This window comes from Mesorhizobium sp. M1050, from assembly GCF_040318715.1.
Taxonomy (GTDB): Bacteria; Pseudomonadota; Alphaproteobacteria; order Rhizobiales; family Rhizobiaceae; genus Mesorhizobium.
Window position 1 is genome coordinate 1 of the sequence record NZ_JAMYMV010000053.1, and the last position, 45,178, is coordinate 45,178.

The following is a 45,178-nucleotide window of genomic DNA, read 5'->3' on the forward strand; positions in this document are numbered from 1 at the left end:
CCTTGCCGTCGATCTCCTCGCACAGCCGAGAGACCTGGCTCTTGGAGATGCCGCTCATGCCCATCGCCTTGACCAGGTCGTCGACCGAGCGTGTCGAGATGCCCTGGATATAGGCTTCCTGGATCACCGCGGTCAGCGCCTTCTCGGCCATGCGTCTCGGTTCGAGGAAGCCCGGGAAGTAGGAGCCCTTCCTCAGCTTCGGGATGCGCAGCTCGACCGTGCCGGCGCGAGTCTCCCAGTCCCGGTCGCGGTAGCCGTTGCGCTGGGCCGTCCGAAGTGGGCTTTTCTCGCCATAGGCAGCACCCGTCGCGGCGCCCACCTCCATCTCCATCAGACGCTCGGCGGCAAAGCCGATCATCTCACGCAACAGATCGGCGTCGGGTGTCTTCTCCACGAGCGCGCGCAGGTTCATCATGTCGTCGGTCATCGGTAGTCCTTCCGGTCAAAGGTTGGTGTCGCAACCAGACCCTACCGGAAAGCGCCGATGACCACCGCAAAGCCGCTCGCTCCCTACAGCGCCATCAAGGGCGCGCTCGCGAGCAGCTTTTGCTACCGCTGAGCTACACCACTTACGGCGACACGAGCCAAGCGCGGTCATTCAACAACTTATCAACCACCCAGAATGCCGCGTGGCGTGGCATTCGACGTCTAGAACAAAGAACCTATGTAGTCAGACGGCGAAAGCAGCGATCTTGACGGTGAAGTTCTCCTTGTCCAGCAAGCCCACAAGACTCTGGAACCTCCGATTGGTGTTTTCCTGAGATATCGGCCAGATCACGGCGAAACCGACAGCCAGTGATTTGGGCACGGATTTCTGCAGCGTCATGAGGGATCGCAAAGGCCTTTCGCGCGTAACGTTCGTGCTGGTGGCAAGCACGGCGCGGTACCTATGTGAGCCCGCGTTTCAAAATCAGCAGGAACTTCTCTTACCGGATAACGTTTTCATTTCGGAAACCAGGAGATCACTGCCATGGATTGGGACCGCGTCGAAGGAAATTGGAAGCAGGTTAAGGGCAAGGTCAAGGAACAGTGGGGCAAACTTACGGACGACGACCTAGACCGCATCGGCGGTAAACGCGACCAACTTGAAGGCATCATTCAGGAGCGCTACGGCCTGGAGAAGGATCAGGTTCGCCGGGACATTGACGAGTGGTATGGCAGGCAAGACTGGTAGACGGTTGCCGCGACGCTCGAACGGCGTAACAGATTCGTGGTATCCCTTGCTGGCCTCAAGCTCATGCTGCGGACAGCTGATAAGCACCTATCGGCCGTCACTGGCGAGGCTTCGAGCGGCGGGATTGCCCTTTCCATCGTGCGTTGCCGGAATCCGATCAGGAGGTGCCGTTCACGGCGGAATTTGGCGAGCGCATCGTGCGCAGAAACTTCCCTGCCCGGCTTCAACCCGCTCCAGCTCGGCGGTGCTTCTTCAGCCTGGTAATCGCCGCCTTGTCGACAGTAATCAGGCCTCCGCAATCAATTCGCACCGTCAATTTATCGGCTTCGCGATCGACGCGAGTAACATCCCCAACGAGAACGACCTTATCTCCTGCTCGGGTTTTAGGTGGCGGATCGATCGCATAGGGATGGTTATATGATGGGATGCTTACTCTAGCGCGCCCGCTGGGGAGAACCGTGATCACCGTACTGGTCAGCGCCACTTCGTCACCGATCTCAAATTCCCGAGGCATGCTATGGTGCAACATGGGTTTCCTGCGGTGCTTTTTCTTAATAATGCTGGCAAACTGACTTGGTTGCGCGAAATCGTAGCGAATGGCGAATGCCGAACTCATTTCTCTCGGAGGGCCCCGCCAGCGTGAAATTTCCTTCCATCGAAACCACGCAGGATAGCGATCGGCTCGGGCCATCTGCTGACCTGCTCCCACCTGGCGATGCTCGGCGCCTCCGTATCGGCACCTCCCACACCACGAAATTTGGTGGGCTAGCCAGATCGGAAGCTAACAGACGATCACGAACGGTGCTGCGGCGCTCACGTCGCGCCAGCCTGGCACTCCTCCTTGCTTTGCTCGCACCTGCGCACTCAGCAGACATGAACCGCCGCCATCGCGCAGCCGGTAGTGTCTCAGTTTGAAATTCGCCGACCTCTGCGGCGCTGCTTAGAAAGGGCCTTCAATAGGTCCGCTTCATCTGTGATCCCGTTCTGGAAAGCGTTGACGACTTCCTCGGCGAGTGCTTCCATCTGCGCCACGTCTTTCTTGGCGAGGAAGCGCTCCTTGGATATTTGGTCGAACACTCGCTTTAGCAGGGCCAGATCAGCGGCGTCGAATGCTCCGCCATAGCGTCGCAGTGGCATTTGCCGTCCTTCAAACTTGGCTTGATTGCCTGACTGTCTCACAAACGATGAATGACCGCTACCAGCCGTACACGGGAATGGCGCGGCTTTCCCATTATCCAACTTGGAGGGGCGCAATGCTGGAGGTGGAAGGCTGGAAAATCGCTTGGGGCGTGGTTTTCGAATTTGTTTCATATATGGACACTAGCCTTCGGCCTTATGATCCGAAATCTACCGGGCATCGAAGAAATTTCACTGCTCGCTGAAAATTTTCCTATGCGCCCTCTTGAAGCCACAACGCCCTGTTATAAATAGCTAATTGCCGGTCGCCAGATGGGGCCGGTAGAGCCTAGGAGGCTTCAAGGCGATCCTAGGCCTTGTTGCAAACCATGTTGCTCAAAGGAGGATATGGCTATGAGGACAAACCTTGATTTTGCCCCCCTGTTCCGGTCCAGCATCGGCTTCGACCGCGTCTTCGACATGCTGGAAAATGCGAGCCGCGTCACTGCGACAGACAATTGGCCGCCCTACGACATCGCCAAGACAGGTGAGGACGACTATCGCATCACCATGGCGGTCGCCGGCTTCTCGCAGGATCAACTGACAATCACTCATCAGCCTAACCTGTTGGTTGTGAGTGGGTCGCAACCTGGCGAGGACAATGGCCAGTACCTCTATCGCGGCATTGCCGGGCCCGCTTTCGAGCGTCGGTTCGAACTGGCCGACCATGTGAAGGTCGTCGGCGCCAGCCTGGACAATGGGTTGCTGAACATCGATCTCAAGCGCGAGCTTCCCGAAGAGATGAAACCGCGCCGGATCGCCATCGCCGGCAGCACGGCAAAGGCAGCGCCGCGACAGATCGAAGCCGAAAAGAACGCGGCCTGAAGTCATCGTGAATCAGAAGCGTCAGGCACCGGCAATCGTCCGGTGCCGCGCGGTTGAACGTGGAGGTGAACGAAGATGAATATGCGTGACCTTATCCCGTGGGGCCGTAACAACAACCAGGCCCCGAGCATCTATAGCGGTGGCGATCCCTTTCTTTCGCTTCACCGCGAGGTGAACAGGCTCTTCGATGACGTGTTGAGGAGCTTCGAGACGCGCTTGCCTACTGCGGGGCAGCTTTCGCCTTTCGATGGCGGCTGGCCGAAGGTGGAGATCTCGGAGTCGGATAATGAGCTTCGCGTCACCGCCGAGGTTCCCGGCATGGAAGAGAAGGACATTGAAGTCCTGCTCGATGAGGACATGCTGACCCTGCGTGGCGAGAAGCGGTCGGAGACCGAGGAGAAAGGCTATTCCGAGCGATTCTACGGCCACTTCGAGCGGCGCATCCCCCTCGGCTATGAAGTCGAGGACGACAAGGTCAAGGCGTCCTTTGCCAATGGCGTCCTGACCCTGACGCTGCCGAAGAACCCGAATGCGCAGTCGAAGGTGAAGCGTATCCCCATCACCCACTGACGCACCGAGCAGGCCGGAGGCGGTACCTAACTGCCTCCGGCGCATCCTTCGCTCCACGGGAGGGACGAATGATGCCGAAGCAAGCAAGTGAAGTCACACCAGTCGTAGAAAGTCTCGGCCCGGCAAACGACAACTGCGGGCGAGCGCTGTCATTCGGCAGATCCGAGTTCCCGCCTGATGCGGTCGCGCGGATCTACAAGCCTTGCCGGTCGGTCATGAGCTCGGGCCGTGCGCGACCGAAAGGATGGCGGCTGGTGTTCGAGCGGCGTATCGCACCCGTCATCGAGCCCCTGATGGGTTACACCGGAAGCTGTGACACCCTGACCCAAGTGGAGCTCGATTTTTCGACGGCTCAGGCGGCCATCGACTATGCCGAACGTCAGGGCCTCGCGTACAGGGTTCAAGGAAGCGCGGCGGCCGAAAAATCCATTGTCGAACCTTCCGATGCTGAGAAGCGGCTGCAGCCCGGCGCGCATCTTGTCTGGAACCGCCTCCAGTTGGCGGTTTCGCAGGCGTCGCATTATCGGCCCGCATTGACGGACCCGGAGCCACTTTTTGCCTCGCCGATAGAAGTCGTCGTCGACCCCCTTTTGACCGTCGAAGAGAAACGCGCCGTCCTGCGCAACTGGGCGTGGAATGAGTATCTGGTCGATCTCGCAACATCCGAGGGAATGCCGGAAAACGCACGTCCGACCCGGCTCGACGAAGTGGAACAGGCGCTGCTCGCATTGGAACCACGGGACGGCAGCGAACCTGACCGTTTCGATCTCGGAACAAAAGCAGAAGGCAATGTGAGGTGACGCTATGGATCCGATCATCGTGTTCGATTGTGAAAATGCCGTTCCCAACCGTTTTGCGCTGGCCGTCGCCGGAGCGGGCCGTGCGCTCAGCCGGGGCGCCGAGCCTTGCCCGACAAAGCGACGATGCCAGTGGAACCGCCATGCGCGAGATCGCCGGCAACCGCTTCCGGCCCGACGAGGTCGAGCCTTTCCTTCTGGCCGGCTCGGTTCCGCGTGATTGGGCCCGGCAGGTGAAGAAAGCTTCGCGGTGACCACGGACAGTCCTCGGCCGCCGCGCCCGTTCTCAACCAGAGGACGGTTCACTGACCATGTCACGAAAGGAGGATGAACAATGCAGAAATGGCTGAAATCTGAAAATCGTCCGGTGATCGACATCGTCAATTTGGTCGCCGGTATCGCGCTAGCAATGTCGCCCTGGTATCTCGGGTTTGCGGCTGAAGCCTATGCGGCCTGGAACGCCTGGATCGCCGGTGCGGTGATCGCCCTGATCGCCGTGGGTGCGCTGGTTGCGTTCCACGAATACGAGGAATGGGCAAACATCGTGGTTGGGCTGTGCACATTGGTCTCGCCTTGGGTCCTCGGTTTTTCGGCCGTGGCAGCGGCCATGTGGGCGCATGTGATCGTAGGCGTCATAGCGGCGGTCCTGGCAGCGGGAAGCCTCTGGTCCTTCGGCAACCGTCCGCTTTCGAAGGCCTGACCAACGCCCTCCTTATCCCGCGTCCGGCTGCCGTGCGCAGGAACAAAAGCAGATCAAAATGCGTTTCGTCATTCTGACGTGAGGAGAGCGCCATGCAACCTTCGGACCGCGCCAAAAGCGAAAGCATCAATAAGGCCCCTGATGAATGGACTAGCGGTGACGACCCGATGACGCCGGCCCAAGCTTCCTACCTGAAGACACTTTGTGAGCAGGCGGGCGGCGAACAAAGTTTTGCCGAGGACCTCAGTAAGGCTGAGGCTTCCAAGCGCATCGATGCTCTGAGGACCAAATTAAGGCTTTAGAGCTTTTTGGCGGAATCCGGTGACATGCATAGATACTCCCGACCGGGCCATGAGCAGCGGGCGTCGATCGGGTCGTGCAGCGATGAACCGAGGTGACTTGCCGAAGGAACAGCGGTCCCGCGTGCGTCAGCGCGGATCGAAAATCACGTCTGCGAGTGCGACGCGGCGTGAAGCGTGCGCTTGGCCAGACCGAAACAGCCATCGCCTTGGTTTTGCTTGGAACACCAAGAGCACGGCGACGGCATTTGCACGCGGCAACGGGAACCGGCCTAGACGCTCCACGTTTCGATTAATCGAAGTTCCCCGGTAGGAATTCTGCAATGGCGGAGAATTTATCTCGCGACGATGAACAGCGCGGCACCAGAAAAGTCCTCAAGTGGGGTGTCGTGATCGCCACCGTGCTTTTTATTGTGCTGCTGGCGATATTCGTCCTCGGCCCGCGTGTGTAGGCCTTCGAGCGGGTCTGCGAGCATGTCGGTTGCGGCAAGCGCGCGCCTTTTGGCTTCCCTCCCTTGGCCAAGGCAACCCTGCCCCACCGAAAACGATCGCCAGCTTGGAAGTAGCAGCGCTGGAGGAGAGCCGCGCGCCGGCGGCGTTCGAGGCTGATCGCCACCCGTCGTGGTCTTGGGTGTGGGATCCTTGTCGGTCTCTATCTTGAGGGCTCTGCGTTACACCGGCTTCGGCCAGTTCTTTACCACAGGCGACGGCTGCTGGGACATGCCGAACTTTCTCGAGCCCGCTGGAGAGGCCGCGACCACTGCGGAAGGCGTGCTCGTACTCTCCGCCACGCCGGAACTGGGCAGGGTGCCTGGTTCCAGCAATTCGCCGAGCGCTATGCGGCACGTTTTGGACCGATTGGAAATTACGCCGTGTATTCCTACAACTCAGCCCGCGTCCTGATCGCGGCCATCAAGGCTGCCGCCGATGAAGCCAAGCGGTATTCCAGCCGGCGAGACGTCACGGCGGCAATGCGCAAACTCCGCTTCAAAGGCATCGCCCATGGGCGCTCCGGTCGAATGGGACGAGAAGGGCGCAATTTGGCCGCCGTATGGAGAGCGGCTACTTTCGACAGGTGGCCGAGATTCCGCGGACCCCCGGCGGATCGGTCATTGCGTTCCCCTTCCTGCCTCTGGCTCATCATCTTTTCCGATGCTTCCCTCGGATCGTTGCACAGCAGCGCCACTACGATCCGGCCCGCTCGGGAACAGCACCTTCAACTTGTGCTCCGCGCCTGCCCAGCTGTGCGAATGATATTGCCACAGGCACCAATTGCTCACCGCAAAGGCGAGAATGCCGGCAACCACGGCGAGAGCGAGCGTCGACCCGATGACTGCCTTGATCATGACGCCGGCAAAGACGCCGGCGATTGCACCATTGACGACATTCACCATGCCCGCCGTGCTGGCGAAGGCCTGCCAGGGTCTGGGCCTGAGGCCGACATCGGCCAACAAGGCCAGATGATCGTCGTGGGTGGAGTGAACCAGATATCGCGCCATCGAGGGAGTGATCTCCGTGTAGTAGTGCCGGATGCGTGCCATGCCACGCGCATGGACCATATCTTCGATGCCCACCTGCACGGCCCTGACGAAGGTCACCAGTCCGATGAAATAGAGGCAAGGCAGCATGATCAGGCTGAACAGGACGAAGGGCAGCCCCATCCTGGTCACCTGCGCCACGAAGGCGAGGGCGATCGTGGCGCTCGACACCGACGTCAAGAACAGATTGGCGCGCTGGTTGGCCTCCTGGATGGTGGCGGCCCTGGCGGTCTCCAGCACGAAATGTTCCGTCGTCATCATCTGCAGGAGCTGCTGCCGGCTCTCGCTTTCGTTTGCTTTGATTTCATTTGTATCCGGCATCGCGAACGGATCTATCGGCGGTCGCTGGATTGCCGGCGCGAGGCCGGCTCTCGGCTCGCGACGGTGGGTCTGGCGCCAGTATCAACCGGCGCGAACGAGCAGTCGTCGACCGAAGAACGAATGCCGTTCGGGTAAGGTTCCGGCCCGATCGCCGATCGCTGCTTTCACGCTCCATCTATATCCAGTGATCTGCAAGGAACCGTGCTCATTCGTCGGCACGGTTCTAATTGTGGACGCTCTCCTGATTTTTGCCGCGAAGGATATTGCGGTCGTCGGGATCGACCAGGTCAGATGTGTCGGTCCTGATATCCGATCCCTTGCGCAACGCTTCTCGTTCCGCGGCCGACCGCTTCAGGTCTGCCTTCGCATCAAAATCCTTGCCGGCATTCTTGGTGTTCTCCCGTTCTTCGATGATGCGGATTTGCTGCTCATGGGTTCGGCGTCCGGTCATCGCTTCCTCAAGGTGTTCGGACCCGGGCCTTTTCTCATGGTGGTAATGGTGGTGGTAATGGCAAGGCGGCTGGATCGTTCCGAACGGCGTCGAATAAGCGCTTTGTCGACTGCGGGTATCGGACTCCCCCGGACTGCCTCGCGAAAGCTGCATCGAAATGCCGTGTCGGTTCCGCGCTTTCGCGCGGCAGCTTTGCCGCCTCGATGGAACAACCCGGCCCGTCCGCCGTTCGGCCACTGGTCGCGAGATGTCCACGCCCGCGCGTTCGAACGGCTGGAAGCGAGGTGCCGTTCGCCGCAACGCCGGCCAAGCCAAGCACATCAACACCAGAGGAGGCTACGATGCCCAACACCGCCGAGATACTTGTCGACACGCTGATCGCATGGGATGTGCGCGTGATCTTCGGCCTGCCGGGAGATGGCATCAACGGGATCATGGAGGCGCTGCGCACCAGACAGGACAAGATCCGTTTTGTTCAGGTGCGGCACGAGGAATCGGCGGCGTTCATGGCGACGGCCTACGCAAAATGGACCGGCAAGCTCGGTGTCTGTCTCGCCACCTCCGGACCGGGCGGCACCCACCTGCTCACCGGCCTCTACGACGCAAAGCTCGATCAAGCGCCGGTTCTGGCCATAACCGGCATGCAGTTCCATGATCTGATCGAGACCTTCACACAGCAGGATGTCAATCTGACCCGTGTCTTCAACGACGTCACCGTCTTTAACGCCCACGTCGCCGACGCGGCGCATATGGAAAGCGTTGCCGGCCTGGCCTGCCGCTCCGCGCTTGCCGGACGCGGCGTTTCCCATCTGTCGATAGCAAGCGATGTCCAGGAGCAGACAGCGGCGAAGCGCTCAATGCGCAACCTGCCGAAGCACACGCCGGACCGGTGGTTCGAAGGAAGCAAACAACCAGACGAGGCCCAGCTCGATCTCGCGGCCGACATTCTCAACACCGCCTCGAAAGTGGCGATCCTCGCAGGACGCGGCGCGCTGCATGCCAAGGCGGAACTCGAGAGCACCGCCGATCTGCTCGCCGCACCCGTCGCCAAGGCCCTGCTCGGCAAAGCCGTGCTGCCGGATGATCATCCGAACGTCGTCGGCGGCATAGGCATGTTGGGTACCTTGGCCTCCCAGGAGATAATGGAGCAGTGCGAGGCGCTGCTGATCGTCGGCTCGACGTTTCCCTACATCGAATACTACCCCAAGCCCGGCAAGGCGCGCGGGATCCAGATCGACCGCAATGCGCAGCGCATAGGCCTGCGCCATCCAGTCGAGGCTGGCCTGGTCGGCGACGCCGCCGTCACGCTGCAATTGCTCAACAAGAGATTGAAGCAGAAAACAGACAGCTCATTTCTCGAACAGGCCCGGCAAAGCGTGCGGCGCTGGCGCGGTATGATGGCCGAGGCTGAAGGCAAGGACGACGTGCCGCTCAAGCCGCAACGCGTAGTGAAGGCATTCGGCGACCGCATGCCGGCCAACGCCATCCTCGCCACCGATTCCGGCCAGAATACCGAACTTGCCGCCCGCCATATCGACATCAAGGCGGGTCAGGACTTCGCCGTCTCCGGCTCGCTCGCATCGATGGCCTGCGGGTTGCCCTATGCGATTGCCGGTGGCATAGCCTTCCCGGGCCGGCCGGTCTTCGCAGTGGTTGGCGACGGCGGGCTCGCCATGCAGCTTGGCGAATTTTCGACGGCGGTGCGCTACAAGGTTCCGCTCAAGCTCCTCGTGATCAAGAACAACATGCTGAACCAGATTGCCTGGGAGCAGATGATGTTTCTCGGCAACCCGCAATTTGCCTGCGAACTCCAACCGATCGATTTCGCCCTGGCCGCCGAGGCGATGGGCGGCATCGGCTACAGCATCACCCGGCCCGAGGACATTGAAGGCGTTCTTGATGCCGCTTTCGCCACCGTGGGCCCCGTGATCATAGAGGCCGTCGTCGACGCCTACGAGCCTATGCTGCCGCCGCGCATGCCGGATCAATACCGCAAGAACATGCGCACCGCGCTGAAAGAAACGCCGGGTCGACAGGAGATAGAAAAGAACCTTGCCCAGGAGCCACTGAAGACGATGATGGGCTGACCCTGTCCCGCGCCGCCGTCACGTCTTGACGTAAGCGCCTGGCTGCCGGCCGCCCTTGGGAGCCTTGGCGTCCTTCGAGCGCTCGGCGACCGCCGGGCCGGCGCCGGACGTCTTTTCGGTTGCCGGGCTCGGGGTGGCTTGCTTTGGCGCACTTTTCCTTGGCGGGTCTTGCCCTTCCGACTGGCGCGTCTTGTCGTCCATCTCGCCCATCCGCCGCGTCAGCCCAATCCCACCGGGAGGCTTCCTGTTGCCGGCCGCAGCCTGGGAGAATTCATCCCCAGCATCAGTGCCGACTTTGGCGGGGTATTTGGTCGCACCGGTTTCGTAGCGGGTTTCGTCCTCGGTCATGACACATCTCCGATTGCATGACGGGTAAACATTTCTGCAGTGCGCGGGTTCCGTCGCATGCATACCGATTTTGACAGCGAAATATCCCAGATCGGCCGCGGCACATCGAAGATACATTTTACTGCCGGCTACTGCCACTTCCGGGCCTTTCGCGCGTTGAAGCATGTTCAATGGATGTCCCGCGTGACGGATCGCAATCAGATTTCATCGGTGCTGTTCCCCGACGGGTGCGGGCGATGAGCTTCGATGCGCTCTTCTCGACTTCGATCTGTTATGGCAGCGGCGCCCCCGAAGCCGGCTGGACGCTGGCGCTTCCCATCACGTTGCCGCTCGCGGCAGCCGCGTCGCTCTATGCTGCGGGCGCCATCCGGCTTTGGCGGCGGAGCGGACGCGGACGCCCCATGCGATCACGGCAGGCGTTGCTGTTTGCCGCCGGCTGGGCCGTGTTGGCGGTGGCGCTGGTAAGTCCGATCCATGCCCTGGGCGGGCGCGTCTTTGCCGCTCACATGATCGAGCACGAATTGCTGATGGCGGTTGCGGCGCCTCTGCTGGTCGCTTCCTGCCCGACCGTGCCGATGATGTGGGCGTTGCCGATGCGGGTGCGCCAGGGGCTCGGCGTGGCCGCGCGTGCAGGCATGCTTCGGGCGATCTGGGCATTCATCAGCCGTCCTGTCGTCGCCACCATCCTGCACGGAGCGGCGATATGGGCATGGCACGTGCCGGCATTGTTCGAGGCTGCCCTCCAGCAGGGCCCCTTGCACTATGCCCAGCACGCCAGCTTCCTCGGCACCGGGCTCCTGTTCTGGTGGGTGCTGCTGCCTCGGCCTGGCCACGAACAAGCCTGTGGCAGGGCCGTCATGCATCTTTTCTTCACCTCTGTGCACACCAGCCTGCTCGGGGTGTTGCTCGTGGTCTCGCCGAGGCTCTGGTATCCGGAAAATGCCATCGGCTCGAAGCTGTGGGACCTCAGCCCGCTCGAGGATCAGCAACTCGCTGGCCTGGTGATGTGGATTCCCGCCGGCCTGATCTATGGCGGAGCCGCGCTGCTCCTGGCCGCCCTATGGATCCGCGCAAGTGGGCGGCGACAGGCTTCGAACGGCCTACGCCTCATTTGAAACTCTGGAGCCGCGACGGCGTTTCGCTCGCGGCGGTTTCGCGCCGGCCCGGCCGGAAAAACGCAAAACCCCGTCCGGAAGCGCGGCCCCGGCATGTCCAACGGGATTTGGCCCCGCCTGTTCGAAATCGTCTCCGCGCCTTTCCCGGAGCTGTGCAATTCCCGGCGCTGTGAGCACTGCGCGCGATTTCATCAGGCGGACAAGTTCGGGCCGAAGGCCATCGCCTCTGGCGGCGGCCAATTCATGCAGAAAAGCAAAGGGATACATTCGACTGCCCTTTCGATGGCGACGCCGTCCCTCTTCGGCTCATTTCGTGTCATGACGTTCAACGCCGCGGCCAGAACCATGTTCCGGCGATTTTGCCCGGGAATCTAGGCCGCCGCGGCTATCCAATAGATTGGAACCTTCCGAGCCAGACAGAAGTTCTGCCTGCAAAGGAGGCGATCATGGCCACATCCACGGACCGAAAACCTGCGGCGAAGACAGTCCATGCCTGGACGGAAGCGGGGCTGGACAAGACGCCGGGGTTCGACCCAGCCGCCGCGCCGTCCAGGACCGACGCTGAGGCGGCGGATACACCCAATGACGCCGGGCAACCACCTCCCAAACGACAGTCGCGGTTCAAGAACCAAGCAAGCTTTGCCAATGCGATGCGGCCGATGGAGAACCGAGCCGACATACTGCCCGGCAACAACTGGCCCGTCTTGGTGATTGCCATAGCCGTGCTCGTGGCAGCTGCGGTCTTCATACTCGCCGCCATTCTTCGCTAAGGCGTGAACTGATAAACCGGCCCGATGCGCTCTCGGTTCATGCGTTCGCGAACTCGATTGACGACGATGCTCTCAAGTCTTTCGTTAGCTTTCCGGCTAACATTCATTGACGGTTTGCCCCCGTTATAATGAGCTTCATGGCTAACCAATCGATGCAACTCGACCACATTTTCAGGGCCCTCTCCGACGCGACCCGTCGGGCGATAGTCGTGCGGCTATGTGAGGGTGAGGCGTCTGTCGGAGAACTGGCGAAGCCGTTCGAAATGGCGCTGCCGAGCCTGATGAAGCACATCGGCATTCTAGCGAGCAGCGGCCTCGTTACGTCCGAAAAGAACGGGCGCGTCAGGACGTGCTCGTTGCAGACGGAAGCAAACTGAAAGCCAATGCCCCGCAAACGCGTCAAAATGAATCGCCTCTGTCCGCTTGGGCGCTTAATCGAGAGATCGTCCTCTCGCGCGTGATCAACGCGCCACGAGAGCTGGTTTCTGCGCATGGGCTGATCCGCGCCATCTTGCCCAGTGGTTCGGCCCGGCCGGGTCAAGATTAATACGAAATCGATAGATATTCGCGTCGGCGGCGAATGGCGGTTCGAGACCCGCGCCCGACGGCAAGCGATATACGAGCCGTGTGCAATTCCGGCGCATCGAGAGGCCGCACTTGATCGAGTTCAATCACGGCGCCGACAAGACAACGATCCTGGCCTGTTCCGCACCACCATCACGTTCGACGAACAGAGCGACGCAAAGACCGTCATCACTTTGCGACAGTTGCATCCAACGAAGGCTCAGCGCGACGCGGGGATCGGCTTAGGCGCGGCCGAATTTCGGCTATCAGACTCTCGACAAGCGAAAGCAGCACGGCCATTTAGCGACATCGGACAAATCTTCCACGCCCTGGCGTTCAAGCTTTCTTTTGTCAGGTTCTGGTCTGGCCTTTACCCTGCGGATGTTTGCGGCCGCCTTCCATTCGGGAAAGGTCTTTTTTCGTACATAGCAGCCTGGGCCGTGCAGGATCGGAGATGTCGATCTTGTCCCAGGGAATGCGATAAAAGCCGCCGCCGCGGCGTAGCCGGAATAGGTCGAGAACCGCAGCGCCTATGGCTGAAGCGGAGAGACGCTCGAATGCGGCATAGATACCGACATGGAACTCTATAATCGCGAGATCGTCCCCATCCTGTTCGGCGCATATCTCCTCGATATAGCCGATGCTCTCCCCGCGCTGCGAAAGCACGCGTCGCCCGGCAAGCTGTTCGAGATTGACGGTCGTCATCAGCCCGCTCCCGGGATGCGGCCAATGACGTGGTCCCGCAGCCAGTTCTGCCAATCGAAGATTGCCGTCTCGCGCACATCGATGTCGAACTCAATATCGACGCCAATGTCGCGCACCTTGTTCCAGGCGATCCGATGCGGCTCGCCATGGTCCTTGCCGCCCAGCTTTGCCGCCAATCGCGCCATCCAGCGGCCGGGCCGCCGACCAAGCCGACGCGCCAGGGTGATGGACCCAAGTTCGATCGCAGCCACTCTGGGCGGCTTGCCCGGTCTCAGTTCGGCCACCAGCCCATCGACTTTGCCGATCTTGACCTGCTCGCGGTCGACCACTTGCTTGTCCAGAATGTCGCGCACCAGATCCATCACGTGCCTCCGAATATCTGCAATGGGATGGTCACGACCGCCAGCACGAAACCAAGTGCGATGATGAAGACGACCGCCGCGTTCGAGATCATCCCATTGCGATGCTTGCCCACGTAACGTTCATCGTTCAACAGGAAGAGGAAGGGAATCACGCTCAACGGCAGGCTGGCAGCCGTCAAAGCCATGGAGAAGATCGTCAGCTTCAACGGATCGAGGCCGAAAGCGATCGGCAAGGCGCTGAGGAACAACGACAACGTGTAAACCGTGCTGAAGCCTGGATTGTCGCGCGGCTTCTGGTCTTCGCCCCATGTCCAGCCGAAGCCCTGGGCCACGAGATAGGCTTGCTGCAGCCCGACCTCGAGCGCGGCGCCGAAGCAGGCAATGCCTAGCGAAGCGACAAACAGGACAAAACCCCAGAAGCCGAATACCGGGATCAGCATCAGCGGCAATTGATGGTAGTCGTCCACCTGGTCAATGCCGTGGGCGGGAAGCACGAGAGCGGCAACGATCAGCACACCGATGGAGATCGTGCCGCCAAAGGTCATTCCAAGGAACGCAATAGCGCGATTGGCACCGAGATAACTTCTGTCCCACTGGTCCTCGATGGCGCCCGACGAGTAGAACATGAACAGATAGGGCGAGATCGACGCTCCAAGAATACTGACGGCCATGAACCAGTAATTGGCCCGGTCATGAGCCGGCAGCGTGGGAACCGCGCCCGCCGCGACCTGACCCCAGTCGGGCTTGAGCATCACGGCGCCGGCCACAAAGCACAGTGTGACCAGACCGAGCATCGAAACACCTTTTTCGATAAGGCCGAACGTCCCTTTCCAGAGAAACAACCACGCCAGCAATGCCACCAGCAGCGCCCACCACTGGAAACCGATCCCGGTGGCGAGTTCGAGTGCAATGGCGACGCCGCCGATCTCTGCCGACATGACCATGAAGTTGATCAGCAAGATCGCGAGCAGCGGCCAAAGGAAGACGTTGAAGCCAAATCGCTCGCGAATTCCATCGGCGATGGTGTGATGGCTTATCGCGGCGAACCGACCCGCCATCTCGACGAGAAAGATGATGCAGATCGTCCCTAGAACGACCGCCCAGACCAGCTGGAAATGGAATGCCGCACCGGCCTGAGCTGCCGTAGCCATCGAGCCGATCTCGAGAAAACCGCCAATGCTGGTGACGATACCCAACGCTATTTCGAGCAGCTTTTTCATTGTTGCGGCGCCGAGGATTTGGCGTAGGCGCCCAGCGTCGTGGCGGCTCTTCGCAGGTCCCGCTCCGCTTGTTCAACCTTGCCGCGGTCACGATCCCGTAATCCTGTCTGCGCTCTTGCTGCCGCCGACGACAGCTGCTCGATAGCCTTGATGAGCTCCGCTCGGTCGGAGCCCTCCGGTGAACCGGCCGATCGGATTTGCGCTTCGGCATCGGACCAGATGTGGCTGACGGATTGCAATGTCAGCGACGTGTAGTTCCGGGGTGCCGCTCCAGCAAGCCAGGCTTCCAAGACCACCGATGCCGTCTGTGCGGCGGAGGCCGCAGTTCTCGACTGCTGGTATACCTGGTCTGTCGAAGACGTGCATGCGGTCAACGTCGTAGCAATCAACATAACGCATAGAGAGCGAAGTCGACCTTGGAATTTACCGGCGGAATATACCTCATGCATTTCTCGCGTTGCTGCAACACGATTGCCCTCCCCGGCGCGAGACAACTGCGAGTCTGGTATGTTGGATCGCCCGGTATTCATGTCATCGACCCATCCAGCGACCGGCACCTAGCGCGACGCGGCCTCGCCCTTCCTATATTCGTGAATGAGGCCCAGGATCTGCGCCCGGACCAATTCGCGAGCATCAGGCTGGACGAACGGCATCAGCAGTTCGACTTTCTCCTCGACCTCCTTGGGGAGATCCCCTGCAGGATCGGTGAGACTGGTCTCATATTCGTAAAGGTTATCCGACAGCTTTCTGTCGATATCTGACAAGATGCCCATCGCGTCCGCTCCGGTCGTGCTCAGCGTCGTGTTTCAATCGCTGACCAAAGGAAATGTTCCCACGACGGCGCCTGCCGCGCGTCGCATGCGCTTCGAGACATCGCCATTCAAGGCTCTGCTCGAAAGAGGTTGCGGCTTCGCAGAGCCAGCGGGAACAATTGGTCGCGGGTCGGGTTTGTTTAGTCTTCGTGCAAGGATGACTGGCATGAAACCCGCCGTAACCGATCACATTGAGATAAAGAAATATGACCATCCAACCGGCGGCTGGGGGTCGCTTCGGTCCCTGGTTCGCAAGGCGCGCGGCGAAGGCCTTTTGCTTTCAGGGATATGGAGCACGCTGCTCAAGCAGAACAAGGCGGACGGTTATATGTGTGTTTCCTGCTCGTGGGCCAAACCGGCCCAGCCAAGGCCTTTCGAATTCTGCGAAAACGGCGCCAAGGCAACGATGTGGGATCAGACGAAGCTGCGTTGCGAACCTTCTTTCTTCGCAGAGCACAAAGTGACGGAGCTGCTCGACTGGCCTGATCACGATCTGGAAAAGCAGGGCAGGCTTACCGATCCGCTGCGGTATAATCCCGTCAGCGACCGCTATGAGCCGGTTGCTTGGGATCGTGCGTTCCGTGAGATCGCCACAGAGCTGCGGCGACTCGATCCGAAATCGGTCGTCTTCTACACCTCCGGTCGAGCCTCGCTGGAGGCTTCCTTCATGTATCAGCTCTTCGCGCGAATCTACGGTTCATCCAACCTGCCGGACTCTTCCAACATGTGCCACGAATCCACTTCGGTGGGTTTGCCGGAGTCTATCGGCTCCCCTGTGGGCACCGTACAACTCGACGACTTCGCGAAATGCGACATGATGTTCTTCTTCGGCCACAACACCGGCGTAACCGCGCCTCGGCTGCTGCATCCATTGCAGGAGGCACGTCGACGCCAGGTGCCGGTGTTCACCTTCAATCCTTTGCCGGAAAGAGGACTAAAACGGTTCAAAAACCCGCAAAATCCCGTCGACATGCTGTCACCCGGCCCGGGAACCAAGATGTCCAGCGACTTCTTTCAAATCCGCGGCGGCGGCGACATTGCCGCCATGACCGGCATTGCAAAGGCTCTGCTGGCGCTCGACGACGCTGCGCGTGAACGCGGCAATCAGCGGCTCCTGGATGTCGATTTCATCACCGAACATACGCATGGCTTCGCCGATTTCGAAGCCTATCTGCGCGCCGCCCGCTGGGATGAGATTGTCGGCCGGTCAGGCATTGCGCAGGCCGATCTGGAGCATGTCGCAGAAGTCTACAGTCTTTCGAAGGCGGTGATCGGCAATTACGGCATGGGCCTGACGCAACACAGGCATGGCACCGAGAACGTCCAGATGCTGTGCAACCTGCTGCTGATGCGCGGCAATATCGGAAAACCCGGCGCCGGCATCTCGCCCCTGCGCGGCCATTCCAATGTCCAGGGCCAGCGCACGGTCGGCATAACCGAGAAACCCGAACTCGCTCCATTAGACAAGTTCGCCGAGTTCTATGGCTTCCAGCCACCGCGCCAGAAAGGCCTCGACACCGTGGAGACCTGCGAGGGCGTCATCGGCGGATCGGTGAAGGGCTTTATCGCTTTGGGTGGCAATTTCGTCCGTGCTGTGCCCGAGACCGGCCTGATCGAAAAGCATTGGCGTCGACTTAGCCTGCATGTCGAGATCGCGACCAAGCTTAACCGCAGCCACTCTTTCCGGGGGCGGTTACCTATCTGCTGCCCTGCCTGTCGCGGCTCGAACGAGATCGCGAGGCGAGCGGTGACCAGACGGTTTCGGTCGAAGATTCGACCGCCTGCATACACGGCTCCTTTGGCTCGCGGCCTCCTGCTTCGCCAAATCTGCTCTCGGAGCCGAAGATCGTTGCGGAACTCGCCATGGCTACGGTGCCCGGCAGGAGTTCAATTCCCTGGGACCAATGGGTTGCCGACTATTCCCGTATCCGTGATGAGATCGAGCGGTGCTACCCCCAGCATTTTCGCGACTTCAACAAGCGGTTTCTCACCCCGGGCGGCTTCCACCGCGACATCAAGGCGTCGAATCGCGTGTGGGAGACGCCCAACAAGAAGGCCAATTTCAAGTTGCCGACCATGCTCGAGGCAAATCCCGACATCGACCTTTCCGGCGATCGGGTGCTGACGCTGATCACCGTGCGTTCCAATGACCAGTTCAACACCACCGTCTACGGCTACAGTGACAGATTGCGCGGCATCCATGGCACGCGCATGGTGCTGTTGATGAACGAGGCGGACATCCGGCGTTTCGGCCTGCGCGCGGGCCAGGATATCACTCTCGAAACCCATGCCCATGATGGTGTAGAGCGGCGCGTTCACGGCCTACGCGTGACGCCTTATTCGATTCCCGAGGGCAATTGCGCCGGCTACTATCCGGAACTCAACCCACTGGTCCCGCTCTGGCACCGGGCCAAGAAGGCTCATGTCCCAGCCGGAAAGTCGGTACCGGTGCGGATTGTTTCTTGAGGCATCCAAGCCGGGCGACACTTTGAGCAGCGCGAGGTCTCGTTCAGCAGTCGGCACTAGACACGAGCCGTCAGGCGCTCTGGCTGCGTTCGACGAACTTGTTGAAACGGCTGGCGTTACCGCCACCCGTTTCTTCCTGGAAAAGGAAGGCCAGATCATTCTCGTCGAAAATCCGGAAGAACTCGTCCCATTCGATGGGCTCCAGCGTTTCCTCCGGCTCGCCAAAGTCAATCCGCAGGATACCGCCCTTGCCCGAGGTGCGTATCACGGCAGGGCGGCCGCCTCTGTCGCTGACCCATTGGCGGATTTCGTCATGATCGGTCGTCGTCCTTGCTTGTGACATTGAAATCTCCGTTCGGTTCCCAAGGTTAGCAACCGGGCCTTCCCTCGCCGATTTTCACACCATCAATCCCGATAATCGGATGATTGGTGGCGCGCCGTAACGGGCCGATCGCTGGGCTCTAACATCGAAGAGCCTGCAATGTTCCAGCGTGCGCTTGGCGTACCGCGGATCGATCTTTGTTGATGCTCAGGGAACAAAGCTTTTGCGAAAAAGTTCGGAACGCCAAGGCGGGTTTGCGTGAGGAGTTGTCGTGAGACGCATATTGGTCACCGGCGGCTGTGGCTTTATCGGCCGACATGTCGCCCAAGAACTCATTGAGCACGATTACGCAGTTTGTATTTTCGACGCGCTGCTGGACCAGGTGCATGGCGGGGAAACGGTAAGCATTCCGGCCGGAGCCGAGCTGATCAGGGGCGACGTGCGCGACCGTGATGCGCTCGCCGGTGCGCTGCAGGGCGTCGATGCCGTCATTCATCTAGCAGCTGAAGTTGGTGTCGGTCAGTCGATGTATGAGATCGCCCGCTATGTCGGCACCAACGATCTCGGCACCGCTGTCCTGCTCGAAGCACTGATCAGACACCCGGTCCAACGGATCGTTGTCGCTTCGTCCATGAGCGTCTACGGCGAGGGTCTCTATGCGTCGCCGGACGGCCGGCGCGTCGGCAATGCGCGGCGGCGGCCGGAAAGCGTCAGGAACGGGCAATGGAATCCCTTGTCGGCGGAGGGCGACGTCCTGTCGCCGCTGCCGACGGACGAGGAAAAGCCGGTCGACCTCGCCTCGATCTACGCCCTGACCAAATACGCGCAGGAACGCGCGGTGCTGATCTTCGGCGAAGCCTATGACATCGATGCGGTGGCGTTGCGGCTGTTCAATGTCTTCGGCGCCGGGCAGGCGCTGTCAAATCCCTACACCGGGGTACTCGCCAATTTTGCCTCGCGGCTGGCCAATGGCCAACGGCCGATGATATTCGAAGATGGCGAGCAGAAGCGCGACTTCGTGCATGTGCGCGATGTCGCCCGCGCCTTTCGGCTCGCGCTGGAACAACGCCAGGCGCGCGGCCATGTCATCAATGTCGGCAGCGGGCGCGCCTATGCCGTCAGCGAGGTCGCCCGGCTGCTGGCCGATGCGATGGATGTGCCGGAGCGCTCGCCGGAAATCCTTGGCAAGGCACGCTCGGGCGACATTCGAAACTGCTTTGCTGACATCTCGAAAGCACGCGATCTGCTCGGCTTTGAACCACGGCTGCAGCTGGAGAATTCCCTGGATGAGTTTGTCGCATGGGTGCGCGGCACGGTCGCAATCGACCGCGGCGCCGACATGAGACGCGAACTGGAAGAGCGGGGGCTGGTATCATGACGTCCGACTTGCGCAACCCTCGCGAAGCCCACGTCGCGATTGTCGGCGGCAGCGGCTTCATCGGCTCGAACCTCGCCGACAGCCTGCTGTCCGACGCGACCCCGGTTCTGATCATCGACAATTTCAGTCGCCCCGGTGTCGAACAGAACCTGGCATGGCTGAAGCAGAAGCATGGCAATCGCATCGCCGTGGAAACCGTCGACGTCCGGGACGCGGACGCCTTGCTGCCGCTTGTGGCGAATTCGGCGGCTGTATTCCATCTTGCCGCGCAGACGGCCGTGACCACGAGCCTCGTGCAGCCGAGCGAAGACTTCGACATAAATCTTCGGGGAACATTCAACGTTCTCGAAGCCGCCCGTCGAAGCGACCGATGCATCCCGGTGATCTTCGCCAGCACCAACAAGGTTTATGGCGGGCTCCCCGACATCGCGGTGTTGGAGGAGGATAACCGTTGGGTGCCTAGTGATCCCGCTATCCGTGCCAACGGCATCGGCGAGAACCGCGGCCTGGATTTCTGCACACCCTATGGCTGCTCCAAAGGCGCGGCCGATCAATATGTGCTCGATTATGCCAAATCCTACGGGCTGCCGACCGTTGTGCTGCGGATGAGTTGCATCTATGGGCCGCATCAGTTCGGCACTGAGGATCAGGGCTGGGTGGCGCATTTTCTGCTGAGCGCCTTGTCCGGCCGCCCCATCACGATCTACGGCAACGGCAACCAGGTGCGCGACATCCTTCATGTTTCCGATGCCGTTGCGGCCTATCGCGCGGCACTTGCCCGGATCGAGGAGGCCAGCGGACAGGCATTCAATCTCGGTGGCGGACCAAAAAACGCGATCAGCCTGCGCATGCTGCTGGAGGAGATCAGCGGCATCACCGGCCGCGACGTCTCGATCCGCTATGAGCGCGAACGCACCGGCGACCAGCCGTTCTTCGTTGCCGACACACGTCGGATCGAAATGACGCTCGGCTGGAAAGCGGCGGTCTCCTGGCGCGAAGGGGTCCGCCATCTCGCCGATTGGCTGCGGCGCAATCGCCTCGAACCGCAGCCTGAGCCTGCGAGGTGCGTGGCATGAGAGTAGCCCTTGTCAATCCGTTCTGGACCTATGAGGAGAGCATCTACTTCGGCTGCCGTCAGCCGCACTTGCCGCTCGAACTGGGCTATTCGAAAGCGATGCTTGAGGCCGATGGCCACGACGTGCTGATGCTGGACGGCCAAATCCAGCAGCTGGACAACAGCCAGCTTGCCGCGCGTGTCGCTGACTTCGGGCCGGCCATGACCGTGATCAGCACCGCGCCGACTTATCTGTTCTGGCGTTGCGCCCCACCTGAGTTGCGCGTGCCGGCCGATTTCCTCAACCGTCTCGCCGGCCGTGGCGGCCGCACCGTCGCGGTCGGCCCGCATGGCTCGGCGACACCGGCACCAACGCTGCGCAAGCTTGGGGCCGATATCGTCGTGCGCGGCGAATGCGAGGAGGTCGTCGCGGAACTTGGCCGACGCGACGACTGGAGCGCGGTTGCGTACACCGCATATCTGCAAAATGGTGAACTTGCCGGCGACGGCCTCGTCCACGCCAGCCCCTTTGTCCACCATGCCCCGCTCGAATGGCCGTCCGACTGGCTCGCCGGCCATACTCATCACCATCATCGCTTCGATGAGAAGCAGTTTGGTTTAGGTGCCGAAGTCGAGGCTTCGCGCGGTTGCCCCTACAATTGCAGCTTCTGCGCCAAGATCGATTTCCGCGATGCGTATCGGCGCAGGAACCACGATGCAGTGACGGCGGAAATTGATCGGCTGATCGCTCAGGGTGTTGGCTATATCTACTTCATCGATGAGATTTTCCTCCCGCAGAAGGCGCTGCTGGAAGCGCTTGTGGATCGCGATGTCAAATTCGGTGTCCAGACCCGCATCGATCTTTGGAAACCCGAGCTCCTGGAGCTGCTTGGCGCCGCTGGTTGTGTCTCGATCGAGGCAGGGCTCGAAAGCCTGACGATGGAAGGACGCGCCATGCTGGCGAAGCGCTGCCGGCTGGGAACCGAGGAATTGGCCGCATTGCTTGTCGACGCGCGGCGTCATGTCCCCTTCGTTCAAGCCAATCTCATCGGATCAGTCGAAGATGATCCGGCTCTGGTCGAATATTGGCGAAAGCATCTCATCGACCGCGGCGTCTGGGCAAACGAACCGGTGCCGCTCTATCCCTATCCCAGTTCACCGAGCTATCGCGAGCTCTGGGGTGACCCCGACGACTTAGCCTGGGAGCGCGCGCACGAGCATTATCTCGCCTCGTTCGGCACCTTTAGCGACATCCAGGAAAAGCATCCTCGTGCGCTAACCGAATTGGAGGCCGCATGTTGCAGTCACTGATCCCGCGCCAGCGACGCATCCTGATGACGGTCGACGCCGTCGGCGGCGTCTGGCGTTATGCGCTCGACCTGACGCGTGAACTGATCACCGGCGGCGATAGTGTCGTTCTTGCCGGGCTTGGCCCCAAGCCATCCGCCGAGCAGGTCGAGGAAGCCGACACCGTCGCGGAGCTGGTATGGCTCGAGACTCCGCCAGATTGGATGACCCGCAACGAGGCCGACCTGGACGGGCTGCCACAGGAGCTGTGCGCCCTCGTTCGTGACTACGCCATCGATCTCGCCCACCTCAACGCGCCGGCACAGGCAGTAGGGCTCGATCTCCCCTGCCCGGTCGTGGCGGTGTCGCATTCATGTGTGGTGACATGGCTGCGTGCGGTGAAGGCACAGGATGCCGGCGGCGAATGGACCTGGCAGAGGGACCGCAACAGAACCGGTTTCGATCGCGCGAACGCGGTGATTGCGCCCAGCCGAAGCCATGCCGCCATGCTTGAAGCCTGCTACGGACCAATTCCCGGCCTCAGCGTCGTCAACAACGGCACCCGGCCCGGCCCGGTGGCCGCGAGGCGGGAAGCCGTTGTCTTCGCCGCCGCGCGCTGGTGGGATGAAGGCAAGAATTCAGTCACCCTCGACCACGCAGCATCGCTGATCCGCTGGCCCGTTTTTGCTGCCGGGTCCGTTCACGGTCCCGATGGGCAAGTAGCCCATTTCAGCAACGTTGCAGCCCTGGGTTCGATCGGACATCAGGAAGTCCGTTTGCTGATGGCGCGAGCCGCCGTCTTCGTGTCGCCGTCGGTTTACGAACCTTTCGGGCTTGCCGCTCTGGAGGCTGCAACATCGGCAACACCGCTCGTGCTGGCGGATATTCCTACCTATCGCGAATTATGGGACGGGGCGGCACTGTTCTACAATGCCAGCGATCCGCATGACCTCGCCAAATGTGTCGACGGTCTGTGTTGCGACGATCAACATAGGAAACGGCTCGGCCAGGCCGCTGCACGCCGTGCCCGCAGGTTCTCGCTTGCAAAACAAGCCGCCGCCATGCGCGACATCTACGGCCGCTCGGCTCTATCCGTGGCGGAACATTGACGATGCGCTTCCTGTTCTACACTCACTCCGTCGTCTCCGACTGGAATCATGGCAACGCCCATTTCCTGCGGGGCGTCATGCGCGAGCTCATTGCCTGCGGACACAAGGCGTTTGCGCTGGAACCGGCGGACGGCTGGAGCCGCTCTAATCTGCTGGCGGAGAAAGGTCCGTTCGCGGTCGAACGCTTCCGAAAGGACTTTCCCGAGCTGGTGCCGGTTACATATGGGGATGCCTTCGATCACGAAAGCTGGCTGTCGGATGCCGACGTGGTCATCGTCCACGAGTGGACGGACCCTCGACTTGTCGCGGAGATCGGGAAGGTGCGGGCGAGAAGGGGCAATTTCACGCTTTTGTTCCACGACACGCACCATCGTGCGGTTTCCGCCACGCAGTCGATCTCGGCGCTACGGTTGGAGCACTATGACGGCGTGCTCGCCTTCGGTGAGGCGCTGCGCGAGACCTACCTCCGCACCGGCTGGGGCAAGCGTGCGTTCACCTGGCATGAGGCAGCGGATGAGCGACTGTTCCAGCCGCACCCCGAAGTCGACTCGAGATCCGACATCATCTGGATCGGCAACTGGGGCGACGATGAGCGCAGCGCCGAAATTCAGGAGTTCCTCGTCAACCCGGTGCGCGAACTTGGCTTGTCCGGCACCGTTCACGGCGTCCGTTATCCGCGAGAAGCGCTCGCCGATCTTGCCGCCGCGGGGCTCCGCTACGAGGGCTGGATCGCCAACGCGGACGTGCCGAAGGCTTTCGCGGAACATCGCCTCACCGTCCACATTCCCCGGCGGCCCTATCGGGAGAGCCTGCCGGGAATACCAACGATCCGCATGTTCGAGGCACTCGCCTGCGGCATCCCGCTCATTTCGGCCCCGTGGAGCGACGTGGAAGAACTCTTCAGACCAGGCACAGACTTTCTTTTCGCCCACGACGGATCAGAGATGCGCCGTCACCTTCGCGACGTACTGAACGACGCGGAGCTGGCCGCCTCGCTGACAAGGTCCGGCCTCGAAACCATCCGCGCGCGACACACTTGCCGCCACCGGGTGCGCGAATTGTTCGACGTGCTCGCCGAATGCGGGCGTCATCAAGCCAACAATCCAGTCGTCGCTGAGGAGGCCCTTGCATGAAGATGGCATTTTACGGATCGAGTCTGCTGTCGTCCTATTGGAACGGCGCGGCGACCTATTATCGCGGACTGCTCAAGGCACTGTCGCGACTGGGTTACCAAATTACCTTTTATGAACCGGACGCATATGACAGACAGAAAAACCGCGACATGGATGCACCGGACTGGTGCAACGTCGTCGTTTACGAAGCGACCGCCAATGCGCTTGTGCAGGTTGCGGCGCGCGCAGCCGAAGCCGACATCGTCGTCAAGGCGAGCGGCGTAGGCTTCGAGGATGATGCGCTGCTGCGCGCCGTGCTCGACAACGCCCGCGCCGATGCCCTTACCGTATTCTGGGATGTCGACGCCCCGGCGACCCTCGGTCAATTGCGTGCCGAGCCGGATCACCCGCTTCACCACGCGCTGCGGCAAATTGATCTGGTCCTCACCTATGGCGGCGGCGATCCGGTCGTCTGGGCCTACCGCACGATGGGTGCGACCGAGTGCGTGCCGATCTACAATGGACTCGATCCGGAGACGCATCATCCCGTCGCCAGAGACAACCGTTTCGTCTGCGATCTCGCGTTCCTCGGCAACCGTCTGCCGGACCGAGAAACGCGGGTCGAGGCGTTTTTCCTAGATCCAGCCGCCAAGCTCGCCGGGCAGCGCTTCCTGCTCGGCGGGTCGGGCTGGGGCGACAAACCGCTTCCGGCCAATGTCTCATGGCTCGGCCATGTCGGAACGCGGGATCACAACGCTTTCAATGTCACACCAAAGGCGGTGTTGAACATCAGCCGTGACAGCATGGCAGCGAACGGCTTCTCGCCAGCCACGCGCGTTTTCGAGGCCGCGGGCGCGGGCGCCTGCCTGATCTCGGATGCCTGGCTCGGAGTCGAATTGTTCCTGACTCCCGGCGAGGAAATCCTGATGGCGCGCGATGGCGATGATGTCGCCGAAATCATGGCCACCCTGACGGTCGAACGGGCAAAGGCGATCGGCGCAGCCGCGCTTCGCCGCGTCTTGGCTGAACACACCTATGCGCTGAGGGCTGCCGTGGCCGACGCGGTGTTCAAACGGCATTTCGAACATCCCACCGTGGAGGCAGCGGAATGAGGAAACGGCTCGACATCGTCTTTCTCGGCCTGTCGCTGTCTTCATCGTGGGGAAACGGCCACGCCACGACGTTTCGAGGGCTGCTAAAAGGCCTTCACGAACTCGGTCATCGCGTCACTTTCCTGGAGCGCGAGACACCCTGGTACGCAAACCATCGCGATCTTCGCGATCCCGATTTCTGCACATTGCGCTACTATGAAACAACCACCGAGCTTCATCGCAACTATGCCCGCGAGCTGCAGCGGGCCGACGTCGTGGTCGTTGGCTCCTTCGTTCCGGAGGGAAAGGCGGTTATCGACATTCTGGCTGCACTTTGCGTCGGGCAATTCTGCTTTTATGACATTGATACGCCGGTGACGCTTGCCAAGCTCGTCGAAGATGACTGCGACTATCTGAGCAAGCGGCAGGTACCCTATTTCGATATCTATTTCTCTTTCACTGGCGGGCCGACGCTTGCCCGTCTCGTCACGGACTTTGGTGCGCGGCGGGCCGAGCCGCTCCATTGCTCCGTCGATCCGGCACGGCATCATCGAACCGGAAACGCAGTCGACTGGGATCTCGGCTATCTTGGGACTTACAGCTCGGACCGGCAGATGGCATTGGAGGCGCTGCTGCTCGAACCGGCGCGCCAGATGCCGGACAAACGCTTTGTCGTCGCCGGTTCGCAATATCCGCCGGATACGGCCTGGCCGGACAATGTCGAACGCATCGAGCATTTGGCGCCCACCGATCATGCTGAGTTCTACAGCCGCCAACGCTACACGCTGAACCTGACCCGCCAGTCGATGATCACGGCTGGATGGTCGCCGAGCGTAAGGCTTTTCGAGGCAGCCGCTTGTGGCACGCCGATCATCAGCGATCGCTGGCGGGGGCTTGAGAGCTTCTTCCCCAAATCGACGATCCACACCGCCGCTCGATCTCAAGACGTGATCGAGATCCTGTGCGGCCGATCGGAGCGTGCCAGGCTCAGCATGGCCATGAAGGCGCAAGCCCTTGTACTGGCGTCACATACCGGCGCGGCAAGAGCTCGCGAATTGGTTTCGCTGTTGACCCGGTCGAGGCAGGAACCTCCGGTCCTGGACATCGGGAGTGCAGCATGATTGGCAGACAGGAGAAAATCGTGACGCGGCAGTCAAAAACAAAGGCGCGGCGGACGCCGACGGTGCTCGTCGCCGGCGGCGCGGGTTTTGTCGGTTCGCATCTTAGCGAGAAGTTGATCGAGTGCGGCTACCGTGTGATCTGCGTCGATAATTTCCTGACGGGCCGCATGGAGAACATCCGACCGATCATGAATCATTCGCGCTTCCGGTTGGTGGAGCAGGATATTTGCCGATCTTTGAAACTGGGGGAACCAGTCGAGCGCATCTTCAACCTGGCCTGCGCCGCATCGCCGCCGCGCTACCAGGCGGACCCGATCCATACCACCCGGACCTGCGTGATCGGGACACTGAACCTGCTTGATCTCGCCGCTCGAAATAACGCTCGTTTCCTGCAAGCTTCGACCAGTGAGGTCTATGGCGATCCAGAGCAGCATCCGCAAAGGGAAGACTATCTCGGCCATGTGAACTGCACAGGCCCGCGCGCCTGTTACGATGAGGGCAAGCGAACGGCGGAAACTCTCTGCTTCGATTATCTGAGGGCGGGCAAGGCCGACACGCGCGTCGCGCGGATTTTCAACACCTATGGTCCGCGAATGGATCCGGCCGATGGCCGCATCGTCTCGAACCTTATCGTGCAAGCTCTTGAAAGGCGACCGCTGACGATATTCGGCGATGGCAAGCAGACCCGATCCTTCTGCTTCGTCACCGATTTGGTGGATGGCCTGCTTAGGCTCATGGATGCCGAGCCCAATCCACGCCAGCCAGTCAATCTTGGCAATCCGGGAGAATATACCATCCTTGAGCTGGCCAAACTGGTCAGCGAAATGGCCCGCATCAGGCCCGCTCTGAAGTTCCTGCCTTTACCGCAGGATGATCCTCGCCGGCGGCAGCCCGACATATCCCGCGCAAAGGCACTTCTCGGCTGGTCGCCCAAGGTACCGCTCCGGCATGGCTTGGTGCAAACGATTGCCTATTTCGCCGAGCTTGAGACAAGCCGGATGGATGGCCCGATGACGCCGATCGCCAAAACCATCCCTCCCTCTCTGGGCAAGCTGCAGGATCTGCCGGCCTGAGCCCGTCTTATCGCCTGCAAGCTCCTCGGCGTGCAGGCGTGGGCCTGGCGGATTTCATGGTTCACTTTTTTCACGAACACGGAACATCCTGCCGGACTTGGGGTTGAGCCATAGGACCTGGCATGGAGAGCCTTGCTGTGCAGCCAAAACGATCCGCCAAAGACTTAGAGCAGGTGGCCGCCCAGGAGACGGCCGCCTTTCTGCGAAGAGCCTCGATTACTTATCTCGAATGTTGCGTTAGCCTGATGATGACGCACCTCGAACGTGAGGAAGTGGCTGCCATTCTCGAGCAGGAAGCCGACATGCTGCGAAACCTCGATTGAGACTGGCTGCTGTTGGTCCGCTCAAAGCGACCGATTTTGGGGCGGCTGGCGTAAGCTTTGTAATTATTCCGTATCGCAAGGAACATTCGGGCGCGCAGACAGTTCGGCCATGGAACTTACCTCAACAGCACATGGCGGCAGTTTCGTGGAATCAAAAAAGGTTCGGATTGCTATAGCCGGGGTGGGCAATTGCGCGTCTTCCCTAGTCCAGGGTCTCACATACTATCGAGACGCCAGAGGCAACGAGCCGATCCCGGGCCTCATGCATGCTGATCTCGGCGGCTATCACGTCGATGACATCGAGGTGGTCTGCGCTTTCGACATCGCCAAGGGCAAGGTGGGCCGCGATGTCGCGGAAGCCATCTACACCGCACCCAACAACACATTCCGCTTTGCCGACGTGGCAAAAACAGGCGTTCGCGTCGAGCGCGGCCCGACGCTTGACGGCATCGGCAAATATTTGCGCGATCAGATCGAGGAGGCGCAAGAGCCGGTCGCCGACGTCGGCGCACAGCTTCGGCAAAGCGGCGCCGACGTGCTGATCTCATACCTGCCGGTCGGATCCGAGGAAGGAACACGCTTCTACGCCGAATGCGCGCTTGAAGCCGGCTGTGCCTTCGTCAACTGCATTCCTGTTTTCATTGCCTCACGGCCGGAATGGCGCCTCCGCTTCGAACAGCGCGGTCTGCCGCTGGTCGGCGACGACATCAAAAGCCAGGTCGGCGCGACGATTGTCCACCGTTTGCTTGCCAATTTGTTCCGCGAACGCGGCGTCCGCATCGACCGCACCTATCAGCTCAATTTCGGTGGCAACACCGACTTCCTCAACATGCTGGAACGAGAACGACTGGAATCGAAAAAGATCTCCAAGACGCAATCCGTGACGAGCCAGATCGATGTACCGCTCGAAGCCGGCAATATCCATGTCGGTCCAAGCGATCATGTGCCTTGGCTTACCGATCGCAAGTGGGCCTATATCCGCGTCGAGGGCACGACTTTCGGCGGCGTGCCGCTCAATGCCGAGCTGAAGCTGGAAGTGTGGGACTCGCCAAATTCGGCCGGAGTCGTGATCGATGCGGTGCGCTGCGCCAAGCTGGCACTCGACCGAGGCATAGCCGGCGCCCTGACCGGACCCTGCAGCTACTTCATGAAGTCGCCACCCGAGCAGTTCACAGACGCCGAGGCTCGGCTGCGCACGCTTTCCTTCATCGCCGGCAGGGACGAGCCGATGCTCGATGCCGCGGAATGACGACCACGTTCTTCCTGATCCGCCACGCGGCGCATGACCATGTCGGCGACTATCTTGCCGGACGCATGGCGGGAATTCGCCTTGGCGCGACGGGCAAGGCCCAAGCCCTGCGCCTGGCCCGCCGCATGGCAAGCGAGCCTATTGCAGCCGTCTTTTGCAGCCCGCGCGAGCGCACGCAGGAGACTGCGGATCCGGTTGCTGTCCTTTGCGGCACCGGGACCTGCATTGTCTGTGAGGAACTCGACGAAATCGACTTCGGCGTCTGGTCGGGCAGGACCTTCGAGGAATTGAGCCGCGACGCCGCCTGGCGACGATGGAACGACCACCGACAGGAGGCGATGACGCCTAGCGGCGAAACCATGCTGGACGTCCAGCGCCGTATTGGTTCGCTGATCGAGCGCCTTCGCAAACGCCACCAGAACAAGGCCATCGCACTGGTAAGCCACGCCGATGTGATCAAGGGCGCCGTCTGCGGCGTGCTTGGCCTGTCACCGGGAGACTGTTTTCGCTTCGACATCGATCCCGCTTCGATCACGACAATCGTCTCCGGCGACTGGGGCTCTAAGCTGATCCGCTTGAACGAAGCGGCCTGATGAGGACAGCCAGATGCGGATGGTCATTTTTGGTCTCACCGTCACGTCCTCATGGGGAAACGGGCATGCCACGCTGTGGCGCGGGCTGATCCGTGCCCTTGGCGGGATGGGATGGTCGGTCACATTTTTCGAACACGACACGCCCTACTACGCCCGAACGCGCGATCTCCACCATCTCGACGGCGGCGATATCGTTGTCTATCCCGACTGGGAGGTCATCCGCCAGATCGCCGAACACGCGATCGAGCAGGCAGACGTCGTGATCGTCACCTCCTACTGCCCCGACGCAGTCGACGCTTCACTTCTGGCCCAAAGCGCATGTCGCGGCTTGAAGGTATTCTATGACCTGGATACGCCCGTTACGCTTGCCCGCATCGAACAAGGTGAACTTCCGCCTTATTTCGGACCCGAGGGCCTTAGAGATTTTGACCTTGTCCTGAGCTATACCGGCGGAACCGCAATCGACGCGCTCAAGACAACTCTGGGCGCGCGCCTCGTCATGCCGCTCTATGGCCATGTCGATCCCGAGCGGCACCGGCCGGCGGAGGCCAGGGCCGAATTTGCCGGAGATCTGTCCTACCTCGGAACCTACGCGGCGGACCGTCAGGCCGGTATGGAAAGGCTGCTCGTCCGCCCGGCCTTGCGCCTGCCCGAGCGCCGCTTCGTCATCGGCGGCGCACAATATCCACTGGAGTTTCCGTGGAGCGAAAACATCTTCTTCGTCAGGCACCTGCCGCCCGCGGACCATCCGGCCTTCTTCTGCTCCTCCCGCCTGACGCTGAACGTAACACGCGAGGCAATGGCCAGAAGGGGCTGGTGTCCCTCGGGCAGGCTGTTCGAGGCTGCCGCTTGCGGCGCAGCCATCGTCACCGACGCCTGGCCAGGTCTCAGCAGCTTCTTTAAGCCCGGCAGCGAGATCATCGTCGCCGACACCACCGATGATTTGGTCGCCGCGCTCCACTTGCCGGACAGCGATATCGACGAAATCCGGCGCCGCGCCCGCGAACGGGTTCTCGATGAACATACCTCCGCGGTACGCGCCAGGGATCTCGATCGCATCCTGTCGGATGCGCGGCACGGCTCAACGCCGCAGCAGCCGTTGAAGGAAGCAGTCTGATGTTGGGCATCGTGCCTGCCGCCGGGCGCGGCAGCCGCATTCAACCGCTCGGCTTCTCAAAGGAGCTCTTGCCGGTCGGCAGTCGTATCGACGGCGCGGCCGAGCGCCCCTGTGCGGTGAGCGAATATCTGGTGCGCCGCATGGTGCGTGCCGGTACCGACAAGATCTGTTTTATCATCGGATCTGAAAAATCGGATATTCTCGAGTACTACGCGGCCGGGTATGGCGATGCAGTCGCTGTCTTCGTAGTGCAGCCCTCCCCCGTTGGCCTTTGCGACGCAATCTTCCGCGCCGCGCCCCTCGTCGCACAAGACGAGACAGTCCTGATCGGCTTGCCCGATACGATCTGGTTTCCAGAAGAAGGCTTCAGCCGCCTGCCGGATGACAAGCTTTCGTTCCTGCTGTTCCCGGTAGACCGTCCTGAACTCTTCGATGCCGTCATCCTGGAGCAGGACGGCCGGGTGCAGGCAATCCAGGTCAAGCAGCAGGACGCCGCTACAAACTGGATCTGGGGCGCATTCAAGATGCCGGGCCACGTGTTTCACCAGCTTGCGGCGTTGTGGCGCGAAAGAGACCGTTCCGACGAATATATCGGCACGCTTGTCAACGCATATCTGGCAGCCGGGGGCGAAGCCTTCGGCGTCAAGGCAGGCACAGCCTATGTCGACGTCGGCACCTTCAACGGCTACCGCGCGGCGCTTCGGCTGCTGGAGAACAGTACGGCCACGTTGAATATAACTGAGGATCTGCCCCTCTCGCTGTCTGCTCACGCGAAAATGCCGCTTCATCCAGGCGAAGGAGGCTAGCCATGCTCCAGTCCAGCGCTGAAATCCGCCGTCGCATCGATGCCCTCGGCCCATGGTTCCACAACATGGACCTGGCAGGCATCGAAACCGCGCCTGATCATTTCCTCGGCAACTACCCATTGGTGAAATGGCGCAAGTTCGCCGACGCCATTCCTGCCGACCTCTCCGGCAAGGCCGTGCTCGACATAGGCTGCAATGCGGGCTTCTATTCGATCGAGATGAAACGGCGTGGCGCCAGCCGCGTGCTCGGCATCGATTTCGACGAGGCCTATCTGGCGCAGGCGCGCTTTGCCGCAGAGATCGCCGATTGCGACATCGAATTCCAGCTGCTCTCGGTCTACGACGTCGGCATCCTGCGCGAGACCTTCGACATCGTGTTGTTCATGGGCGTGCTTTATCACCTTCGGCACCCCCTGCTTGCCCTCGATCTGGTCCGCGAGCACGTCGCCGGCGATCTGATGGTCTTTCAATCGATGCAGCGTGGCAGCTCCGACCTGCCCCTCCTGGAGCAGAATTACCCCTTCTGGACGCACGATATGTTCGATCGACCGGAATTTCCGAAACTGCATTTCATCGAGCATCGCTACGCCGACGATCCAACCAACTGGTGGATTCCCAATCGTGCCTGCACCGAAGCGATGCTGCGCAGCGCCGGCTTCGAGATCGTGCTGCATCCCGAGCAGGAGGTCTATTTCTGCCGCGCCACAAGCGAACCCGCCGGCGGCGGCGCCGTCTACCCGTCGAAAGGAGACCTTCATGATTGAAGCCGCGATGATCTGGAATGAGCCGAACAACAAGTCCCACTGGGACCCTGAGCTGGACCCCGAATGGCGCCGCTTCGCCGACATGACTATCCTGGCCGCTCAGGCAGTCGCCGTGGCCAACCCGGCGGTGACCAGGGTCCTCGGCGGCATCTCGCCGATCGATGCCGATTTCATGAAGCTGATGAAGCAGTTCGGCGTGCTCGACCATGTCGATGCGGTCGCCGTCCATGGTTTTCCTCTCGACTGGAACCTCTGGCAGATCCAGGAATGGCCCCAGAGGCTTGGCGAGATTTCGACCGTCACCGATCTTCCCGTGTGGGTCAGCGAGGTCGGCGTTTCGAGCTTCGGCGCAGAGGAAATACAGGTCTGGGGTTTGCGCCGGACCGCTGAACTGCTGCTCGGCAATTCGCCACGCATACAATGGTACAGCCTCTATGATCTGCCGCGTGAATGGGGAGCAACGACGCGCCATCGCGAAGCGGAAGGCTCCTCCTATTATCGCCACTTCTACATGGGTCTTCTGCGGCAGGACGGAACACCCAAGCCCGCGCTCGACGAATTCATTCGTCACACTCCCGAAATGGGACTGGCGCAATGGTTCCACTTCGAGGACCCGAGGCTGGATGACGCGGTCGCCTGGATGAAGCGGTTGGGGGTCACGCAGCTGCGTACCGGGCTTTCCTGGGCCGACAGTTTCAGGCCGAACGCCCTGGACTGGTTCGACAGGCAGATGGAGGCGCTTGCCGATTTCGACGTGACCGTAACCTTTTGCTTCACGCCCGAGCACCGCGGAATGATGCCGCATCATACGAGCCCGCCCCTCGTGCCGGAGGAGTTCGCGGAATTCTGCGCGGCGATGATCCGCCGCTACGCCCCCGGAGTGATCGCTTCGCAAGCCAGGGCATTCGGAGCTACGGCTATATGATCATGTCATTGAGCACATGTTCCGCCGCGATGGCGTCCCATGATTTTCCGGCCTGGTCAGGCGGAGGCTCTGGTCCGGCGTTCTGGCGTCGGATCGCTGTTTCCAGGAAGCTTTGGTTCGACCGGACATGACACTCACGATCCTGAATGTCGCCTACCCCCTCGCCGCGACCGGGCCGGACGCGGTCGGCGGAGCCGAACAAGTGCTGTCGATGCTCGACCAGGCGCTGGTACGCGCGGGTCACACGTCCATCGTGGTCGGCTGCCAGGGCTCCAAGGCAGCAGGCATTCTCGTTGAAACGCCTGCCGAGCCAGGCGTGCTCGACGATGCGGCGAAAATCCGGGCACGACAGGCTCATCGCACCGCGATTGCGGCGGCGCGGGCCCGTTGGCCGATCGATGTCGTCCACCTTCACGGCATTGATTTCGACGCCTATCTGCCTGACGATGGCCCGACGCTCGTATCGTTGCACCTGCCGCTCGATTGGTATCCCGCCGACGCCCTGCGCCCGGCGCGCGATGATCTATGGCTGCATGCCGTGTCGGCCTCCCAACAGAAGACGGCGCCGCCAGGCGCCATGCTCGTTGCGCCGATTCCAAATGGCGTCGATATCGATCAATTGTACGAAAGGCGATCCAGGCGCGCCTTCGCGCTGGTGCTCAGCCGCATCTGTCCGGAAAAGGGCATCCATCTGGCTCTCGACGCGGCCAAGCAGGCTGGTCTCCCGCTTGCTGTCGCGGGCAAGGTCTATCCCTACGAGACCCACACGCGCTACTTCGACGACGAGGTTCGGCCGCGGCTCGACAGGCAGCGCCGCTTCGTAGGTCCGCTCGGTTTTGCGGCGAAACGCCGGTTCCTCAACGCGGCTCGCTGCCTCGTTATTCCGAGCCTAGCGCCCGAAACCAGCTCGCTTGTGGCGATGGAGGCGCTCGCCTGCGGCACACCGGTGATTGCCTTTCCAAACGGAGCGCTGCCGGATGTGGTCGAACACGGCAGCACCGGCTTTCTCGTCGACAATGTCGACGACATGGCGAAGGCCATCATCGCGTCATCCGACCTCGACCCCGAGACATGCCGCGCCGCGGCACGGCACCGCTTTTCGCTCGATCGCATGGTCTCGTCGTATATCGACACCTATCATGCCCTTGCTCGGCTCGGCACCGGCCACAGCAGCCCTGCAGTGGCGACAGGGTGAGCGGACATGCTGCGCGGCGAGGTGATCGATGATCCCACCGCCCTTGCCGCTCTGGAGCCCCACTGGTGGCGGCTCTGGGCATCCAGCCGGACGGCGACGCCTTTTCAGTGCCCTGCCTGGCTGCTTGCATGGTGGGAAGCATTTGCACCTGGCGAACTGGCGACGATTGCGGTCTGGCGTGACGAGGATTTGGCAGGACTGGCGCCGCTTTATCGGGAACGGGCAATTTCTGGTTCGAGGCTGCTTCCGGTCGGAATCTCCCTGAGCGACTATCTGGACATTCTCTGCCTGCCCGGCATCGAAATGGCTGTTGCCGGCATCATTGCCGACGTGGTTGCCAAGATCGAATGGTCGCAATGGATTCTACCGGACCTGCCGGCCGACGCTGCCGGCCTCGCCATCAGCCATCCCGCGATGGAAGCCAGCGAGGCCGTCAACCATGCGGCTTGTCCCGTACTCGCGATTGCCGGTGACGACCGGCTTGCAGGCTGCGTTCCTTCACGGCGATGGCGACAATTGCGTCGCGCGTACAGAGCCGCTTGCGGGCGCGGCCGTGTCTCGGTCTGGCCGGCACAGAACGATCCCCGATTGTTCCTCGATCATCTGGTTCGCCTGCACGGCGCGCGCTGGGCCGGTTATGGTGACGGCGTGCTGAACGGCCCCAATGTCAAAGAGTTCCATAGCCACGCACTGCCCCCGCTCGCCGCGCATGGTCTTGTCCGATGCTGGCTCATAGCCATCGACGACCAGGTCATAGGTGCCTATTACGGCTTTCACCATCGTCAGCGCGCCTATGCCTATCTTGGCGGTTTCGACCCAGACTATGCCGAGGTCAGTCCCGGCGCGATCCTAATCGGCCACGCCATAACCGAGGCACTTCGAGAAGGCGCTAGCGAGTTCGACTTTTTGCGCGGGCGCGAGGCTTACAAGTACAGTTGGGGCGCCGTCGATCAATGGACAAAGCACAGGATCTGGACTCGAGGCTCGATCCCGTGAGCGGGGCCGGACATTCGCCACGGGCATCGGCCGCAAGAAAAGCGATCGAGCATTGGATGTCGGAAGGCGCCGGCGCCGAAACGATCATCGCCAGGCTCGCGCTTCTTTTCGAAGTAGGCATAGACGCTGGCGAGCTGGCTCAGATCGCACAGGACATGTCTTCGACGGATCTTCAACACCAGGACAAGCTACAACGGGTCGCCAGCCTGCTCCGTCACAGGCCCGATACCTTGGCGCTGTTGCGCGAAACAGGTGCTGCTGTTCGCCATCGACGCGACGAAGCGGAAACGGATGCAGCGGTGGTCCAGCGACTTGCGTCGAGCTTCGATGCGGCAGCGAGGATTTCATCGGCGGCAAGCGTCCAGTTGTCGTCCCTCGGCGATGAGGAAAAGCTCTCGGCTGCCACCGCAGAGATCACCGGGTGGCTGCAAAGACAAGGCTTCACCGGCGCCGGACTTCGTATACTGGACATTGGCTGCGGCATCGGGCGTTTTGAAATCGCGCTTTCCCCCGCCGCGCTGCGGGTCGTCGGGATCGATATATCGCCGAGCATGATTTCGATCGGGCTTGAGCGGTGCGCCGCGCTGCCAAATGTGGAACTCCGGCTGACCTCGGGCCTCGATCTCGCCGATTTCGGCGACGCCAGCTTCGATTGCGTGCTGGCCGTCGACAGCTTTCCCTATCTGGTGCTGGCCGGACTCGCGGAGCGATACTTGAAGGAGATTGGGCGCGTGCTGAAACGACCGGGCATGGCTGCAATTCTGAACTACTCCTATCGCGGCTCTCCAGCGCTGGATCGCTCCGAGATCAATCACCTCGCCGAAGCATACGGCATGCAGGTTGTGATCGATGGCGAGAGGCCATTCCGCCTGTGGGATGGAACTGCCTTCATGCTCGTACCGGTTGGAACATTACGGCCCGGCGCGGGTTCGGGCGTCGATGAAGAGCGCAGCGTGAGGTCAACTTGACGGCAGTGCATCGATCCGATTTGGATCTGGCCCCGATCGGTGCTTCCGCCTGCTGCGACAAGTGTCGGGTGATGTGATACCGGCTGAGCCGCGACGTCCAAACTGGCGGACGCTCGGCGCAAAATAGCAGGTCATAAACGAAGCCCGGCGCGTTGATCGGCTCGACGCTGCCCGCAGTTGTGGAAATAATGACCAGGGTTCGTTTTGTTGGCGTAGACGGCCCTGCAGCGTTATTGAACAGTTCGGTTCTGTGCTGGCAACATGACGAGGATAGAACCTGGTAGGGAACACGATGTCTCGCTCGAGCGACGATAACATTGATCCGCAGGTCAGTCTGGTGCTGGACCGGGAAATAGCCTCCTTGCTGGCGGCGATAGAGCAGGAGAAGGTCCCCAATCGGCTGAAAGACCTGGCGGTTCAATTGCAGAACGCGCTCGTCGAAAAGCGTCGGCTGGCGGCAAAGAGGAATTAGCTGCCTCGCCTATCGTGTGCCGAAGCCCAAACGTCCTTCGGACACGTGACCGCGCCTTTCCAGCAGCGTCTGCAGCGAATTTTCCCCAAGACGCTCGAGTACGCCGGCGCGTGCGCGGTTGAGACGGCTTTTAACCGTTCCCACCGCACAGCCGCAGATTTTGGCCGTTTCTTCATAGCTCACGCCGAGAACTCCGATCAGCATCAACACCTCGCGTTGTTGTCTCGGTAGTTGCTGGATGGCGCTATAAACTTCCTTGCGCTGGATCGACCACTCCTGCGCAGCCTCCGAAACGGGAACCAGGGAGGCGCAGTCGAGCAGCCCCGGGCTCTCCCTGTCGGCAGCTTTTATGCGCGTGTAGAAGGTGTTGCGCATGATGGTAAAGAGCCACGACTTCATCCGGGTTCCCGCTTCGAATCTATCGAGGTTGGCAAGACCCTTGGTCAACGTTTCCTGGACAAGATCATCCGCATCGTCCGGACTGCGGCAGAAGGTACGCGCAAAGGCCCGCAAGGCGGGTATCAGGTCAACGATCGAAACTTGCTCGGTTTCTTGGTTGGCCAAAGCAAAGCCCCTGGAGGACAATGGTGCAGCTCCCGGCAGAGATGAATTCTGTGACGCAGACGTAGCTAAATGCGTGAGGGTTTGGATCGTTCCTGACTTCGAGATAATCACTCAAAAATCCCGCATCGAGTCGCCATCTGTAGTGAGAGCGGCGCGCTACCCTGCGCGCGTTGCCGCCTCGGCAAGGTCGCGAAATTCGGACTTTGTCAGGCCGAGCCTCGGCCCGGCAATTCGGTCTGCTGCCTGACCTGCTCCGGCAATTCGTCACGCGCACGCTTCGCTTCGCCGGTGGATTGAGATGCGCCCCGCCCCAATCGATCCTGTCGGTCCAGTTCGTGCTCCACCGCGTGGCGCGAACCCTCCGCCGGGTCCTCTTCGGGATGGTTGTTGGCGGGATCATCAGCTTGCTCTTTGGGCTTTCGTGCCCTGCTTTCGCGGCCTTGCTTGAGGCGATCGTCTTTACCTGGGACGGTCCGGTTTCCGCTGATTGTTTTGCCTGTGTTTTTCATGAGTTCGGTCCTGACGGTTTGCGGCGTGGCGTTTGCCGATGCTGATGCCGTACCGCGTGCTCGGAGGAACGACAGACCGACCATTTGGTTGCGTCCGCCTAGCGTTAGAGCCGGCAGGCCCAGCTTCCCGCCATTCCACATTCCTTGAACTGAAGGGTGGTTGCCAAGGCATCCTTTTACAACCAATCGCGTTATGGCCTCTGGCATTGATGGTGATTTCTTCATGGCAAGGTGCACGAGCCCGGTCGTCCGCCCCAGGAAACGGAGACGACCATCCGTATCGGCTAGCCTTTCGCATCCAGCTCGAAGCTCGTTCGGCAATCACCTTGCAGGCATCGCGAACCCGGCCGGCACCGCCTCAATATTGGCCTTGACGGGATGCAGCGACTGGCAATCCGCGCTCCATGCGCGTGGTTCCAATGCCCGCAGCATTCTTGATCTCATCTGGTCCTTTGGCGCGGTTGCGACGACAACATGGCTGCTTGTCATGGCGGCAATGGCAATGGCGCTTTTCCACCGCCGTCGGGCGAGAGCAGGCCAGCCGCCGCTGCGTATCGACAACCACCGGGAGCGCCGGTTCGGCCGCGCTGTCGTAGGCGCCACAGCGTCGACCGTGTTAATCTTGGCTGCGCTGACGTTAACGAGCTTCTTCGCGGGCCGATCCGTTGCCTCGCTGAGCGGGACAGCGACGCTCACCGTTCGCATCACCGGGCATCAATGGTGGTGGGAGATACGCTATCCCGGCGATAATCCATCGCGGATGATCGTCACGGCCAATGAAATCCATGTCCCTGTCGGCGAGCCCGTCAAGATCAATCTCGATTCGCCGGACGTCATTCACAGCTTCTGGGTGCCAGGCCTCGCTGGCAAACGGGACCTCATCCCGGGCCGGCCGAGCGAACTCACCCTCATTGCCGATAAGCCCGGCGTCTACCGAGGCCAATGCGCGGAGTTCTGCGGCTACCAGCACGCCCATATGGCCATCACCGTCATCGCGGAAAGCCGCGAGGCGTTCGACATGTGGCGATCGAGGCAAGATGCCGCCGCAGCCGCGCCCGTCGGAGACGAAGAACGCCGCGGCCAGCAAGCCTTTCTTTCCACCGGCTGCGCGCTCTGCCACACTGTAAGGGGCACGCCGGCCAACGGAACCATTGGGCCTGACCTTACTCATCTCGCAAGCCGACGCGCATTGGCCGCCGATACGCTGGCGATGACACCCGGTGCGCTTGCCGCATGGATCGCCGATCCGCAGTCGACGAAACCCGGCGCCAAAATGCCGCGTGTTGCGCTCAGCGCCGACGATCTCAACGCGGTCGCCACCTATCTTGGAAGCCTCGAATGAGCGGCATCGCGGGAAAGGCAGTCGGGCAAAAGCAGGAAAAGGGTCTAAAAGGTATACGCGACACCGGCCTCGAGGAGGCGCGGCTGCACGCCTTTCTGGCGCATGCCTGGCAGACACCGAAAGGTCTGTATGGCTGGCTGGTGACGGTCGACCACAAGCTGATCGGCCGGCGCTATATGGTAACAGCCTTTGTGTTCCTCGTCCTGGCGGGCCTGTCGGCGCTCGCCATGCGGTTTCAGCTCGCAACGCCCGAGGCCGGTCATATCGGCCCCGATTTGTACAACCAGCTCTTCACCATGCACGGCACGACGATGATGTTCTTGTTCGCCGTGCCGATAATGGAGGCGTTCGCGATCTACCTTGTGCCGCTGATGATCGGCACCCGCAACGTCGCGTTCCCGCGGCTCAACGCCTTCAGCTATTGGGTCTATCTTTCGGGTGGCCTGATGATCTGGATCGCCTTCGCATTCGACACGGGGGCGGATGCCGGCTGGTTCTCCTACGTGCCGGTGGCCGGGCCCGAATATGGAATCGGCAAGCGCCCCGACTTCTGGGCGCAAATGGTGACCTACACGGAAGTGTCGGCACTGGCGGTTGCCGTCGAGATCATCGCGACGGTTTTCAAGCAACGCGCACCGGGCATGACGCTCGATCGTATCCCGCTCTATGTCTGGTCGGTCCTGATTATGGCGTTCGTCATACTGTTCGCCATGCCCGCGGTGATGGTGTCAAGCACGATGCTGATCCTCGACCGGCTGGTCGGCACCAAATTTTTCGACCCCGAAGCCGGAGGCGATGTGCTGCTGTGGCAACACCTCTTCTGGTTCTTTGGACATCCTGAGGTCTACATCATCTTCATTCCGGCAACCGGCTTCGTCTCCGCGATCCTGCCCACCTTCGTCCGCCGACCGGTGTTCGGCTATCTTGGGATCGTGCTGTCACTGATAGCTATTGGCTTGCTTTCCTTTGGGCTGTGGGTGCATCACATGTTCGCCACCGGCCTGCCGCAGCTCGGCGAGAGCTTCTTCACCGCCTCCTCGATGATGATCGCCATTCCGAGCGGCATCCAGATCTTCTGCTGGATTGCGACGATCTGGGGCGGCCGGCCGATCTTCGCCACGCCCATGCTTTTCGTACTCGGCTTTATCTTCACCTTCGTGATCGGCGGCCTGACCGGGGTCATGGTCGCCTCGGTGCCGCTCGACCTGCAGGTGCACGATACCTATTTCGTGGTCGCGCATCTCCACTATGTGCTGGTCGGCGGCGCCGTCTTCCCTTTGCTCGGCGCCGTCTATTACTGGTTTCCCAAGATCACCGGTCGCATGCTGTCCGAGAGGCTCGGCCGCTGGAATTTCTGGCTGGTCTTCATCGGTTTCAATCTCACTTTCTTTCCCATGCACATTCTCGGCCTGCAGGGCATGCCGCGCCGCGTCTACACTTATCCGCCGGCAAGCGGCTGGGGCGAGATGAACCTGTTCATCAGCGTCTCGTCGCTGGTGGTGTTCGCCGGCTTTGCGCTTTTTTTCCTGAACGTCCTGCTCAGCCTTCGCGGCGGCAGCATTGCAGGAGACAATCCCTGGGGGGCGAGCACGCTGGAATGGGCGACGACGTCGCCGCCGCCTTCCTACGATTTTTCGCGCCTGCCGGTCGTAACGCATAGGGAGCCGCTCTGGGATGAGCCCGACACGCTTCCGGTCGTCGAGGGCTTGCGCGTCGATGCCCGCGAAGTGCTTGCCAGCACGGTCGCCGACGCGGTGCCGCAACTGCGCCAGCCATCGGCCGGCAATTCGATCTGGCCGCTGCTTTCGGCCATCGCGGTGGGCGGCGCGTTTCTCGGTTCGATCTACACGCCATGGGCCGTGGTGTGGGGTGCAATACCGGTCTCGATCAGCTTTATCTGCTGGTTCTGGCCGAAAGGCGAGCCGGAGGACGAGGAATGAGACACCGCCCGGTCGCCGACGTCAGCCATCTGCCGACATATGATTTCGGCGCCGCAAGCCCCATGTGGTGGGGAACCCTTGCCTTCATCGCTCTGGAAGCAACCGGTTTTGCCTTGGCGATCGGTACCTATTTCTATCTGGCCGTGCTGGCCAAGCATTGGCCGATTGGCGCGCCGGCGCCCGATCTTTTGCCAGGCACGACGATATTGATCATGCTGCTTGCGAGCGTCGTCCCCAACCATCTGGTGGAGCTTTGGGCGCGGCGGCAGGACCTCACCAAGGTCCGCATCGGCATTGTGATCATGTCGATTGCCGGAATTCTTCCCCTGATCGTTCGCATCTGGGAATTTCCTGCGCTCCGGATCTCCTGGGACCAGAATGCCTACGGGTCGATTGTCTGGTTCCTGCTCGGTCTTCACACCTCACATCTTCTTACCGATGTCGGGGACACAATCGTGCTTGCGGTTCTCATGTTCACGCAAAAGGGCAAGGCCGGACGCCGTCTCAGCGACGTGTCGGACAACGCCTTCTACTGGGACTTCGTGGTCGTCTCGTGGGTCGTGCTCTATCTCATCATCTATTGGGTTCCGAGGATCTAAAGATGCAGGCGATCCGCACCGGTATTTCCTGGGCAGGTCTGGTGGCCGGACCAACCGCGTGGGCGGTATCGCTGCAGCTCGATTATGCTATTGCGTACTGGCAATGCCACACCGGCTTTCGTCCCACCGCCTTGTTCTCCCTGATCGGTGTCGCCGTCGCGACGGCGGGCGTCCTGTTGTCGTGGCGCGCCGCCCATGACCGCAGGCACGGTACGAGCCCGCCCATGAAGGCACGCACGCGTGCGTTTCTAGCCAGAACTTCGGTTGGCATCGGAACGCTGTTCATGCTCATCATGCTGGCGCAAATGGCGGCCGGACTGATCTTCACCGGGTGCGAATTGTGACCATGCGCAGGAGCCTGCGGTCGGCTATCTGTTGTCGGAAGGCTTCGCTTCGGCTTATCGCGATCCCTGCACCGTTGGGCCTCGTCTTTCAGATCATTACGGTCGCCTCGATAGTGTTGGTTCCGTGCACACAGCTGCGGGCGGATGAAATCCAGAAAGGCGAGTATCTCGCCCGTGCCGCCGATTGCGTCGGCTGCCACACGTCCAACCCGAGCCGCCCGTTCGCCGGAGGCTACCGCGTGCCAACCCCCTTCGGCGATGTCTATTCGACCAACATCACACCGGACCTCGATACTGGCATCGGGCGCTATTCCGCCGACGAGTTCGTGCGGGCGGTTCGGGAAGGCGTCAGGCGCGACGGGGCCGATCTTTACCCGGCCATGCCCTTTGACAGCTTTGCCAGAATGACCCGCGAGGACGTGCTGGCGATCCGCGCCTATCTGCTCACGCAAGTGCCGATCGCCCAGCCCCGACCGAGCAATATCCTTCCCTTTCCATTCAACCAGCGTTGGGCGCTCGGGCTGTGGAAACTTGCGAATGTCCATGTCGGCGGCTTCGCACCGGATCGGAGCCGAACCGGAGCTTGGAACAGGGGCAGCTACCTGGTCGAGGTCCTTGGCCACTGCGGCGCCTGTCACACACCGAGGAACACCACATTCGGCATGGATGAAGATCGCAAGCTTGCCGGCGGCACCGCTGGCATCTGGCAGGCTTTCAACATCACCAATGACAAGATCGCGGGCATAGGCAGCTGGAGCGACGACGAACTGTTTCGATTTCTCAAGACTGGCGCCGTGCCTGGGAAAGCCTATGCAGGCGGTCCGATGGCCGAAACAGTCATGAACAGTCTGCAACACCTCTCGGATGACGATATTCGAGCCATGGTCACCTATCTAAGGGATGTGCCTGCCCAATCAGGCGAGGAGAAGCGGCCGCGTTTCGCATGGAGCAATCCGCCTGTTGCCACGGCCAATGACTCATCGAGGACCACGGCGCAGGGCAGCGGCAACTCGGCAGGCGCCGATCTTTATCGGTCGCTCTGCGCGGGATGCCACGGGGGGAATGGAGAGGGATCGGCGGACGGCTCCTATCCGTCGCTCACCCGCAACAGTGTGCTCGGCGCCGCTGCTCCCGAGAACGTCGTCATGACGATCCTAGCCGGCGTCAGGGCGGGCGACGTGGCCGGCCGCAAATCGATGGCGGCCTTTGGCGACTGGCTGGATGACAGCCAGGTGACGAGCCTTGCCAATTATGTGACCGCGCGGTTCGGAAATCCCGAAGTAAGCGTCACAGCAGCCGACGTGCGCCAGATGCGGGCGGGCTCGACAACAGAACAGACGGTCATGCTGCTGGCAGCACAGGCTCTGGTGGCTGGTGGAGCGGGATTTATGCTCGTTTTGGCGTTCCTGCTCGCAAGGCGCCATGGAGCAATTGCAAGACAAATGTGAAGCGGCCGTCCGTCGGGAATGCGAGCGAGGAATCTGCACCCAGGCCGTTTCACGTTCGTGCGTAGAGATAGGCGGTGATGTCGCGCGCCTCCTGCTCTGACAGGTTGGTGTTGGGCATGGCCGTCCTCGGATCGACGTCCCGCGCTCTGCTGATCCAGCGCATCATTGCATCTGGAGAGGTTCGCAAGACGGTGCCTGCCGCATACGTTCTCTGCGCAACGCCCCGCAAGGAGGGGCCGACCGTGCCTTGAGCACCGGGGACACCAGGAATTTCGTGGCATCCGCCGCAGCCATTGCGGATCATCGCCGGAATGCCGCGCTCGGCATCGCCGCCGACCGCCTGCATGATCGTAGTCTCGCGCAGGCTCTCGCGGTGGTTTGCCTGGACGAACCAGACCGCCAAGCCGAGGCCGACGGCCGCCAATATGCCCTGCGCCCATAAGAGCCCCGACCTTGCTTGCCGGATGGACGCAGGCTGTCGACCCATGGATCCGCCACCTTCTCTTGCAGCCGCAAACATGCTGCCGGTTGTGCATTCACTGGAAGTGAACAAACCGGCAGCGCTTTCAGGCAGGCGCTTATTTGTTGCAGTTCTGAACGTTCGACGTTGCCGTGCCGCTGGCGGTGTTGTTGTCGACATCGTTGCCCGCCGTGTCCTTGCAGCGATCATTCATGCCGTTTGGGCCCCTCGTCGAATTTGTCGCGTTTGGATCGACAGATGTTGTCGGCGTACCGGAGCCGGTGCCCATGGTGCCGTTGGTGCCGGTCGTGCTGCCCGCCTGGGTCGTGGTGGAACTTGAACCATTCGATTGCGCCATGGCCGAGGTAGCCAAGGCGATGGTGAGCAGGGACGCGGAGAGGATTTTCGTAATCATGTAAGCCTCCATCGGTTCATGTGCATTGCCACAACCAACGAGCATTTTTCGGAGAGGTTCCCTTGAATAGAATTGTGTTCGGTCAGGTTTTTTCACCCCGGATTTCAACTGCCCTGCCGTTGAATTCGTTGGTGGTGCACAAAAGGGCTGACCATCAGTCGGCAGGTTCGGGCGCTTCGAATTACGGAGTGTTCGAGACCGTCGCCGTTCAGCTTTGCGACTGAGGGAATTCTACGGCTCGTCGATGTCCAGCTTCGAGGGGTTCTGCGAAATGAGACGCTCTTCCTCGTCATCCGGCAGCG

Annotated in this window: 53 protein-coding genes and 1 pseudogene; 37 read left to right on the forward strand and 17 right to left on the reverse strand. The window is 61.2% G+C overall.

Going from position 1 to position 45,178, the window contains the following annotated elements; genetic code table 11:
* Positions 1-427 (reverse strand): transposase (locus tag NKH57_RS24350; protein WP_352948018.1); only part of this gene is annotated, 427 nt, incomplete at its 3' end.
* Positions 428-670: 243 nt separating this feature from the next.
* Positions 671-826, reverse strand: coding sequence for a hypothetical protein (locus NKH57_RS24355; RefSeq protein ID WP_352948021.1), 156 nt, complete (start codon positions 824-826; stop codon positions 671-673).
* Positions 827-970: 144 nt separating this feature from the next.
* Between NKH57_RS24355 and NKH57_RS24360 the strand changes: the two genes are divergently transcribed.
* A complete protein-coding gene (locus tag NKH57_RS24360) occupies positions 971-1,174 on the forward strand; it encodes a CsbD family protein (protein ID WP_023763179.1) in 204 nt (67 codons plus the stop codon).
* A gap of 223 nt (positions 1,175-1,397) precedes the next feature.
* On the opposite strand, the gene NKH57_RS24365 is transcribed toward NKH57_RS24360, so the two are convergent.
* Both NKH57_RS24365 and NKH57_RS24370 read right to left on the reverse strand, forming a co-directional pair.
* Positions 1,398-1,790 carry a preprotein translocase subunit YajC gene (locus NKH57_RS24365; RefSeq protein ID WP_023763180.1) on the reverse strand — a complete coding sequence of 131 codons (393 nt, stop codon included), beginning with the start codon at positions 1,788-1,790 and terminating at the stop codon, positions 1,398-1,400.
* Between the two features lie 290 nt (positions 1,791-2,080).
* Positions 2,081-2,311 (reverse strand): hypothetical protein, encoded by a 231-nt coding sequence (locus NKH57_RS24370; RefSeq protein ID WP_023763181.1) that lies wholly within the window; start codon positions 2,309-2,311, stop codon positions 2,081-2,083.
* 393 nt (positions 2,312-2,704) lie between these two features.
* Between NKH57_RS24370 and NKH57_RS24375 the strand changes: the two genes are divergently transcribed.
* The 6 genes from NKH57_RS24375 to NKH57_RS24400 all read left to right on the forward strand — a co-directional run bounded on the left by NKH57_RS24375 (position 2,705) and on the right by NKH57_RS24400 (position 5,993).
* Entirely contained in the window at positions 2,705-3,175 is a 471-nt protein-coding gene (locus NKH57_RS24375; protein ID WP_352734498.1) for an Hsp20 family protein, read from the forward strand.
* Between the two features lie 75 nt (positions 3,176-3,250).
* A complete protein-coding gene (locus NKH57_RS24380; RefSeq protein ID WP_023758330.1) occupies positions 3,251-3,745 on the forward strand; it encodes an Hsp20/alpha crystallin family protein in 495 nt (164 codons plus the stop codon).
* A gap of 68 nt (positions 3,746-3,813) precedes the next feature.
* A complete protein-coding gene (locus NKH57_RS24385; RefSeq protein WP_352948026.1) occupies positions 3,814-4,545 on the forward strand; it encodes an NADH dehydrogenase ubiquinone Fe-S protein 4 in 732 nt (243 codons plus the stop codon).
* A 331-nt stretch (positions 4,546-4,876) separates the two neighbouring features.
* Complete coding sequence (locus NKH57_RS24390; protein WP_352948029.1) at positions 4,877-5,242, forward strand: SPW repeat protein; 366 nt, start codon at positions 4,877-4,879, stop codon at positions 5,240-5,242.
* Between the two features lie 92 nt (positions 5,243-5,334).
* Positions 5,335-5,544, forward strand: coding sequence for a DUF3072 domain-containing protein (locus NKH57_RS24395; protein WP_023758326.1), 210 nt, complete (start codon positions 5,335-5,337; stop codon positions 5,542-5,544).
* A gap of 320 nt (positions 5,545-5,864) precedes the next feature.
* A complete protein-coding gene (locus tag NKH57_RS24400) occupies positions 5,865-5,993 on the forward strand; it encodes a hypothetical protein (protein ID WP_280948943.1) in 129 nt (42 codons plus the stop codon).
* Positions 5,994-6,650: 657 nt separating this feature from the next.
* On the opposite strand, the gene NKH57_RS24405 is transcribed toward NKH57_RS24400, so the two are convergent.
* Together NKH57_RS24405 and NKH57_RS24410 are read right to left on the reverse strand one after the other, a co-directional pair.
* Complete coding sequence (locus NKH57_RS24405; RefSeq protein WP_352948032.1) at positions 6,651-7,340, reverse strand: hypothetical protein; 690 nt, start codon at positions 7,338-7,340, stop codon at positions 6,651-6,653.
* A 283-nt stretch (positions 7,341-7,623) separates the two neighbouring features.
* Positions 7,624-7,851: a hypothetical protein gene (locus NKH57_RS24410; protein ID WP_031259852.1), complete on the reverse strand. Its 228-nt coding sequence runs from the start codon at positions 7,849-7,851 to the stop codon at positions 7,624-7,626.
* Positions 7,852-8,192: 341 nt separating this feature from the next.
* Here NKH57_RS24410 and NKH57_RS24415 point away from each other — a divergent pair, with 341 nt between their 5' ends.
* On the forward strand, positions 8,193-9,938 hold the full coding sequence (locus NKH57_RS24415; protein ID WP_352948035.1) for a thiamine pyrophosphate-dependent enzyme: 1,746 nt from the start codon (positions 8,193-8,195) through the stop codon (positions 9,936-9,938).
* Between the two features lie 18 nt (positions 9,939-9,956).
* Here NKH57_RS24415 and NKH57_RS24420 read toward each other — a convergent pair whose 3' ends face one another.
* Positions 9,957-10,286, reverse strand: a complete 330-nt coding sequence (locus NKH57_RS24420) for a hypothetical protein (RefSeq protein WP_352948038.1) — start codon at positions 10,284-10,286, stop codon at positions 9,957-9,959.
* A 236-nt stretch (positions 10,287-10,522) separates the two neighbouring features.
* On the opposite strand from NKH57_RS24420, the gene NKH57_RS24425 reads away from it, so the two are divergent.
* The 4 genes from NKH57_RS24425 (at position 10,523) to NKH57_RS24440 (ending at position 12,548) form a co-directional block, all read left to right on the forward strand.
* Entirely contained in the window at positions 10,523-11,401 is an 879-nt protein-coding gene (locus NKH57_RS24425; protein ID WP_352948041.1) for a cytochrome c oxidase assembly protein, read from the forward strand.
* A gap of 93 nt (positions 11,402-11,494) precedes the next feature.
* A complete protein-coding gene (locus NKH57_RS24430) occupies positions 11,495-11,776 on the forward strand; it encodes a hypothetical protein (RefSeq protein ID WP_352607620.1) in 282 nt (93 codons plus the stop codon).
* 71 nt (positions 11,777-11,847) lie between these two features.
* Positions 11,848-12,171, forward strand: a complete 324-nt coding sequence (locus tag NKH57_RS24435) for a hypothetical protein (protein WP_352948044.1) — start codon at positions 11,848-11,850, stop codon at positions 12,169-12,171.
* 137 nt (positions 12,172-12,308) lie between these two features.
* The gene (locus NKH57_RS24440; RefSeq protein WP_352948046.1) at positions 12,309-12,548 is read left to right on the forward strand and encodes an ArsR/SmtB family transcription factor; all 240 of its coding nucleotides are present in this window, start codon (positions 12,309-12,311) and stop codon (positions 12,546-12,548) included.
* A 538-nt stretch (positions 12,549-13,086) separates the two neighbouring features.
* On the opposite strand, the gene NKH57_RS24445 is transcribed toward NKH57_RS24440, so the two are convergent.
* The 5 genes from NKH57_RS24445 to NKH57_RS24465 all read right to left on the reverse strand — a co-directional run bounded on the left by NKH57_RS24445 (position 13,087) and on the right by NKH57_RS24465 (position 15,795).
* Entirely contained in the window at positions 13,087-13,440 is a 354-nt protein-coding gene (locus tag NKH57_RS24445; protein ID WP_352835893.1) for a hypothetical protein, read from the reverse strand.
* A complete protein-coding gene (locus tag NKH57_RS24450; RefSeq protein WP_023758315.1) occupies positions 13,440-13,802 on the reverse strand; it encodes a hypothetical protein in 363 nt (120 codons plus the stop codon). Before NKH57_RS24450 ends, NKH57_RS24445 begins: the two co-directional genes overlap by 1 nt.
* Positions 13,802-15,022: an NRAMP family divalent metal transporter gene (locus NKH57_RS24455; RefSeq protein WP_023758314.1), complete on the reverse strand. Its 1,221-nt coding sequence runs from the start codon at positions 15,020-15,022 to the stop codon at positions 13,802-13,804. Before NKH57_RS24455 ends, NKH57_RS24450 begins: the two co-directional genes overlap by 1 nt.
* The gene (locus NKH57_RS24460; protein ID WP_352948051.1) at positions 15,019-15,312 is read right to left on the reverse strand and encodes a hypothetical protein; all 294 of its coding nucleotides are present in this window, start codon (positions 15,310-15,312) and stop codon (positions 15,019-15,021) included. The genes NKH57_RS24455 and NKH57_RS24460 overlap by 4 nt, the downstream gene beginning before the upstream one ends.
* Before the next feature lie 267 nt (positions 15,313-15,579).
* On the reverse strand, positions 15,580-15,795 hold the full coding sequence (locus tag NKH57_RS24465; RefSeq protein WP_023758312.1) for a hypothetical protein: 216 nt from the start codon (positions 15,793-15,795) through the stop codon (positions 15,580-15,582).
* 205 nt (positions 15,796-16,000) lie between these two features.
* Here NKH57_RS24465 and NKH57_RS24470 point away from each other — a divergent pair.
* A pseudogene (locus NKH57_RS24470) lies at positions 16,001-18,300 on the forward strand (FdhF/YdeP family oxidoreductase).
* A 70-nt stretch (positions 18,301-18,370) separates the two neighbouring features.
* Here NKH57_RS24470 and NKH57_RS24475 read toward each other — a convergent pair.
* Positions 18,371-18,643 (reverse strand): hypothetical protein, encoded by a 273-nt coding sequence (locus NKH57_RS24475; protein WP_023758310.1) that lies wholly within the window; start codon positions 18,641-18,643, stop codon positions 18,371-18,373.
* A 250-nt stretch (positions 18,644-18,893) separates the two neighbouring features.
* Here NKH57_RS24475 and NKH57_RS24480 point away from each other — a divergent pair, with 250 nt between their 5' ends.
* The 19 genes from NKH57_RS24480 (at position 18,894) to NKH57_RS24570 (ending at position 37,255) form a co-directional block, all read left to right on the forward strand.
* Entirely contained in the window at positions 18,894-20,000 is a 1,107-nt protein-coding gene (locus NKH57_RS24480) for an NAD-dependent epimerase/dehydratase family protein (RefSeq protein ID WP_023758309.1), read from the forward strand.
* A complete protein-coding gene (locus NKH57_RS24485; protein ID WP_352835882.1) occupies positions 19,997-21,076 on the forward strand; it encodes an NAD-dependent epimerase/dehydratase family protein in 1,080 nt (359 codons plus the stop codon). The genes NKH57_RS24480 and NKH57_RS24485 overlap by 4 nt, the downstream gene beginning before the upstream one ends.
* Positions 21,073-22,365 carry a TIGR04295 family B12-binding domain-containing radical SAM protein gene (locus NKH57_RS24490; RefSeq protein ID WP_352835878.1) on the forward strand — a complete coding sequence of 431 codons (1,293 nt, stop codon included), beginning with the start codon at positions 21,073-21,075 and terminating at the stop codon, positions 22,363-22,365. Before NKH57_RS24485 ends, NKH57_RS24490 begins: the two co-directional genes overlap by 4 nt.
* On the forward strand, positions 22,350-23,450 hold the full coding sequence (locus tag NKH57_RS24495) for a glycosyltransferase family 4 protein (RefSeq protein WP_352487393.1): 1,101 nt from the start codon (positions 22,350-22,352) through the stop codon (positions 23,448-23,450). The genes NKH57_RS24490 and NKH57_RS24495 overlap by 16 nt, the downstream gene beginning before the upstream one ends.
* A gap of 2 nt (positions 23,451-23,452) precedes the next feature.
* Entirely contained in the window at positions 23,453-24,583 is a 1,131-nt protein-coding gene (locus NKH57_RS24500; RefSeq protein WP_352835874.1) for a CgeB family protein, read from the forward strand.
* The gene (locus NKH57_RS24505) at positions 24,580-25,674 is read left to right on the forward strand and encodes a CgeB family protein (RefSeq protein ID WP_023758305.1); all 1,095 of its coding nucleotides are present in this window, start codon (positions 24,580-24,582) and stop codon (positions 25,672-25,674) included. Before NKH57_RS24500 ends, NKH57_RS24505 begins: the two co-directional genes overlap by 4 nt.
* Positions 25,671-26,774 (forward strand): CgeB family protein, encoded by a 1,104-nt coding sequence (locus NKH57_RS24510; RefSeq protein ID WP_352835869.1) that lies wholly within the window; start codon positions 25,671-25,673, stop codon positions 26,772-26,774. Before NKH57_RS24505 ends, NKH57_RS24510 begins: the two co-directional genes overlap by 4 nt.
* Complete coding sequence (locus NKH57_RS24515; protein ID WP_352835929.1) at positions 26,771-27,847, forward strand: UDP-glucuronic acid decarboxylase family protein; 1,077 nt, start codon at positions 26,771-26,773, stop codon at positions 27,845-27,847. The genes NKH57_RS24510 and NKH57_RS24515 overlap by 4 nt, the downstream gene beginning before the upstream one ends.
* Positions 27,848-27,969: 122 nt before the next feature.
* Positions 27,970-28,170, forward strand: a complete 201-nt coding sequence (locus tag NKH57_RS24520; RefSeq protein ID WP_031259830.1) for a hypothetical protein — start codon at positions 27,970-27,972, stop codon at positions 28,168-28,170.
* Positions 28,171-28,315: 145 nt separating this feature from the next.
* Positions 28,316-29,419 (forward strand): inositol-3-phosphate synthase, encoded by a 1,104-nt coding sequence (locus NKH57_RS24525; RefSeq protein WP_352948060.1) that lies wholly within the window; start codon positions 28,316-28,318, stop codon positions 29,417-29,419.
* Positions 29,416-30,012: a histidine phosphatase family protein gene (locus NKH57_RS24530; protein ID WP_023758300.1), complete on the forward strand. Its 597-nt coding sequence runs from the start codon at positions 29,416-29,418 to the stop codon at positions 30,010-30,012. Before NKH57_RS24525 ends, NKH57_RS24530 begins: the two co-directional genes overlap by 4 nt.
* 13 nt (positions 30,013-30,025) lie before the next feature.
* Complete coding sequence (locus NKH57_RS24535; RefSeq protein ID WP_023758299.1) at positions 30,026-31,129, forward strand: CgeB family protein; 1,104 nt, start codon at positions 30,026-30,028, stop codon at positions 31,127-31,129.
* Entirely contained in the window at positions 31,129-31,935 is an 807-nt protein-coding gene (locus tag NKH57_RS24540) for a nucleotidyltransferase family protein (RefSeq protein ID WP_352835863.1), read from the forward strand. The genes NKH57_RS24535 and NKH57_RS24540 overlap by 1 nt, the downstream gene beginning before the upstream one ends.
* Before the next feature lie 2 nt (positions 31,936-31,937).
* Entirely contained in the window at positions 31,938-32,699 is a 762-nt protein-coding gene (locus NKH57_RS24545; RefSeq protein WP_023758297.1) for a TIGR04290 family methyltransferase, read from the forward strand.
* Entirely contained in the window at positions 32,692-33,624 is a 933-nt protein-coding gene (locus tag NKH57_RS24550; RefSeq protein WP_023758296.1) for a glycosyl hydrolase, read from the forward strand. Before NKH57_RS24545 ends, NKH57_RS24550 begins: the two co-directional genes overlap by 8 nt.
* 127 nt (positions 33,625-33,751) lie before the next feature.
* Positions 33,752-34,819: a glycosyltransferase gene (locus NKH57_RS24555; protein WP_352835858.1), complete on the forward strand. Its 1,068-nt coding sequence runs from the start codon at positions 33,752-33,754 to the stop codon at positions 34,817-34,819.
* 6 nt (positions 34,820-34,825) lie between these two features.
* Positions 34,826-35,815, forward strand: a complete 990-nt coding sequence (locus NKH57_RS24560; RefSeq protein WP_352948065.1) for a GNAT family N-acetyltransferase — start codon at positions 34,826-34,828, stop codon at positions 35,813-35,815.
* Between the two features lie 56 nt (positions 35,816-35,871).
* Positions 35,872-36,783, forward strand: coding sequence for a class I SAM-dependent methyltransferase (locus NKH57_RS24565; protein WP_352948068.1), 912 nt, complete (start codon positions 35,872-35,874; stop codon positions 36,781-36,783).
* 292 nt (positions 36,784-37,075) lie between these two features.
* Positions 37,076-37,255, forward strand: a complete 180-nt coding sequence (locus NKH57_RS24570) for a hypothetical protein (protein ID WP_023758292.1) — start codon at positions 37,076-37,078, stop codon at positions 37,253-37,255.
* Positions 37,256-37,264: 9 nt separating this feature from the next.
* On the opposite strand, the gene NKH57_RS24575 is transcribed toward NKH57_RS24570, so the two are convergent.
* Both NKH57_RS24575 and NKH57_RS24580 read right to left on the reverse strand, forming a co-directional pair.
* Positions 37,265-37,819, reverse strand: a complete 555-nt coding sequence (locus tag NKH57_RS24575; RefSeq protein WP_023758291.1) for a sigma-70 family RNA polymerase sigma factor — start codon at positions 37,817-37,819, stop codon at positions 37,265-37,267.
* A 206-nt stretch (positions 37,820-38,025) separates the two neighbouring features.
* Positions 38,026-38,412 (reverse strand): hypothetical protein, encoded by a 387-nt coding sequence (locus NKH57_RS24580; protein ID WP_352948072.1) that lies wholly within the window; start codon positions 38,410-38,412, stop codon positions 38,026-38,028.
* A gap of 250 nt (positions 38,413-38,662) precedes the next feature.
* Between NKH57_RS24580 and coxB the strand changes: the two genes are divergently transcribed.
* The 5 genes from coxB (at position 38,663) to NKH57_RS24605 (ending at position 44,001) form a co-directional block, all read left to right on the forward strand.
* Entirely contained in the window at positions 38,663-39,670 is a 1,008-nt protein-coding gene (gene coxB, locus NKH57_RS24585; RefSeq protein ID WP_502898165.1) for a cytochrome c oxidase subunit II, read from the forward strand.
* Positions 39,667-41,610: a cytochrome c oxidase subunit I gene (gene ctaD, locus NKH57_RS24590; protein WP_352835840.1), complete on the forward strand. Its 1,944-nt coding sequence runs from the start codon at positions 39,667-39,669 to the stop codon at positions 41,608-41,610. The genes coxB and ctaD overlap by 4 nt, the downstream gene beginning before the upstream one ends.
* Entirely contained in the window at positions 41,607-42,209 is a 603-nt protein-coding gene (locus NKH57_RS24595; RefSeq protein WP_352733477.1) for a cytochrome c oxidase subunit 3, read from the forward strand. Before ctaD ends, NKH57_RS24595 begins: the two co-directional genes overlap by 4 nt.
* Before the next feature lie 2 nt (positions 42,210-42,211).
* On the forward strand, positions 42,212-42,553 hold the full coding sequence (locus tag NKH57_RS24600) for a hypothetical protein (RefSeq protein WP_352835836.1): 342 nt from the start codon (positions 42,212-42,214) through the stop codon (positions 42,551-42,553).
* A 239-nt stretch (positions 42,554-42,792) separates the two neighbouring features.
* The gene (locus NKH57_RS24605) at positions 42,793-44,001 is read left to right on the forward strand and encodes a c-type cytochrome (protein ID WP_352835834.1); all 1,209 of its coding nucleotides are present in this window, start codon (positions 42,793-42,795) and stop codon (positions 43,999-44,001) included.
* Between the two features lie 49 nt (positions 44,002-44,050).
* On the opposite strand, the gene NKH57_RS24610 is transcribed toward NKH57_RS24605, so the two are convergent.
* A complete protein-coding gene (locus NKH57_RS24610; protein WP_352835831.1) occupies positions 44,051-44,488 on the reverse strand; it encodes a c-type cytochrome in 438 nt (145 codons plus the stop codon).
* A 91-nt stretch (positions 44,489-44,579) separates the two neighbouring features.
* The gene (locus tag NKH57_RS24615; protein ID WP_031259823.1) at positions 44,580-44,876 is read right to left on the reverse strand and encodes a hypothetical protein; all 297 of its coding nucleotides are present in this window, start codon (positions 44,874-44,876) and stop codon (positions 44,580-44,582) included.
* Positions 44,877-45,178: the final 302 nt, after the last annotated feature.

What these genes read in the sequence shown, in the direction of transcription:
- NKH57_RS24430 (WP_352607620.1), top strand. Translation starts at nt 11,495, where the DNA reads ATGTCCAACGGGATTTGGCCCCGCCTGTTCGAAATCGTCTCCGCGCCT.
- NKH57_RS24580 (WP_352948072.1), bottom strand. Translation starts at nt 38,412, where the DNA reads ATGGTCGGTCTGTCGTTCCTCCGAGCACGCGGTACGGCATCAGCATCG.
- ctaD (WP_352835840.1), top strand. Translation starts at nt 39,667, where the DNA reads ATGAGCGGCATCGCGGGAAAGGCAGTCGGGCAAAAGCAGGAAAAGGGT.
- NKH57_RS24450 (WP_023758315.1), bottom strand. Translation starts at nt 13,802, where the DNA reads ATGGATCTGGTGCGCGACATTCTGGACAAGCAAGTGGTCGACCGCGAG.
- NKH57_RS24560 (WP_352948065.1), top strand. Translation starts at nt 34,826, where the DNA reads ATGCTGCGCGGCGAGGTGATCGATGATCCCACCGCCCTTGCCGCTCTG.
- NKH57_RS24410 (WP_031259852.1), bottom strand. Translation starts at nt 7,851, where the DNA reads ATGACCGGACGCCGAACCCATGAGCAGCAAATCCGCATCATCGAAGAA.
- NKH57_RS24555 (WP_352835858.1), top strand. Translation starts at nt 33,752, where the DNA reads ATGACACTCACGATCCTGAATGTCGCCTACCCCCTCGCCGCGACCGGG.
- NKH57_RS24530 (WP_023758300.1), top strand. Translation starts at nt 29,416, where the DNA reads ATGACGACCACGTTCTTCCTGATCCGCCACGCGGCGCATGACCATGTC.
- NKH57_RS24505 (WP_023758305.1), top strand. Translation starts at nt 24,580, where the DNA reads ATGAAGATGGCATTTTACGGATCGAGTCTGCTGTCGTCCTATTGGAAC.
- NKH57_RS24520 (WP_031259830.1), top strand. Translation starts at nt 27,970, where the DNA reads ATGGAGAGCCTTGCTGTGCAGCCAAAACGATCCGCCAAAGACTTAGAG.
- NKH57_RS24540 (WP_352835863.1), top strand. Translation starts at nt 31,129, where the DNA reads ATGTTGGGCATCGTGCCTGCCGCCGGGCGCGGCAGCCGCATTCAACCG.
- NKH57_RS24455 (WP_023758314.1), bottom strand. Translation starts at nt 15,022, where the DNA reads ATGAAAAAGCTGCTCGAAATAGCGTTGGGTATCGTCACCAGCATTGGC.
- NKH57_RS24510 (WP_352835869.1), top strand. Translation starts at nt 25,671, where the DNA reads ATGAGGAAACGGCTCGACATCGTCTTTCTCGGCCTGTCGCTGTCTTCA.
- NKH57_RS24610 (WP_352835831.1), bottom strand. Translation starts at nt 44,488, where the DNA reads ATGGGTCGACAGCCTGCGTCCATCCGGCAAGCAAGGTCGGGGCTCTTA.
- NKH57_RS24405 (WP_352948032.1), bottom strand. Translation starts at nt 7,340, where the DNA reads ATGATGACGACGGAACATTTCGTGCTGGAGACCGCCAGGGCCGCCACC.
- NKH57_RS24440 (WP_352948046.1), top strand. Translation starts at nt 12,309, where the DNA reads ATGGCTAACCAATCGATGCAACTCGACCACATTTTCAGGGCCCTCTCC.
- NKH57_RS24515 (WP_352835929.1), top strand. Translation starts at nt 26,771, where the DNA reads ATGATTGGCAGACAGGAGAAAATCGTGACGCGGCAGTCAAAAACAAAG.
- NKH57_RS24390 (WP_352948029.1), top strand. Translation starts at nt 4,877, where the DNA reads ATGCAGAAATGGCTGAAATCTGAAAATCGTCCGGTGATCGACATCGTC.
- NKH57_RS24545 (WP_023758297.1), top strand. Translation starts at nt 31,938, where the DNA reads ATGCTCCAGTCCAGCGCTGAAATCCGCCGTCGCATCGATGCCCTCGGC.
- NKH57_RS24495 (WP_352487393.1), top strand. Translation starts at nt 22,350, where the DNA reads ATGTTGCAGTCACTGATCCCGCGCCAGCGACGCATCCTGATGACGGTC.
- NKH57_RS24485 (WP_352835882.1), top strand. Translation starts at nt 19,997, where the DNA reads ATGACGTCCGACTTGCGCAACCCTCGCGAAGCCCACGTCGCGATTGTC.
- NKH57_RS24465 (WP_023758312.1), bottom strand. Translation starts at nt 15,795, where the DNA reads ATGGGCATCTTGTCAGATATCGACAGAAAGCTGTCGGATAACCTTTAC.
- NKH57_RS24420 (WP_352948038.1), bottom strand. Translation starts at nt 10,286, where the DNA reads ATGACCGAGGACGAAACCCGCTACGAAACCGGTGCGACCAAATACCCC.
- NKH57_RS24375 (WP_352734498.1), top strand. Translation starts at nt 2,705, where the DNA reads ATGAGGACAAACCTTGATTTTGCCCCCCTGTTCCGGTCCAGCATCGGC.
- NKH57_RS24400 (WP_280948943.1), top strand. Translation starts at nt 5,865, where the DNA reads ATGGCGGAGAATTTATCTCGCGACGATGAACAGCGCGGCACCAGAAAA.
- NKH57_RS24595 (WP_352733477.1), top strand. Translation starts at nt 41,607, where the DNA reads ATGAGACACCGCCCGGTCGCCGACGTCAGCCATCTGCCGACATATGAT.
- NKH57_RS24365 (WP_023763180.1), bottom strand. Translation starts at nt 1,790, where the DNA reads ATGAGTTCGGCATTCGCCATTCGCTACGATTTCGCGCAACCAAGTCAG.
- NKH57_RS24615 (WP_031259823.1), bottom strand. Translation starts at nt 44,876, where the DNA reads ATGATTACGAAAATCCTCTCCGCGTCCCTGCTCACCATCGCCTTGGCT.
- NKH57_RS24355 (WP_352948021.1), bottom strand. Translation starts at nt 826, where the DNA reads ATGACGCTGCAGAAATCCGTGCCCAAATCACTGGCTGTCGGTTTCGCC.
- NKH57_RS24570 (WP_023758292.1), top strand. Translation starts at nt 37,076, where the DNA reads ATGTCTCGCTCGAGCGACGATAACATTGATCCGCAGGTCAGTCTGGTG.
- NKH57_RS24360 (WP_023763179.1), top strand. Translation starts at nt 971, where the DNA reads ATGGATTGGGACCGCGTCGAAGGAAATTGGAAGCAGGTTAAGGGCAAG.
- NKH57_RS24565 (WP_352948068.1), top strand. Translation starts at nt 35,872, where the DNA reads ATGTCGGAAGGCGCCGGCGCCGAAACGATCATCGCCAGGCTCGCGCTT.
- NKH57_RS24445 (WP_352835893.1), bottom strand. Translation starts at nt 13,440, where the DNA reads ATGACGACCGTCAATCTCGAACAGCTTGCCGGGCGACGCGTGCTTTCG.
- NKH57_RS24380 (WP_023758330.1), top strand. Translation starts at nt 3,251, where the DNA reads ATGAATATGCGTGACCTTATCCCGTGGGGCCGTAACAACAACCAGGCC.
- NKH57_RS24500 (WP_352835874.1), top strand. Translation starts at nt 23,453, where the DNA reads ATGCGCTTCCTGTTCTACACTCACTCCGTCGTCTCCGACTGGAATCAT.
- NKH57_RS24490 (WP_352835878.1), top strand. Translation starts at nt 21,073, where the DNA reads ATGAGAGTAGCCCTTGTCAATCCGTTCTGGACCTATGAGGAGAGCATC.
- NKH57_RS24535 (WP_023758299.1), top strand. Translation starts at nt 30,026, where the DNA reads ATGCGGATGGTCATTTTTGGTCTCACCGTCACGTCCTCATGGGGAAAC.
- NKH57_RS24435 (WP_352948044.1), top strand. Translation starts at nt 11,848, where the DNA reads ATGGCCACATCCACGGACCGAAAACCTGCGGCGAAGACAGTCCATGCC.
- NKH57_RS24475 (WP_023758310.1), bottom strand. Translation starts at nt 18,643, where the DNA reads ATGTCACAAGCAAGGACGACGACCGATCATGACGAAATCCGCCAATGG.
- NKH57_RS24425 (WP_352948041.1), top strand. Translation starts at nt 10,523, where the DNA reads ATGAGCTTCGATGCGCTCTTCTCGACTTCGATCTGTTATGGCAGCGGC.
- NKH57_RS24385 (WP_352948026.1), top strand. Translation starts at nt 3,814, where the DNA reads ATGATGCCGAAGCAAGCAAGTGAAGTCACACCAGTCGTAGAAAGTCTC.
- NKH57_RS24395 (WP_023758326.1), top strand. Translation starts at nt 5,335, where the DNA reads ATGCAACCTTCGGACCGCGCCAAAAGCGAAAGCATCAATAAGGCCCCT.
- NKH57_RS24550 (WP_023758296.1), top strand. Translation starts at nt 32,692, where the DNA reads ATGATTGAAGCCGCGATGATCTGGAATGAGCCGAACAACAAGTCCCAC.
- NKH57_RS24600 (WP_352835836.1), top strand. Translation starts at nt 42,212, where the DNA reads ATGCAGGCGATCCGCACCGGTATTTCCTGGGCAGGTCTGGTGGCCGGA.
- NKH57_RS24415 (WP_352948035.1), top strand. Translation starts at nt 8,193, where the DNA reads ATGCCCAACACCGCCGAGATACTTGTCGACACGCTGATCGCATGGGAT.
- NKH57_RS24370 (WP_023763181.1), bottom strand. Translation starts at nt 2,311, where the DNA reads ATGCCACTGCGACGCTATGGCGGAGCATTCGACGCCGCTGATCTGGCC.